Raw genomic sequence first — 55024 nt, forward strand, 5'->3', positions numbered from 1 at the left:
CACCAGCCGCAGACGGTCGACGACCTGATCGACTTCGTCGTCGCGCGCATCCTCAATCAGCTGGGCATTCCCCAGGACATGCTGCCGCGCTGGGGCGAACACCATCTTGTCAGTGACGAATAAGCTCCTCGCCGCCCTGTTGCTGTTGCAACTGGGCGGTTGCGCCACCGTGAAGACCCTCAACGACAGCCGCCCCGGCGACCCGCTGATCTATGCCGGCACCCGGCTGGACTGGTATTCGCTCAATGGCGGCTGTTGCCCGAAGGATCACTTCGGCACCGACGCGCCGGCCTACCCCGGCCTCGACCTGCCCGGCAGCGCGCTGCTGGATACCCTGCTGCTGCCGCTGTCGATTGCCGCGGAACTGGGCGTCGGCCTGCAGGTGTGGGGCGGCAACTGATCCGCTGCTGCTGAGCGTTCAGGAATAACCTTACGTAGGATGGCGTGGAGCGCAGCGATACCCATCAATGCCTCATGCCGGATCAGCATGGGTATCGCTGCGCTCCACCCATCCTACGAAGAGCATGCGTCCTGCGCAGAACGGTGGGCCTGCCTGTAGGAGCGAGCTTGCTCGCGAACCCCTGGCGATGCTGAACACCGGCGCTTTCGTGAGCTTCGGAGGTTCGTGAGCAAGCTCACTCCTACCCAAAAACTCGCCGCAACGCAGCGGCCATCGGCGCACAACCGCGAACGGTTGTACGCCATGCGTTCGTGAGGGGTTATTTGCCCAGCTTGCGCAGTTCGTCCGACTCGACGACGCGGGTGCCCTTGCCGGTTTCCAGAGCCAGGCGCCAGAGCGCACGGGCTAGGGCGATGGCTTCGATGCCATGCAGCTTGCCCGGCAGGATGCGCGAGAAGGGCGCGGCGAGCAGTTCGGCGAGGCGGATTTCTTCGCGCTGGCCCAGCAGCAGCGAGGGCCGGGCGATGGTCAGTTGCTGCCAGCCCTGCTGGCGCAAGGCGTCTTCCAGTTCACCCTTGACCCGGCTGTAAAAGATCGATGACTGGCTGTCCGCGCCCAGCGCGCTAACCACGATGTAGTGCCGTGCGCCGAGGGCCAGGCCGCGCTCGCCCAGGGCCAGCGGCAGGTCGAAGTCGACGTTGCGGAAAGCCTCTTCCGAGCCGGCTTCCTTGAGCGTGGTGCCCAGGCAACAGAACACCGTATCCACCGGCTGGACCAGGTGCGGGATCAGCTCGGCCAGTGGGCCGACCGGGTTGTCCAGGCGCGGGTGCTCCGCCAGCTGGCGCCGGGCAGGGGCGATGACGCGCTTGACGGTGGGCTCGTTAAGCATGCGGTCGAGCAGATGCTCACCGGTCAGCCCGGTGGCGCCAGCAAGCAGGATGTTCGTCGGTTTCAATACCATCGGTGTTTCTCCACTGACACACTTTGCAGCTTAGTTCTCGCCCTGCCGTTTTGCCTGCGCATCGTCGTTCTTGAGCGCCAGGCCAGTGTGCGGCTGTTGCGCACGCAGGGCCTGCCAGCGAGTAATGACCGCGTCCGGCGCCCAGAGTTGCGGCTCCGAAGGTTCGAACTGTTCTTCCTTTTCGCGCTTGGCGACCGTGTCGCGTGCCAGGGCGAAGGCCTGCCTGAGGTCATCGGTCTGCTGGAAGGCCTTGGCGAAAAGTGCATCGCCGAAGTAGGTGAAGTCGGCTTCCTCGGAGCAGCCGAAGGACACCCGGTCGCTGCGCGCGGCGGTCATGATCAGGGTCTTGTCGTCCTTCAGGGCGGGGATGAAGCCGCCGCTGAAGCAGGCCGAGATCACCAGCACCTTGTAGCGATCCTTCAGCGGTTCGAGCAGGCTGGCCAGGTCGCTGGCTGGCAGGTCGTCGAGCTTCAGTCCCGGCATGTCGAGCACCAGCTGGTGGTCGTGGGAGCCGTGGCTGGTGAGGTAGATGAACACCAGGTCTTCCGGGCCGCTGCGCTGGGCGATGGTGCGCAGGGTGCGGGCGAGGGTTTCGCGGGTGGCCATGGGGCGGTCGGCGAGATGGTCGCGGTGGTTCACCAGGCGTACCACGCCGCGCGCGCCGAAGCGCTCGCCGAGCAGGTTGGCGACGTAGTCGGCCTCGCGCAGGAACACGCTCTGCTTGCCGTCGCCGCCGAGGCTGACGCCGTAGAGTTCGATGGCTGGGGTGGACTGCGGAATGGCCGCCAGGGCCTTGTCCAGCAACGCGCCCTGTTCCAGCAGGCCGACTTCCAGCGGGTTGGGCACGCGCTTGCCGCTGGCGTCCTGGCGCAACTGGCCGGCGCTCCAGGTGCCTTTCTGCTCGCTGCCGTCGCGGCGGGTGAGGGTGCCCGTGCCTGAGTATTCGCCACGGGCGAAACCGCCGCTGTAGGTCTGGCCGTCGGACTTGGTCAGCGTGCCCTGGCCGTCGAAGCGCCAGAAGCGGAATTCACCCTTGTAGCGGCTGCCGTCGACGCCGATGAATTCGCCCGGGCCGCTCAGCGCGCCCTGCTTGAAGCGGCCGAGCCAGACGTCGCCGTTGGCGTTCTGGAAGCGCCCGGCGCCGTCGAACTGGTCGTTGCGGAACTCGCCGCTGTAATAGTCGCCAGCGTCGTCGCGGAAGGTGCCCTTGCCTTCGAGCACGCCATTCTTGAACTGGCCGCCGTACTGGTTGCCGAGGCTGTCCTGACGGGCGCCTTCGCCGTTGGCCACACCCTTGGCGAAGAAGCCCTGGTGGCGGGTGCCATCGGCCTGTTCGAGGTTGCCCAGGCCTTCGTAGCGACCCTTGCGGAAGGCGCCGCTGTAGGTGGTTCCACCTTGGGTAAGGCGGCCTTCGCCGTCGAATTCGCTGCGCTTGAATTGGCCTTCGTAGACGCTTCCGTCGGGGTACTGCAGGCGACCGTGGCCTTCGAACTGGCCATCAAGGAACCCGCCCTCGTAGACCGTACCCAGGCCGTCGTTCCACTTGCCCTGGCCGCTCTGCAGGCCCTTGTCGAAGCCGCCCTCGTACCAGGCGCCGTTGCTGTAATCCAGCCGCCCCTGACCCTGTAATTGGCCATTGACCAGGGCACCGCGGTAGCGCGCGCCGTCGGGCAGGCGGGCGTCGGGAGGCAGCAGCGGTTCGCCTTCGCCGCAGGCGGCGAGCAGCAGGACGAGGCTCAAGGGCAGGAGTTTGCGTGGCATGGGCTTCTCGAATCGACGGATGAGCGCGGATTGAGTGTGACGTAAAAAAGCCCGCGGTCGCGGGCTTTTTTCAGCGGGGCCTGATCAGGTCCACTGGGTCAGCTTGTTGCCTTCCTTGTCCTTGAAGGCGCCGACGATGATCATGATGAAATCGACCAGCGTCCAGATGCCCAGGCCGCCCAGGGTGACGATCTGCAGGATGGCGGTGCCGATCTTGCCGACGTAGAAGCGGTGGGCGCCAAAGGTGCCGAGGAAGAAGCACAGCAGGAAGGCGGGGAGGATGCGTTTTTCGGTCATGGGACAGTCCTTGTGAATGATCGCGGCCGCTCCTTTTGGCGGCCGCGGGCATTCTAATCCATAACCTTTAGGAAATGTTTCAGACGAAGCACAGGCTCAGCGATTCGGCGATGTAGGCCGGTTTGGGCAGGCCTTCGATCTCCAGGGTGCAGCGCGCCTTGATCAGCCACTGGCCGGGGTTCTTCTCGGTGACGTCGGTGATGGTCACCTGCAGGCGCACGCGCGAATCCACCGGCACCGGCTGGATGAAGCGCACGCTGTCCAGGCCGTAGTTGACCACCATCTTGGGGTTCTCCGGCAGGACCAGCAGGCCCTCGCAGAGCTTGGGGATCAGCGACAGCGACAGGAAGCCGTGGGCGATGGTGCCGCCGAAGGGCGTCTTCTTCGCCTTCTCCGGGTCGACGTGGATGAACTGGTGGTCCTCGGTGCACTCGGCGAACTGGTTGATGCGCTGTTGATCGACGGTGATCCACTGCGAATGGCCCAGGTCCTTGCCGATGTAATCCTTCAGTGCGCTTACGGGTACGAATGCCATGTTTCCTCCGGGGATATCGTTGTTCTTCTAATGCGGCCTGCGTAAGAGTCCGCCAACAGATCAGCATGGGGCCTGCAGTCGGTCAAGCCGCAGCGGCATTCATGCTTTGGGCGAATGCCGCGCCATAGCGGGCGCCGGGCGGGCATAATGGCGCCTCGTTGCGCTGGAGATTTCCCTGATGTTGTTACGCGGCCTGACCTGGCTGGTGCTGTTCCAACTGCTCGGCACGGGCCTGAATGCTCTCATCCTGCACATGATTCCCGGCCCGATCATTGGGCTGGTGCTGCTGTTCGCCTTCCTGGTGTGGAACGGCGAGGTGAGCAAGCCGGTCAACGAAGCCGCCGCCTCGCTGCTGCGCTACCTGCCGCTGCTGCTGGTGCCGGCGGCGGTGGGCGTGATGGCCTACGCGAAGCAGATCGCCGCGGACTTCTGGGCCATCGCCGGTGCCCTGGCGCTGTCGCTGCTGGTGTCCTTCGTGTTCGCCGGCTGGCTGATGCAGAAGCTCATCGACCGCCAGCGCAAGCAGAAGGAGGGCGCGTGATGTTCGACTGGCAAGGCGCGCTGAACTCCGTCATCCACCATCCGCTGTTCTGCGTCGGCGTTACCCTGGGCGCCTACCAGCTGGCGCTGGCCGCCTATGAACGGACGCGCTGGGTGTTCCTGCAGCCGGTACTGGTGTCGATGCTGATCGTCATCGCGGTGCTGCTGGCCTGCGGTATCGACTACGCCGAATACAGCAACAGCGCCAAGGTGCTGACCATCCTCCTCGGCCCCGCCACCGTGGCGCTGGCGGTGCCGCTGTTCCTCAACCTGAAGCGCATCCGCCAGCTGTTCTGGCCGACGCTGATCACCCTGCTGGTCGGCGGCCTGTTCGCCACTGCGCTGGGCATCGGCCTGGGCTGGCTGTTCGGCGTCGATCACGAGTTGCTGATGAGCCTGGCGCCCAAGTCGGTGACCTCGCCCATCGCCATGCTGGTGGCCAGCCAGATCGGCGGCGTGGCGGCGCTGGCGGCGGTGTTCGTGCTGATCACCGGCGTGCTCGGCGCCATCCTCGGCCCGGAACTGCTGCGCCGTTTCGGTGTGCATCACCCGGCCGCGCAGGGCATGGCGCTGGGTATGACCGCCCATGCCGTGGGCACCTCCCGCGCCCTGCAGGAGGGCGAGGAATGCGGCGCTTTCGCCGCCCTGGCCATGAGCCTGATGGGCGTGGCCACCGCTGTGCTGCTACCGTTGGCGGTAGCGCTGATTGCCTGATCAATCGATGGAGTGTCCATGAGTTTGCCGCTGTTCCCCCTCAACACCGTGCTGTTTCCCGGCTGCCGCCTCGACCTGCAGATCTTCGAGGCGCGCTACCTGGACATGATCGGCCGCTGCATGAAGCAGAACGGCGGGTTCGGCGTGGTGGCCATCGTCGAGGGCGAGGAAGTTGGCGATGCGCCCGAGCGCTACAGCCTGGTCGGCTGCGAGGCGCATATCCGTGACTTTCAGCAGCAGTCCAATGGCCTGCTGGGTATCCGTGTCGAGGGCGGCCGGCGCTTCCGCGTGCTCTCCGCCAACGTGCAGCCGGACCAGCTGACCGTGGCCGAAGTGCAGTGGCTGGACGAGCAGATTGACCAGCCACTGACCAAGGAGCACGACGACCTCGCCGCGTTGCTCGAAGCGCTGTCCATGCACCCGATGGTCTCTGCGCTGGAGATGGGCGGTGAGGTCAACGGCCAGCAGGCACTGGCCTGCCAGCTCGCCTACCTCTTGCCGTTCGAGCGTGACCAGAAGCAGGTGCTGCTGGAGATGGACGACCCCACCGTGCGCCTGGCGCGCATCCAGGTGCTGCTGGAGCAATTGCAGGGCGACTTCGTCGCCTGACACCACGGCGCATCCTGTAGGAGCGGACCCTGTCCGCGAATCGTTCATCGCGCGCCGATGTTCGCGGAGAAGCTCCGCTCCTACGAGAGCAAAAGCGGTTCGCGAGCAAGCTCATTCTTCCAGGCGTTTCCCTGACTTTGATGCAACAAGGCCCGCGAATGCGGGCCTTGTGCTTTCAACGGCAGAGCCTGGGATCAGAACGAATCGCCCGGCACCCGCACCCAGCCTTCCATGAGGATGCGCGAGCTGCGGCTCATGATGGCCTTGGTCACGGTCCATTCGCCGTTCACCTGCTTCGCCTCCGCGCCTACGCGCAGGGTGCCGGAGGGATGGCCGAAGCGTACGGCGCTGCGCTCACCACCGCCGGCGGCGAGGTTCACCAGGGTGCCGGGGATGGCCGCGGCGGTGCCGATGGCCACGGCGGCGGTGCCCATCATGGCGTGGTGCAGCTTGCCCATGGACAGCGCGCGCACCAGCAGGTCGACATCGCCGGCCTGGACCTGCTTGCCGCTGGAGGTGACGTAGTCTTTCGCCGGCGCGACGAAGGCGATCTTCGGCGTGTGCTGGCGGGTCGCGGCTTCTTCCGGGGTCTTGATCAGGCCCATGCGCAGGGCGCCGGCGATGCGGAATTTCTCGAAGCGCGCCAGTTGCTCGGGGTCGCCATTGATCGCTTCGCGCAGCTCGGCGCCGGTGTAGCCGATGTCCTGGGCGTTGACGAAGATGGTCGGGATGCCGGCGCTGATCATGGTCGCCTTGAAGGTGCCGATGCCGGGGACTTCCAGGTCGTCCACCAGGTTGCCGGTGGGGAACATGGCGCCGCCGTCTTCACCGTCGTCGGACGGGTCGAGGAACTCCAGCACGATCTCGGCGGCGGGGAAGGTCACGCCGTCCAGCTCGAAGTCGCCGGTTTCCTGCACCTGGCCATTGGTGACCGGTACGTGGGCGATGATGGTCTTCTGGATATTGGCCTGCCAGATACGCACCACGCAGGTGCCGTTGTCCGGGATGCGCGACGGGTCGACGAGACCTGCGTGGATGGCGAACGAGCCGGCGGCGGTGGAGAGGTTGCCGCAGTTGCCGCTCCAGTCGACGAAGGCCTTGTCGATGGAGATCTGCCCGTAGAGATAGTCGATGTCGTGGTCCGGCTGGGTACTTTTCGACAGGATCACACACTTGCTGGTGCTGGAGGTCGCTCCGCCCATGCCGTCGATGTGCGCGCTGTACGGATCGGGGCTGCCGATCACGCGCATGAACAGCTTGTCGCGGGCCGCGCCGGGCACCTGGCAGCGCTCGGGCAGGTCCTGCAGGCGGAAGAACACGCCCTTGCTGGTGCCGCCACGGATGTAGGTGGCGGGGATCTTCACTTGGGGTACGTGGGGCATGGGTCTCGATCCTGTCGGCTTTTCGTAGGAGCGAGCTTGCTCGCGAACAGCTCCGCAGCGGGGGTTGGTTCGCGAGCAAGCTCGCTCCTACAGGATTGGTGCCGGCCCAGGCGGGCCGGCCGTTACATCACGCCACGGACGACTCGAGGAAGTCCTTGGCGAAGCGCTGCAGCACGCCGCCGGCGTTGTACACCTTCACTTCGGCGGCGGTGTCCAGGCGGCAGGTAACGGGGACTTCGACCACTTCACCGTTGCGGCGATTGACCACCAGGGTCAGGTCGCAGCGCGGCGACACGTCGCCCTTGATGTCGTAGGTCTCGGTGCCGTCCAGGCCCAGGGTCAGTCGGGTGGTGCCCGGCTTGAACTCCACCGGCAGCACGCCCATGCCCACCAGGTTGGTGCGGTGGATGCGCTCGAAGCCTTCGGCGACGATCACTTCCACGCCCGCCAGGCGAACGCCCTTGGCCGCCCAGTCGCGGGACGAGCCCTGGCCGTAGTCGGCGCCGGCCACGATGATCAGGTTCTGCTTGCGGTTCATGTAGGTTTCGATGGCTTCCCACATGCGCATCACCTTGCCTTCCGGCTCGACGCGAGCCAGCGAACCCTTCTTCACTTCCCCGTTGACCACGGCCATTTCGTTGACCAGCTGCGGGTTGGCGAAGGTGGCGCGCTGGGCGGTCAGGTGGTCGCCGCGGTGGGTGGCGTAAGAGTTGAAGTCCTCCTCCGGCAGGCCCATTTTCGCCAGGTATTCGCCGGCCGCGCTGTCCAGCAGGATGGCGTTGGACGGCGACAGGTGATCGGTGGTGATGTTGTCCGGCAGGATCGCCAGCGGCAGCATGCCCTTGAGCGTGCGCTCGCCGGCCAGCGCGCCTTCCCAGTAGGGCGGACGGCGGATGTAGGTGGACATCGGGCGCCAGTCGTACAGCGGGCTTTCCGCTTCCTGCACGCTGCCCAGGTCGAACATCGGGATGTACACCTGCTTGAACTGCTCGGGCTTGACGCTGGAGGCGACGATGGCGTCGATCTCTTCGTCGGACGGCCAGAGGTCCTTCAGGGTGACGGGGTTGCCGTCCCGGTCGGTACCCAGCGGGTCCTGCTCGATGTCGAAGCGCACGGTGCCGGCGATGGCGTAGGCGACCACCAGCGGCGGCGAGGCGAGGAAGGCCTGCTTGGCGTAGGGGTGGATACGGCCGTCGAAGTTGCGGTTACCCGAGAGCACGGCAGTGGCGTACAGGTCGCGGTCGATGATCTCTTTCTGGATCACCGGGTCCAGCGCGCCGGACATGCCGTTACAGGTGGTGCAGGCATAGGCGACGATGCCGAAGCCGAGCTTCTCCAGCTCCGGCAGCAGGCCGGCTTCTTCCAGGTACAGCTTGGCGACCTTCGAACCCGGCGCGAAGGAGGTCTTCACCCACGGCTTGCGGATCATGCCCAGTGCGTTGGCCTTCTTCGCCACCAGGCCGGCGGCGATCACGTTGCGCGGGTTGGAGGTGTTGGTGCAGCTGGTGATGGCGGCGATGATCACCGCGCCGTCAGGCATCAGGCCTTGGGCTTCTTCACCCTTGCCTTCCTGCAGCTTGGCTTCGTCGGCGATGCCGCGCTCGGCCAGCGCCGAGGTTGGCAGGCGGCGGTGCGGGTTGGACGGGCCGGCCATGTTGCGCACGACGCTGCCCAGGTCGAACTCCAGCACGCGCTCGTACTCGGCGGTCTCCAGGGCGCTGCTCCACAGGCCGAGGGTCTTCGCGTAGTTCTCCACCAACTCCACCTGCTCCGGCTCGCGGCCGGTGAGCTTGAGGTAGTCGATGGTCTGGCCGTCGATGTAGAACATCGAGGCGGTGGCGCCGTATTCCGGGCACATGTTGGAGATGGTCGCGCGGTCGCCGATGGACAGGCTGTCCGCACCCTCGCCGAAGAATTCGACGTAGGCGCCGACCACACGCTCCTTGCGCAGGAACTCGGTGATCGCCAGGACGATGTCGGTGGCGGTGATGCCCGGCTTGCGCTGGCCGGTGAGCTTGACGCCGACGATGTCGGGCAGGCGCATCATCGAAGGGTGACCGAGCATCACGGTCTCGGCTTCGAGGCCGCCGACGCCGATGGCGATCACACCCAGGGCGTCCACGTGCGGGGTGTGCGAGTCGGTGCCGACGCAGGTGTCGGGGAACGCGATGCCGCCGCGCGCCTGGATCACCGGGCTCATTTTCTCCAGGTTGATCTGGTGCATGATGCCGTTGCCGGCCGGGATCACGTCGACGTTCTTGAACGCGGTCTTGGTCCAGTCGATGAAGTGGAAGCGATCCTCGTTGCGGCGGTCCTCGATGGCGCGGTTCTTCTCGAACGCGTCCGGGTCGAAACCGGCGGCTTCCACGGCCAGCGAGTGGTCGACAATCAGCTGGGTCGGCACCACCGGGTTGACCTTGGACGGGTCGCCACCTTTCTCGGCGATGGCGTCACGCAGGCCGGCGAGGTCGACCAGCGCGGTCTGGCCGAGGATGTCGTGGCAGACCACGCGCGCCGGGTACCAGGGGAAGTCGAGGTCGCGCTTGCGGTAGACCAGTTGCTCCAGGGAGGCGGTCAGGTCCGCAGGCTCGCAGCGGCGCACCAGCTGTTCGGCCAGCACGCGGGAGGTGTAGGGGAGCTTGTCCCAGGCGCCGGCCTGGATCGCCTCGACCGCCTCGCGGGCGTCGAAGTAATCCAGCGCGGTGCCGGGCAGGCGTTTGCGGAATTGGCTGTTCACGGAAGTAGTCATTTTTTTATCCACGAAGACTATTTGCGGTCCTTGAGCGGCACGAACTTCAGGTCTTCAGGGCCTGTGTAGTTGGCGCTCGGGCGGATGATCTTGCCGTCGATGCGTTGCTCGATGACGTGGGCGGACCAGCCGGCGGTGCGGGCGATGACGAACAGCGGGGTGAACATCGCGGTGGGCACGCCCATCATGTGGTAGCTCACGGCGCTGAACCAATCGAGGTTGGGGAACATCTTCTTGATGTCCCACATGATGGTTTCCAGGCGCTCGGCGATGTCATACATCTTGGTGTTGGACTGCTCGTGCGACAGCTGGTTGGCGACTTCCTTGATCACCTTGTTGCGCGGGTCGGACACGGTGTAGACCGGGTGGCCGAAGCCGATCACCACTTCCTTCCTCTCGACGCGGGCGCGGATGTCGGCCTCGGCTTCGTCCGGGTTGTCGTAGCGCTTCTGGATCTCGAAGGCCACCTCGTTGGCGCCGCCGTGTTTCGGGCCGCGCAGCGCGCCGATGGCGCCGGCGATGCAGGAGAACATGTCCGAGCCGGTGCCGGCGATCACGCGGGAGGTGAAGGTGGAGGCGTTGAACTCGTGCTCGGCGTACAGGTTGAGCGAGGTGTGCATGGCGCGCACCCAGGACTCGCGGGGCTTCTCGCCGTGCAGCAGGTGCAGGAAGTGGCCGCCGATGGAGTCGTCGTCGGTCTCGACGTCGATGCGCTTGCCGTTGTGGCTGAAGTGGTACCAGTACAGCAGCGCGGAGCCCAGGGAGGCCATCAGCTTGTCGGCGATGTCACGGGCGCCCGGATGGTTGTGGTCGTCCTTCTCTGGCGACAGGCAGCCGAGCACGGACACGGCGGTGCGCATCACGTCCATCGGGTGGGCCGACGGCGGCAGGGTTTCCAGGGCAGCCTTCACGCCGGCCGGCAGGCCGCGCAGGGCCTTCAGCTTGGCCTTGTAGCCGGCCAGTTCGGCGGCGTTGGGCAGCTTGCCATGGACCAGCAGGTGGGCGATTTCCTCGAAGTCGCAGCGGTTGGCGAAATCCAGCACGTCATAGCCACGGTAGTGCAGGTCGTTGCCGGTACGGCCGACGGTGCACAGGGCGGTATTGCCAGCGGCGGTGCCACTCAGGGCCACGGACTTCTTCGGCTTGAAGCCGGTGGTGGTTTCTGCGGTAGCGCTCATCGCGTGTCTCCTCATCAAATCCGGTTGCTTGTTCTTGTCCCCGGCGCGGCCGGGATATCGGTTCGAATCTGGTTGGCCGCCCCCCGTGCGGGAGGTCGGCCCTGGCGTAGGGCGAATAACGTGAAGCGTTATTCGCCGTCACAGCCGATGGTGGATAACGCCTGGGGCGTTATGCACCCTACATAAGGTTCAGGTTCGCGCGCTCACTTCTTGCCAGCGGCGAACAGCGCGTCGAGCTTCTGCTCGAAGGCGTGGTAGCCGATGCGGTCGTACAGCTCGGCACGGGTCTGCATCAGTTCGATCACGTTCTGCTGGTGACCTTCCTGGCGGATCGCGGTGTACACGGCTTCGGCGGCCTTGTTGGCAGCGCGGAAGGCGGACAGCGGATACAGCTGGATGGCCACGCCGACCGAGGCCAGCTCGTCGCGGGTGAACAGCGGGGTGGCGCCGAACTCGGTGATGTTGGCCAGGATCGGTACGTTCAGGGCATCGACGAAGCGCTTGTAGGTCGGCAGGTCGTAGGCGGCTTCGGCGAAGATCGCATCGGCGCCGGCCTCGACGTAGCGCTGGCAGCGCTCGATGGCGGCGTCCACGCCTTCAGCCTGGATGGCGTCGGTGCGGGCGATGAGGAAGAAGTCCGGGTCGGTCTTGGCGTTGGCGGCAGCTTTTACGCGGTCGACCATCTCCTGGGTGGAGACGATTTCCTTGCCCGGGCGGTGACCGCAGCGCTTGGCACCAACCTGGTCCTCGATGTGGGCAGCGGCGGCGCCAGCCTTGATCAGGTTCTTGACGGTGCGCTCGATGTTGAAGGCGCTGGGACCGAAGCCGGTGTCGATGTCCACCAGCAGCGGCAGGTCGCAGACGTCGGTGATGCGGCGAACGTCGGTGAGCACGTCGTCCAGGGTATTGATGCCCAGGTCCGGCAGGCCGAGGGAACCCGCCGCCACGCCGCCACCGGAGAGGTAGATGGCCTTGAAGCCGGCGCGCTTGGCCAGCAGCGCGTGGTTGGCGTTGATCGCGCCGATCACCTGCAGCGGCTTTTCTTCGGCAAGGGCTTCACGGAAACGTTGGCCGGCGGTCTTGTAGCTCATTGTTCACCTCGTTCGTTGGCTGTCTTGGCTTGGGCGTCCAGGTAGTGACGCTCCATATTGCGTTTCGAGGCGCCGATGTGACGGCGCATCAGCAACTCGGCCAGTTCGCCGTCACGGTCGGCGATGGCATCGAGAATCCGGTGGTGCTCGGAGAAGGCCTGGCGCGGGCGGTTGGGCGTCGCCGAGAACTGCAGGCGGTACATGCGCACGAGCTGGTACAGCTCGCCGCAGAGCATGCGGGTGAGGGTGCGGTTGCCGCTGCCCTGGATGATCCGGTAGTGGAAGTCGTAGTCGCCTTCCTGCTGGTAGTAGCCGCGGCCGGCCTGAAACGCCTCGTCGCGCTCGTGGGTGTCGAGCACCCGGCGCAGCTCGTCGATCTCGGCCTGGCTCATGCGCTCGGCGGCCAGGCGGCAGGCCATGCCTTCGAGGGATTCGCGGATCTCGTAGAGCTCCAGCAGCTCCTCGTGGCTGAGCGAAACCACCCGCGCGCCGACGTGGGGTACGCGCACCAGAAGCTTCTGGCCTTCCAGGCGGTGGATCGCCTCACGCAGCGGGCCGCGGCTGATGCCGTAGGTGCGCGCCAGCTCCGGCTCGGAAATCTTGCTGCCGGGGGCGATCTCGCCCTTGACGATGGCCGACTGGATCTTGCGGAACACGTGTTCCGAGAGGGTCTCGCCGTCGTCGCTGGCGGGGGTGGGCAGAATCAGGCTATCGCTCATGGTGTCGACAATCTTCTTGGTGTGCGGCGAAAGCTACCCCTGGAAACCCTCTGGGTCAATCGAGATCTGATGAATTGTCGACAATCGTCTAATCCGCCGGTTTTCTTATAGCGGGCCGGCGAGTACTGCTGCGGACATGCGAAGATGCTCGCCGGCACTATCAGGGAGCGAGTCGTGCAATCGAGGGAACGGATGAAACGAATGGTCGCCTGCGTGGCGGGCTTTCTGCTGCTGGGCTGGGCGCAGGGACTGTGGGCCCTGCATCCGTACCGGGACAACCCGACGGCGGACCTGCAGCCGATCGGCCTGTGGCAGGAGATGACGCCGCTGCTGCTGTTCTGGGCGCTGTGGGTCGCGTTGGCGGCCTGGCCGCAGCGAGCGGCGGCGGGCTGGCGCGGCGCGCTTTCGTCGGGAGTCGCCCTGCTGGGCTGGTTCTGGGTGGATCTTTGTCTGTACGACAGCCGGGTGGCGAGCTGGAGCACCTACTCCCTTGCCGAATTGGCGGCGGAGGTGGCCCTGGTCTGTGGCGGGCCGCTGCTGGTTGCCGTTCTGGTCTATGGTGGCGGCTGGGCCCTGGCGGCCAGGAGGAACACCGATGATCCGCAGCTGGTATGACCGTCATGCATTGCCCCGGCTGATCGACTTCGCCTGCGGCATGGGCGATGTGATGAAGCAGCGCTCGCTGCTGGTGCCCCGCGCCCGCGGGCGGGTGCTGGAGATCGGCATGGGCACCGGGCTGAACCTGGCGTTCTACGATCCGGCGAAAGTGTCGACAATCGTCGGCGTCGACCCTGCGGCACAGATGCAGAAGCTCGCCCGCAGCCGCGCCGAGGCGATTCACATCCCGGTGGACATGGTGGCGCTGGAGCTGGGGCAGATTCGTGCCGATGCCGGTAGCTTTGACAGCATCGTCTGCACCTTCACGCTATGCAGCATCCCCGATGCAGTAGCCGCGCTGAAGGAAATGCGCCGGGTGCTCAAGCCCGGCGGCGAATTCCTCTTCTGCGAACACGGCCTGGCGCCGGACGCTGGCGTGCGCACCTGGCAACACCGGCTGACACCTGTATGGAAACCCCTGGCCGGCGGCTGCCACCTGGACCGCGACATGCCGGCGCTGATCGAATCCGGCGGATTCCACCTGCGCGAGCTGATCCAGGATTACCTGCCCGGCCCGCGGCCGATGACTTACGTGTACCGCGGCATGGCCGACTGAGGTTCCGGCAGGCGATCCAGCACCTCGATGCTGAGGATGTAGGCGCTGCGCAGGAACAGGTCTTCCGGGCGCTGGACGAAACCCGAGTCGGATTGGCAGTCGTTCAGGCGCACCACAGCGGGGGCGTGCCCATCGCTCAGGGCGCGTTAGTCGCTATTGCTGATCCAGCCCTGGAGCACGGAAGACTCGCGGTTGTGGGCGCGAACCACGACTTCGACCTTCAGTTGTTCATTCATGGGAACGTCACTCGGCAGAGGGTGATGAAGAGGTGGCAAACCTTAGCGCCCAACCTCTACGGTCTCTGTCAGGTTCCTCTGAATGCGCTGTGCGACTATCCCCTCTGATCCCCTGGCGCGGCGGCAGGCCGCGTCGCAAGCCGGCTGCCTGCGTGGCGCCGGGCTGGCGCCTCAGGCGACCTGATGATCGGCGGGGGTGACGCTGAGGATGTGCGAGTTGCTGAGGAACAGGTCGTGCACTGCACCGCTGGGGTTCTGCCGGCTCTGGCAGTCCTCCAGGCGCACCATGGCGGGGCCGTGGCCGGCGCGCAGGGCGTGGTAGTCGTCCAGGCTGATGCGGCCGTGGAGGATGCGTTGCGGGCGGTAGGGTGACCAGGTCTCCACTTCCACCCAGAGGCTTTCAGGATCGTGCTGCATGGCGGATGGTCCGGCTGAGTGCAAAAGGGCGCGTACTCTAGACAGCGGACCAGCGCCGAATTCATCAGAGGTCTCTGAGAAATTTGTAGGAATTTATTTTGTCCTGCCCGAAGGCTTTGCCTACGGCATGGTCTTGTAGGCCTCCGCCCATTCCAGGGCGAAAGTCTCGATGGAGGTTGCCGTGGTGTTGGCCGGCGACCGGGCCTCGCGGGCATGCACCAGGCCGCTGTTGATCGCCTCGGCCAGTTCCGCGTAGCAGGCGGCGACGCTGGTTGAACAGCCACCTTCACGCAGCGCGCCGATCAGTTCCTCGGGCGTCATCTGCACGTACGGCAGGTCCGGTTTGCCGATCGCGGCGCCGAGCGCGCAGGTGGCCTGGGCGTAGCTGATGTCACGCTCGCCGAGCAGCTCCCGCACCACCCTGCCGTGCCAGTCGCGGGCGAGCAGGGCGCGGCTGGCGGCGTCGGCCACATCCGCCGTGGCGATCATCGGCACCGGCACGTCCGGCGCTACTGCATCGCTGTAGCAGTCACAGGCGCGGACTATCGGCAGCGCGCCGTAGAGGTTCTCGAACAGGGCGCCGACACGCAGCGTCAGTACGTTCACTTCCGGCAGCAGAGTCGCCAGGCGCTGTTCCTGGTCATGCATGCTGATGATCGGCCCGGTGCCGGAAGGCACCTCGGCGCCCACGCTGCTGATGAACACCACATGACGAACACCGCTGCTGCGGATGGCGGCGAGGATCGCCTCGCCCTGGGCGGCCTGCTGGTTGCGGTAGTCCTCGGTATCCGGACCGTAGGCGAGCAGGGTGTAGACCGCATCCGAGCCGCGGAAGGCCTCGCTGAGGAAGGCAGCGTCATGGGGTTCGCCCACAGCAATCTGCGCGCCGGCGGCAGCCAGCGGCGCCAGTCGCTCGGCGTTGCGGCCAAGGGCATGGACCGGCACGCCGGCTTGCAGCAGGGTCTGGCAGATTCTCGAACCGGTGCGGCCGGTGGCTCCCATTACGGTGATCATGGCGATGTCCTCGCTGTTGGCCGTCCCGCGGCGCCCGCCGTGGGTTCGTTGGCCTGGATTCAGTCTCCTGCTGAATTGCCGGACGGTTAATGCCTGGGAATCGCTGCTTCATGCTCATTCGTCCAGGAGTGCTGGACGCCGCCGAATCGCCGGATCAGTCTCAAGACCATGAATACTCCTACTGCCATGCCATGCCATGCCAWGCCATGCCATGCCATGCCATGCCATGCCAGACCTGACCGACGCCTGGGCTTCCACCGATCCCCTGGGCGAGGCCCTGCATTTCCTGCGAATGAGTGGCACCTTCTACTGCCGCTCCGAGTTCACTGCGCCCTGGGGGCTGGACCTGCCGGCCATGCCGCAGTGTCTGATGTTCCATGTGCTGACCGTCGGCGAATGCTGGCTGGAAGCCGAGGGCGACGAGCCGCGCCGGCTGGCGCCGGGCGACCTGGTACTGGTGCCGCACGGTGAAGGCCACCGGCTGGCGAGTGCGCCGGGAGAAGCGGCGACGGGGCTGTTCGATCTACCGCGGGCTTACGCCAGCGACCGCTACGAAGTGCTGCGCCAGGGCGGTGGTGGTGAATCGACGGCGATGATCTGCGGCGCGGTGCGCTTCGATCACCCCGCTGCGCTGCAACTGGTGCGCCTGCTACCGCGTGTGCTGGAAGCACAGGTGCGCGACCCCGGCCAGCGCGACTGGCTGATGAGCACCCTACAACTGATGGAGAACGAGGCGCGGGCCATGCGCCCCGGCGGTGAAACGGTGATCACCCGGCTGGCCGACATCCTGGTGATCCAGGCCATCCGCGCCTGGATCGAGCAGGACCCGGCCGCGCAAACCGGCTGGCTCGGCGCGCTGCAGGACCGCCAGTTGGGGCGTGCGCTGAGCCTGATCCATCGCGAGCCGGAGCGGGACTGGAGCCTCGCATCGCTGGCTGGTGTGGCGGCCATGTCGCGCTCGGCCTTTGCCGCGCGCTTCGCCGAGAAGGTCGGCATGCCGGCGATGCACTACGTGACCCGCTGGCGCATGCATGTGGCGCTGAGCTGGTTGCAGGAAAGAGAAATCGGGGTAGCCGAGCTGGCGGAGCGGCTGGGCTACCAGTCCGAGGCGGCGTTCAGTCGAGCGTTCAAGCGGTTCATTGGCGTTTCGCCGGGGAGTGTGCGGCGCAGCTAGGTTGTGCCATGGAGCGTAGGAGCGGACTCCGTCCGCGATCGATCCCCGGCTGCTCCGAGCTGGCCGGTGGCACATCGCGGACAGAGTCCGCTCCTACGCGAAGGGAATCGGCGGAGTCAGCCCCGTGGCGCATAACGCGCCAGCGTTATCCGCCGCTGAGGGCCGGCGGATAACCTGTTCCAGGTTATGCGCCTACGTTCCACAGGTCGACGCTGAAGTCACCGTATACGTAGGAGCGGACTCCGTCCGCGATCGATCCCCGGCGGCTCTGAGCTGGCCGGTGGCACATCGCGGACAAAGTCCGCTCCTACGCGAAGGAAATCGGCGGAGTCAGCCCCGTGGCGCATAACGCGCCAGCGTTATCCGCCGCTAAGGGGCGGCGGATAACCTGTTCCAGGTTATGCGCCCTACGTTCCACAAGTCGACGCGGAAGTCGCCGTATACGTAGGAGCGGACTCCGTCCGCGATCGATCCCCGGGTACTCCGAGCTGGCCGGTGGCCCATCGCGGACAGAGTCCGCTCCTACGCGAAGGGAAATGGCGGAGTCGGCCCTGTGGGGCTGGTGACGACGTGGGGGCGGGTTCGCGAGCAAGCTCGCTCCTACGAAGAGCGCCGCGGTCGGGCGGAACTGTAGGAGCGAGCTTGCTCGCGAACCGCACGGCACGATGGTCCGTGCGTAAGGAGGCGGGTTCCGGGAAGCGTCCGATCAGAGCTGGATATCGTCGCGGATCAGCACGCAGGTGCAGCCGTCGTCGTCTTCGCGCCAGTCGTGGAGGAAGTACATCTGGATCTTGCCGCCGTCCATTACCGCCAGGTAGTCGCCGACTTCCGGGACGAAGAAGGCGGAGGTGCCGGGCTGGGCTTCGCATTCGATGCGGGCGCTGAAGAACAGCGCCGGGTCGGCGTCGTCGAAGAAGTCTTCGCGCTCGGCGGCGTCCCATTCGATGGGGGCTTCGAAGGGGCCGAGGAAGAGCACCTTGGCGTCGCCCATGTCGAGTTCTTCCGCGTCCGGGTCGTTGTCGTCGGGGCGGTAGACGGTGGCGTCCAGCGCGCTGCTGTCGGCGAGGATGGCCTGGCGTGCGGCCATGCGCTGCTGCGGGTCGACGCCGGCGTCGGCGCAGAGCTGGTTCCAGAGGGTTTCGGCTTGGGTGGACATGGTGGCTCCCGCTCGTGCGGCCGGTTCAAAGGCCGATAGTGTCCGGGACGGCGGGGCAGAGATCAACGCCCTGCGTCAGCGCGACTGAAGCCGCGCTGACGCATCACCATTCGCTCAGCGCGCGCTGATGCGGGCGCGCATCTGCTCCATGCGTTCGATCAGGCTGTCGACTTCCTGCTTGAACAGCTCGAGGAAATCGCTCTGTTCGCAGCTTTCCACCTCGTAGCCGTCGTACAGCGCCAGGCTGCCGTCGGCGCGGAAGCCGTAGTAGCGCGGGTCACTCTCGACCTTGAGCACCGGCGCGAAGTCCTCGATGCCCTGGCTGCGGACTTCGGCCAGCTGCACGCTCAGGCTCAGCCATTCGGGGATGTCCTCGGCCAGCCCGAACACCAGCAGGCCGCGCCAGAAGGTCCAGGCGGGGCCGACGTCGAAGGCCTTGGCGGCCGGCCAGGATTCTTCCCGTGCGGTGATGTACAGGCCGCCGAGCTTGGACAGCGTCAGCAGGCGGAAAACCTCCGGCAGGGCGAAGCCCAGGTCCGCTTCATAGCGCTCCAGGGCGGCGGCCTCGGCCTTGCCGGCCACCACCTCGAAGTGCTCGATCTCGATGGGTTCGAGGATCTTCCAGAGTTCTTGCAGCAGAGCTTCTTCAGTCATTGCCAATCCTTTTCCGAGTGACTGTCAGTGGTGTGCGAGGCCCGCCGTCACAGGCCGTATTTCTTCACCTTGTCGAACAGCGTGGTCTTGGCCATGCCCAGTGCGTGCGCGGCCTGGCTGAGGTTGCCGGCGTGGCGTTCGAGGGCGGTGGACAGCAGGCTCTTCTCGAAGGCTTCGACGGCCTCGGCGAAGCGCGGTTCCCCGGCTTCCGGGCCGAGATTGCCGCCGGCCAGCACTGGCAGGCCGAGGGCGAAGCGTTCGGCGACGTTGCGCAGCTCGCGCACGTTGCCCGGCCAGTCGTGGGCCATCAGCGTGGCGGCAGTGGCGTTGTCGATGGGCGGCGTCGGGCGGTCGAAGCGCAGCGAGGACTGCTGCAGGAAGTGCTCGAAGAGCATCAGGATGTCTTCGCGGCGCTCGCGCAGCGGCGGCAGGTTGAGGGTGATGACGTTGAGGCGGTAGTAGAGGTCGCTGCGGAAGCTGCCGTCGCGGCCCATGGCGGCGAGATCGGACTTGGTCGCGGCGATCACCCGGCAGTCCACGCGGATCAGTTCGTTGGAGCCCAGGCGTTCCAGCTGCTGCTCCTGCAGCACGCGCAGCAGCTTGATCTGCAGGTTCAGCGGCATGCTCTCGATCTCGTCGAGGAACAGGCTGCCGCCGTCGGCGTGCTCGATCTTGCCGATCCGCCGCTTGCCGGCGCCGGTGAAGGCGTGGGCTTCGTGGCCGAAGATTTCGCTGTCGATCAGGCTTTCCGGCAGGCCGCCGCAGTTGAGCGCGACGAAGGGCTTGGGCTGGCGCCGGCTGGAGTCGTGCAGGCAGCGCGCGACCAGTTCCTTGCCGGTGCCGGTCTCGCCTTCGATGAGCACGTTGGCGGAGGTGTCGGCGACGTTGGCGATCAGCTCGCGCAGCGCCTGCATGGCCGGCGAGCGGCCGATCAGCCGGCTCTCCAGGGCCTGTTTGCCGGCGAGCTGGCGGCGCAGTTGGCTGACCTCGCGGGTCAGCGCGCGCTGGGCGAGGGCGCGGCGCGCGGTGTCCACCAGCTTTTCGGGGGAGAAGGGTTTCTCCATGAAGTCGTAGGCGCCGTCGCGCATGGCCTTGACCGCCATGGCGATGTCGCCATGGCCGGTGATCAGCACCACTGGCAGGCTGGGGTCGAGCGCCTTGAGTTTTTCCAGCAGCTGCAGGCCGTCCATGCCGGGCATGCGGATGTCGCTGACGACGATGCCGGGGAAGTCGGCGCCGACCTTCTTCAGCGCTTCCTCGGCGCTGCCCACGCTGTCGGTCTCGATGTCTTCCAGGGCCAGCGCCTGCTGGCAGCCGAGGCGCACGTGGGGGTCGTCCTCGACGATCAGGACGCGCAGGGATGGGTCGCTCATGCGGGTGTCTCCATGGCCGGTAGCAGCGGCAGGTGCAGCTCGAAGGCGGTGCCGCCGGCCTCCGGATAGGCCACGCCGAGGCTGCCGCCGGCGGCGGTGGCGAGGCTGGCCGAAAGGGTCAGGCCCAGGCCCAGGCCGAGTTCGCCGGGCTTGGTGGTGAAGAAGGGTTCGAACAGGTGCTGGCGCTGATCCTGCGGGATGCCGGGGCCGTTGTCGCGGACCACCAGGCGGTAGTGGCCGTCGCTTTCGATGCGGCCTTCCAGCCACAGGCGGCGGTCGTCCTGCGCGCGCATGGCGTCGAGGGCGTTGGCGATCAGGTTGACCAGTATCTGTTCCAGGCGCGTCTGGTCGATGGCCAGGCACGCGTCGGGGTAGTCGCGGTGCAGGGTCACCGGCACCTCGGCGAGTCGCACCTGCAGCACCATCACGGCGGCGTCCACCGCCTTGCTCAGGGTCGCCTGGCCGTGGTCGTCGGCGCGCCGGGCGAAGGCGCGTAGGCTGGCAGTGATGCGACCCATGCGGTCGACCATTTCGGCGATGGCTTCGAGGTTGCTGCTGGCGACGTCGAGCTTGCCGCGTTCGAGGAAGCGCACGCTGTTGCTCGACAGGGTGCGCAGCGCTGCCAGCGGCTGGTTGAGTTCGTGGGCGATGCTGGTGGACATCTGCCCGATCACCGCCAGCTTGCCGGCCTGTACCAGACGGTCCTGGGCCTTGCGCAGGGTGTCCTCGGCCTGCCGGCGTTCGCGGATCTGTTCGCGCAGGTGCTGGTTGCTGGCACGCAGGTCGGCGGTGCGCTCGGCGATGCGCCGCTCCAGGGCATTGTTGGCCTGCTCCAGCGCCTCACGGGCGGCGAGGCGGGTGGCGATGACCTTGCGCCGTTCGTTCCAGGCGATCAGCAGGAAGGCGAACAGGGCGAAGCCCAGTGCGGCGAGCATGCCGTGGATCAGCGCTTCGCGGCGCAGGTCGGCCAGCGGGGTGAGCAGGGTGAAGTTCCACGGCGTGTCGCTGAGCTGGCGCGTCTGCATCAGGTAGCTGAGCGGCTTGTGGCTGTCGGCATGCTCGCCCGGCGGGAAGCTGATTTCCTCGACGCCCTCGCCCAGTGGTTTGCGCGACAGCGGTTGCCATTCGTTGAGCGCCCACCAGTAGTACTGCAGGCTGCGGGCGAGGCGTTCCTTGTCCTGGTCGCTGAGCGGGCGCACGGCCTTCAGGCGCAGGGCCGGGTCGCTGGAGAGGATGATGATGCCGTTCTCGTCGCTGACGAAGGCTTGCAGGCGCGCCTTCTCCCAGCGTTCTTCGAGGGCCTCCATGCGCACCTTGACCACCGCCACGCCGACGATCTTGCCGCCATGCACGAGGCCGTGGGCGAGGTAGTAACCGGGTTCGCCGGTGGTGCTGCCGATGCCGTAGAAACGCCCGGGGCGGCCGTTCACCGCTTCCTGGAAATAGGCGCGGAAGGACAGGTCTTCACCCAGGTAGCTGTCGGCGTCCTGCCAGTTGCTGGTGGCCAGCACGCGGCCGGAGGTGTCCAGCAGGTACACGGCGCGGCTGCCGGCGCGGCGGTTGAGGCCTTCCAGGTAATGGTTGACGCGGTCGCGGTGCAGCGGCGTCGGGTCCACCAGCAGGCGGCTGACACTGCCTTCGAGTTCCAGCAGGCTGGGCAGGTAGGTGTAGCGGCTGATCTCGCTTTCCACGCCACGGGCGTGCAGTTCGAGCTGGCGTTCGCCGGTCTCGATCAGGGTGCGGGTGCCGGCGCCTTCGCTGATCAGGTAGCCGCCGTAGCCGAAGCCCAGGGTGAGCAGGAGCAGCAGGAAGGGCAACAGGTAGTTGCGCACGAGGCGTGGCTTCACGGTGAGCGGCGGCGGCAATGGGCTGGAGGCGCATTGCAGCACAGTCGCCGGGGCCGAGCCAGCCCAACGCCGGGGGGCGGCGATGGACTGGCTCGGATACCACACGGTGCGTCTGCCAGGGGTTAGGGTTTGACCACCATGCCGACGCCGCGGCCGCGCGGATCGGAGGCGGTTTCCAGCGCCTTGCCGTTGACACGGATGGCCTGGATGTCACCCATGTTCCAGCCCTGGTCTTCCAGGGTGTAGCCCATGGCTTTGAGCTCGTCGGCGACCTTGCCGGTGAGCGGTGCGTAAGCGTCGTAGTAGATGGTGTCCTTGGGCAGCAGTTGGTGATGTACGCGCTGCGCGGCGACGGCCTTCTCCAGGGGCAGCTTGTAGTCGTAGACGTTGTTCAGCACCTGGAAGATCGAGGTGAAGATCCGCGAGCCGCCGGGAGTGCCCAGCACCAGGCTGACGTGGCCGTCGCGGGTGACGATGCTCGGGCTCATGGAGGAGAGCATGCGCTTGCCCGGCTCGATGGCGTTGGCATCGCTGCCCACTACGCCGAAGGCGTTGGCTACGCCCGGCTTGGAGCTGAAGTCGTCCATCTCGTCGTTGAGCAGGAAGCCGGCACCCTTGACCACCACGCCGCTGCCGAAGTCCCAGTTGAGGGTGTAGGTGTTGCTGACGGCGTTGCCGTCCTTGTCGACGATGGAGAAGTGCGTGGTCTGGTGCGGCTCAAGGCCGGGGCGGACCTTCTCGGTTGCCGAGATGGCGTTGGGGTTCACTTCCTTGGCGCGCTTGGCGATGTATTTCGCATCGGTCAGTTGGGCCACCGGCACCTTGGAGAACTGCGGGTCGCCCAGGTAGTCGGCGCGGTCGGCGAACACGCGCTTTTCGATTTCGGCGAGCAGGTGGATGTACTTGGCGGAGTTCAGCTCGACGCCCTTGAAGTCGGCGGCGCGCTGTTCCTTGATGCCGATCAGCTGGGCCAGGGCGATGCCGCCGGAGCTGGGCAGCGGCGCGGTGTAGAGGGTGTTGCCCTGCCAGTCGACGCGCATCGGTTCGCGCCACTTGGCTTCGTAGGTGGAGAGGTCATCGGCGGTGACCAGGCCGCCGTCCTGTTTCATCTGGGCGACCAGCAGCTTGGCGGTCTCGCCCTTGTAGAAGTCGTCCGGGCCCTCGTCGGCGATGCGCTCCAGGGTCTTGGCCAGCTCGGGCTGCTTGAAGGTTTCGCCCGGCTTCATGGTGCCGAAGTAGTCGCCGAAGTTGGTCTTGCCGTTGAACAGCGCGATGGCGTCCTGGCGGTACTGGTACTGCTGGTCGGCGACCCGGAAGCCGCTCTGCGCGTAGCCGATGGCCGGGGTCAGCAGTTCGCTCCACTTCAGCTTGCCGAAGCGCTTGTGCGCTTCCCACAGGCCCATCACGGTACCCGGCACGCCGGCGGCCTTGGCGCCGACCAGGCTGAGGTTATCGATCACCTCGCCCTTGTCGTTCAGGTACATGGTCTTGGTCGCGGCCTTGGGGGCGATCTCGCGGTAGTCGAGGAAGTACGGCTTGCCGTCGACGTACAGGGTCATGAAGCCGCCGCCGCCGATGTTGCCGGCCTCGGGATAGGTGACCGCGAGGGTGAAGGCGGTGGCGACCGCGGCGTCGACGGCGTTGCCGCCCTTCTTGAGGATCTCGGCGGCGACCTTGGCACCGTACTGGTCGGGTGCGGCTACCGCGCCGCCGTCGAGGGTGACGGCGAAGACCGAAGAACTCGCCGCGAGGATCGCGACGCCCAGGGGCAGCTTGCTGAAGTGGAACACGCGCATGGGACTTCCTTATTTGTTCTTGTACTGGCGGTGAGGTTGAAGGCCCCGGCGAACCGGGGCCTTCGGGTGGAGCTGTGGTTCTGGACACGAACGCTGGATCAGTGCGGCAGGATCTTGGCGAGGAACTGCTGGGTACGCTCGGCGCGGTTCTGCAGGTCGCCGAAGAATTCTTCCTTCGGGCAGTCCTCGACGATCTGCCCGCGGTCCATGAAAATCACCCGGTCAGCGACCTTGCGCGCAAAGCCCATCTCGTGGGTCACGCACATCATGGTCATGCCTTCGTGGGCGAGCTGGACCATCACGTCGAGCACCTCGTTGACCATCTCCGGGTCGAGCGCCGAGGTCGGTTCGTCGAACAGCATGACGATCGGGTCCATGGCCAGCGCACGGGCGATGGCAACGCGCTGCTGCTGGCCGCCGGAGAGCTGGCCGGGGTGCTTGTGCGCATGGGCCTTGAGGCCGACGCGGTCGAGCAGCTTCATGCCCTTGTCCATCGCCTCTTCCTTGCTCCGCCCCAGCACCTTGCGCTGGGCGATGGTGAGGTTCTCGGTGATGGTCAGGTGCGGGAACAGCTCGAAGTGCTGGAACACCATGCCGACCCGCGAGCGCAGTTTCGGCAGGTCGGTCTTGGGGTTGGCGATGGAGGTGCCGTCGACGGTGATGTCGCCCTTCTGGAAGGGCTCCAGCGCGTTGACGCACTTGATCAGGGTCGACTTGCCCGAACCGGACGGCCCACAGACCACCACCACTTCACCCTTGGCGACCTTGGTGTTGCAGTCGGTGAGAACCTGGAAGTCGCCGTACCACTTGCTGATGTTGTCGATGGAGATCATACGGTTAACCTTTTCTGCAGGCGCTTCACGCCGAGGGACGCGGCGAAGCTGATGACGAAGTAGACGAGACCGGCGAAGATCAGGAACTCATGGGGCTGGCCGATGATGTCGCCGCGGGAACGGGCGGCGTTGAGGAAGTCCATCAGGCCCACCGAGTACACCAGCGAGGTGTCCTGGAACAGGATGATGCTCTGCTGCAGCAGCAGCGGGGTCATCTTGCGGAACGCCTGGGGCAGGATGATCAGGCGCATGGACTGGCCGTAGGTCATGCCCAGCGCGTAGGAGGCGCCGATCTGCCCTTTCGGGATGGCCTGGATGCCGGCGCGGACGATCTCGCAGTAGTACGCCGCCTCGAACATCATGAAGGCCACCAGGCACGAGGTGAACGCGCCCACGGGGGTGTCCTGGCCGGTGATCCAGCGCAGGATGAACGGCACCGCGAAGTAGAACCAGGTGATCACCAGCAGCAGCGGGATCGAGCGGAAGTAGTTCACGTAGAAGCCGGCGATGTTCGCCAGCAGCTTGCTGCTCGACAGCCGCATCAGCGCGAGGATGGTGCCCAGCACCACGCCGCCCAGCACGCCCAGCACCATTAGCTGCAGGGTGGTGAGCATGCCTTCCCAGAGGCCGGGGAGGGCGGGGACGATCTGACTGAAGTCCATCATTTACCTCCCACGGAGATCAGGCCCGGCACCGCTACCTTGCGCTCGACGAAGCGCATGATCAGCATCAGGCTCATGTTCAGGGTGAAGTAGATCGCCGTGGCGAGGGTGAACGCCTCGAACAGGTTGGCGCTGAATTCGGCGGTCTGCTTGGTCTGCGCCAGCAGCTCCATCAGACCGATCAGCGAGGCCACCGAGGAGTTCTTGAAGACGTTGAGGAATTCCGAGGTCAGCGGCGGAATGATGATCCGGAAGGCCTGCGGCAGCAGCACGTGGCGATACACCGCCGGCAGGCGGAAGCCCACGGCGCTGGCGGCGGCGAGCTGGCCCTTGGGCAGTGCCTGGATGCCGGTGCGCACCTGTTCGCAGACCCGCGCGGCGGTGAACAGGCCCAGGCACACGACGACGCTGATGAAGGCCGAGGTTTCCGGGGCGATGCCCAGCTTGAACCAGTCCTGGATCGGCTGCGGCAGGTAGTCCGGCACCAGGAAGTACCAGAGGAACAGCTGCACCAGTAGCGGTACGTTGCGGAACAGTTCGACGTACGCGGTGGCGATGCCCGACAGCCAGCGGTTGGGCAGGGTGCGCATCACCCCCAGCAGCGAGCCGAGCGCCAGGGCGATGACCCAGGCCGCGAGCGACACGGCGATGGTCCAGCCCAGGCCGGTGATGTACCAGTCCAGGTAGCGTTCATCGCCAATCCCGGTGGACTTGAAGAACACGCCCCAGTCCCAGTTGTAATCCATGACGGGTTTCCCCTCGATTGCTTTGCACGGTTGCTTGGTACGGTACGGGGCCGGATGCGGGCGCAAGGCCGCCCGCCACCCGCGGGTAGCGGATGTTCCGGCATCGTCTTGATTGGAATATGGGCTCGGGAGCGCTGGCGTGCGCTCCCGATCCCTCGCGTGGCTACGCCTTGTGGGCGCAGCTACGCGCGACCGTTACATCTGCTCGGCAGACTTGTCGGTCGGATTGGCGATCAGCTTCTTGAGCTCATCACTCATCGGGAAGTTGAGGTTCAGGTTCTTCGGCGGAATCGGCTGCATGAACCACTTGTCATAGATCTTGTTCACTTCACCCGAGGCGAAGGTGTCGGAGATGGCCTTGTCGACCACCTTCTTGAACGGTGCGTCGCCCTTGCGAACCATGCACGCGTAGATCTCGTAGGACTGCGGTTTGCCGACCACGTGCCAGTCGTCCGGCTTCTTGGCCTTGGCCATTTCGCCGTAGAGCAGCGCGTCGTCCATCATGAAGGCCACGGCGCGGCCGGACTCGAGCATCAGGAAGGACTCGCCATGGTCCTTGGCCGAGATGATGTTCATGCCCATCTTCTGCTCGGCGTTCATCTGCTTGAGCAGGCGCTCGGAGGTGGTGCCGGCGGTGGTCACCACGTTCTTGCCCTTGAGGTCCGGGAAGTCGTTGATGCCCGAGCTGGTCTTGGTCAGCAGGCGGGTGCCGACCTCGAAGATGCCGACGGAGAAGTCGACCTGCTTCTGGCGCTCCAGGTTGTTGGTGGTGGAGCCGCACTCGATGTCCACGGTGCCGTTCTGCACCAGCGGGATACGGGTCTGGGAGGTCACCAGGTTGTAGCGAACCTTCAGGTCCGGAGCGTTCAGCTCTTTCTTCAGGGCTTCGACGACCTTGATCTGCAGGTCGTGGGAATAACCTTCCGGCTGACGCGGATCGCTGCCGAGGTAGGAGAAGGGGATGGAGGCGTCACGGTGGCCGAGGACGATGGTACCGGAGTCCTTGATCTTCTTCAGGGTACCGGTCAGTTCTTCGGCGACGACGGGAGTGGCGAGCAGGGCTGCGACAATGGCGACGCCCAACGCACGGGGTGCGAAACGCATGGAGACTACCTCGACTGGTTGTGTTTGTTATTCAGTCCTGCGCCGACGAGGCTCACTCCAGGCCGGTCGCATGTTCCAGAGGTGTAGAGCAGTCTCCGTGCCAAGGCGTTCAATTTTTATTAAGTTGTTGAATTTAAAAGAGTATTCAGCCTTTTCTGGGCGCTCGAAAGTCGGGTGTCGTTCGGCTTTTCGGATTTTTGCGTTACTGACGTTCGGATATCCGAACGAAGTGCGGGCTCAGACGTCCGGCTGGCCGGCCCATTGGCCACGCTGGAACGGCTGGTCGCGGTCGGCCAGGTGAGCGGCGATGCGCTCCAGCAACTGGTGGGTTGGTGCGCGCACGCCGGTGACCGTCTGCGCCATGCCCAGGGCCAGCACCAGCACCAGCAGCGCCGGATTGAAGGCCGGCAGGCGGACGCGCGTGCCGCCGAGGAAGGCCGCGCTGGTGCCCAGGCCCAGTGCCAGGCCGGCGTAGACCTCGGCGGGCGAGTGCACATTGATCGCCAGCCGTGACAGGCCGACCAGCACCGCCACCAGCGCGGCCACGACTGCTGCAGCAAGGCCGGCGCGCCGGGAGCTGAACAGCTGCGCGGCGAGGGTCGGCAGCACCGCACCGGCCATCATGCTGTGGCCGGAGATGCCGGTGAAGTTCAGGTTCGGAATCCCGATTCCCCAGCCCATGAAGGCCAGCTTCGAAGCCACCACCAGCGCGGTCGAGAAACCGAACAGCAGCGCCCACAGCCCGGCCTTGGCGGGTTCGCGGCGATACAGCAGCCAGAGCAGGACGAACACGGCAGCGGGCGCCAGCAGGGAGCTGTCGCCGAGGCGGGTGATCAGGGGCCAGACATTCATGGTGTATCGACAGGCATGGTGTATCGACAGGAGCGGGGGAGACGGTGCGTCAACATAGCACGGCGCCCCGCGCGCCGTGCGTGACCGGGTTCAATCCGCCTCGGCGCGCTGACCGATGGCATCTTCCTCGCGGCGCAGCAGTTCGCGCTTGCGCGGCAGGCCCCAGCGATAACCGCCCTCGCCGTTGCCGCCGACCACCCGGTGGCAAGGCACCAGCAGGCCGACGTTGTTGCTGGCGCAGGCGCGGGCGATGGCGCGGGGATGGGTGCCCAGCTCCTCGGCCAGCTCGCCGTAGCGCCGCGTCTCGCCGCTGGGGATGCGCGTGAGTGCGCGCCAGACGCGCAGCTGGAAGGCGCTGCCGTGCAGGTCCAGCGGCAGGTGGGCGGCCTGTTCGGGTTCCTCCAACTGGGCGATTACTTCGCGCAGCCAGTCGCCCAGGCCGGCATCGTCGCGCACCCGCTCGGCGGCGGCGAAGCGTTCGGCCAACTGGCTTTCCAGTGCGCTGGCATCATCGGCGAACAGCAGGGCGCAGACGCCTTTGTCGGTGGCTGCCAGCAGCACCAGCCCGAGCGGGCAGGGCGCGATGCTGTAGCGCAGGCGCTCGCCGGCGCCTTTCAGGCGGCGCTGCGCGGGGCTCAGGGGCGTGGCGCTTTCATAAAGCGCGCGGGTGCCGGAGTAACCGGCCTCCAGCGCGGCGTCGAGCACCGAGCGCGATTGCGGCAGGGCGGCGGCCAGGCGCTGCTCGCGGCGGGATTCCGCCCAGGCCCGCGGCGTGAGGCCGGTGCGGGCCTTGAAGGCGCGCGCCAGGTGCGAGGCGGACAGGCCGATGCGCGTGGCCAGCTCCTCCAGCGTCAGCGGCTTCTCGGCCTTGTCGAGCAGCTCGCAGGCCGCGGCCACCAGCGCATCGAGCTGTTCGCGCGGGCTCGGGCCACGCGGCGAGCAGCGTTTGCACGGGCGGAAGCCGGCGGCTTCGGCGGCCTCCGGGCCGACATGGAAAGCCACGTTGCCACGCGAGGGGCGACGCGCCGGGCAGTTGGGCCGGCAGTAGACGCCGGTGGAGCGCACGCTGAAGACGAAACGCCCCTCGAAGTGCGCGTCGCGCTCGCATACCGCCTGCCAGCAGCGCTCGGGGTCCAGTCGGGTAGTGCTCATGGCCGCTCTCCGGGGCAATGGCTGATGGGCAGAGTTTCCGTCCCGACACGTCGTGCAGCAATCCGCATCGCGTTTTCAAACTCGAAACGTGGAGTCAGCGGCTACGCTTGCTGGGTATTCCCAGAGAGACCTCCATGCCCTTGCGCCGATTCTGCCTGAGCTGCCTCCTGCTGTTCCTCGCGCTGTGCGCCCAGGCCCGGGCAGCGAGCCTGGAGCTGTCCGACGAGGAACGCGCTGTTGTCGAGGCCCACCAGACCCTTCGCGTCGGCCTGTTCCGCGCCGGCTGGCCACCCTTCGAAGTGATCGACGAGTTCGACCAGTTCCACGGCATCAGCGCCGACTACCTGCAGCTGGTCTCCGAGCGCCTCGGCCTGAAGTTCCAGCCGGTGCTCTACAACACCTGGGAAGAAGTGCTGGCGGCGGAGAAGGCCGGCGAGGTCGACCTGCTGCCATCCATGGCATCGACCCCGACGCGCGAGGCCTTCCTGGCCTTCAGCAAGCCCTACCTGACCACCAGCAGCCTGATCTTCGCCCGCCGCGACAGCACCATCCGCACCCTGGACGACCTTTCCGGGCGGCGCGTGGCGGTGGAGCAGGGGTACGCGGTGCACGAGCTGCTGGCCAAGGCGGTTCCGGGCATCGACTTCGTCGTCAGCGAGGATTCCCCCAGCGCGCTCAAGGCTGTCTCCAGCGGCCGCGCGGATGCCTATATAGGTAACCTGATCACTTCCACCTACCTCATCGAACAGCTCGGCCTGTCGAACATGGAGGTGCGCGGCGACAGCGGCCTGGGCAACAGCCAGGTGCGCTTCGGCCTGCGCAAGCAGCTGGCGCCGCTGGTGCCGCTGCTCGACCGGGCGCTGGACAGCATCGGCCGCAACGAGCAGGACGCGATCCAGGCGCGCTGGCTGCCGTCGCTGGACGTGTTCGACTGGATGCACCTGCTGCAGATCGCCTGGCCCTGGGTGGTGGGCTTCCTAGCGTTGCTGACCTTCGTGCTGGTGTGGAACCGCCGGCTGTCGATCCAGGTCGCCGAGCGCGCCCGCGCCGAGGCCGAGGAGCGCCGCCAGCGCAGCACCCTGCTGGCGCTGATCAACTCGATCCCCGACCCGATCTGGTTCAAGGACACCCAGGGTCGTTACCTGGGCGTGAACCAGGCCTTCGCCGACTGCCTGGGGCGCAAACCCGACGAGATCATCGGCCGCAGCGACGCGCAGATGTTCAGCCGCGAGGCCAGCGGCGGCCGCCAGGAGCGCGACCGCCAGGCGCTGACCGACAGCACGCCATACGCCAGCGAGGGCTGGGTGGTTTATCCGGATGGCCGCCGGGTGCTCTTCGACACCCTGCGCAGCGCCTTCCACGACGACCACGGTCGGCTGCTCGGCCTCGTTGGCGTCAGTCGCGATGTCACCGCGCGCAAGGCCACCGAGCTGGCCCTGGCCCAGGCCCGCGACCTGGCCGAGGAAGCCACCCAGCTCAAGAGCGACTTTCTCGCCAACATGAGCCACGAGATCCGCACGCCGCTGAACATCATCATCGGCCTGGCGCACCTGCTCCAGGAAACCACCCTGGACCCGCAGCAGGTGGACTACCTGGGCAAGATCCAGGGCTCGGGGCAGTACCTGCTGGAGCTGATCAGCGACATCCTCGACCTGTCGCGGGTGGAGGCCGGCAAGCTGGAGTTCGAGCGCATCGACTTCGACCTGGAGCGGATGCTCGGCGAGCTGTTCGACCTGTTCAACATCCGCGCGGCGAGCAAGGGCCTGAGCGTGCGCTGCGAAATCGACTCGCGGGTGCCGGCCCAGGTGGTCGGCGATTCACTGCGCCTGCGGCAGATCCTGATGAACTACGGCAACAACGCGCTGAAGTTCACCGAGCAGGGCGAGGTGGTGATGATCGTCCGCCTGGAAGACGAGGACGAAGACAGCCTGCAGCTCTACTTCGGCTTCCGCGATACCGGCATCGGCATTTCCGCGCCGCAGCAGGAACGCCTGTTCGAGACGTTCCGCCAGGCCGACAGCTCGATCACCCGCCGCTACGGTGGTTCCGGCCTCGGCCTGGCCATCTGCAAGCGCCTGGCCGAGGCGATGGGCGGCAGCGTCGGGGTGGAAAGCGAAATGGGCCGCGGCAGCCTGTTCTGGTGCCGGCTGCCGCTGGGCCGGGTGGATGACTCGGCCAGCCTGAGCCTGCAGAACATCAGCCATGCGCCGCTGCTGGTGCCGGCCCTGCTATCGGCCAGCGCCGCACCGGCGCTGCTGGAGGGCGGCAACGAGGCTGAGGTCGAGCAGGTCTGCCGGCGCCTGGCGCACCTGCTGGCAACGGACGATCCGCGCGCCGGGCGGTTGCTCGGCGAGCGTGCAAGCCTGCTGCGCAGCGTCTTCAATGAGGGGTACGAAGGGATCGCCACGAGCGTCAAGCGCTTCGAGTTCGAGCGGGCCCTGGAAAGTCTGGTGAATCTCGCGAGGGAGCGCGACATTCGAATCTAGCTAGCCGTTGGGGGCGGGGCAGGAACGCGGGCGTCGGGCTGAGGTCCGATCCCCCATGCCATGTCACGAATCTGACCGATGTGAGGGGGTGCGATGGATAGCATGCTGGACCGGCCGGAACAGGAAACCATCCTGGTGGTGGACGATCAGCCGGACAACCTGATGCTCATGAGCGAGCTGCTGATGGATCGCTACCAGGTGCGCGTCGCCTCCAGCGGGGCCAAGGCGCTGCGCCTGGTGCAGAGCGATCCGCGGCCGGACCTGGTGCTGCTCGACATCATGATGCCGGAGATGGACGGCTACGAAGTCTGCCGCCAGTTGAAGGCCGACCCGGCGACCCGCGACATCCCGGTGATCTTCCTCACCGGCATGGTCAACGCCAGCGACGAGCAGAAGGGCCTGGACCTGGGGGCGGTGGACTACCTGACCAAGCCGATCAGCCCGCCGGTGACCCTGGCGCGCATCCGTGCGCACCTCAACCTCAAGGCCAACGCCGACTTCCTGCGCGACAAGAGCGAGTACCTGGAACTGGAAGTGCGCCGCCGCTCTCGCGAGCTGCAGGCGATCCAGGACGCCACCCTGGAGGCCATGGCGACCCTCTGCGACCTGCGCGACAACCCGCACAGCAACCACCTGGTGCGCATCGAGCACTACATGCGCCTGCTCGGCACAACCCTGGCGCTGCAGAGCGACTTCGCCGCCGAACTGTCGGTGGAGAACATCGAGTTGCTGGTGCGCTCGGCGCAGCTGCACGACATCGGCAAGGTCGCCGTGCCCGACCGCATCCTGCACAGCCCCGGCCAGTTGGAAGAAGCGGACCGGCTGATCCTGGAAAGCCACACCACCGTCGGCCGCGACGCCCTGGCGGCGGCCGAGCGCAAGCTGGGCTCGCCGGCAGAATTTCTGCGATTCGCCAAGGACATTGCCTACAGCCACCACGAGCGCTGGGATGGCGGCGGTTTCCCCGAAGGGCTGGCCGGCGACCGTATCCCCCTCGGCGCGCGAATGCTCACGCTGATCGACTGCTACGACGAACTCACCTGCCGGCATGCCTACCGCGCGTCGCAAACGCCCGAGGAAGCGGCGGTGCAGATCAAGGCTGGCGCCGGCAGCCAGTTCGACCCGCGCGTGGTGGAAGCCTTCAGCGAAGCGGCCGAAGGCTTCGCCAGCATCGCCCAGCGCTACGCCGACAGCGACGAGGCGCTGGGCCTGGAGCTGCAGCGCCTGGAAGATGCGGTGACCGAAAGTATCGAGTTGACTCCACCCGAACCCTGATCGCGCTGGGCGCTCGGGCGGCTTTGCCGTATAAGGAGCGCAGCGCCCCAGAGAGGTACGCCAGGAAGCCTGATGAAGACCCCGAAACGCCTAGAGCCGTTGATCGAAGACGGCCTGATCGACGAAGTATTGCGCCCGCTGATGAGCGGCAAGGAAGCAGCGGTCTACGTGGTGCGCTGCGGCGCCGAACTGCGCTGCGCGAAAGTCTACAAGGAAGCCAACAAGCGCAGCTTCCGCCAGGCCGCCGAGTACCAGGAAGGCCGCAAGGTGCGCAACAGCCGCCAGGCCCGTGCCATGGCCAAGGGCACCAAGTACGGCCGCAAGGAGCAGGAGGACGCCTGGCAGAACGCCGAGGTCGCCGCGCTGTTCCGCCTGGCCAATGCCGGTGTGCGGGTGCCCAAGCCGTACGACTTCCTCGACGGCGTGCTGCTGATGGAAATGGTCGCCGACGAAGAGGGCGATGCCGCGCCGCGCCTGAACGACGTGGTGATGGAGCCGGAACTGGCCCGCGACTTCCACGAATTCCTCATTCGCCAGATCGTCATGATGCTCTGCGCGGGCCTCGTGCACGGCGACCTGTCGGAGTTCAACGTGCTGGTCGGCCCGGACGGCCCGGTGATCATCGACCTGCCGCAGGCGGTGGACGCCGCCGGCAACAACCACGCCTTCCGCATGCTGGAGCGCGACGTGGGCAACATGGCCGCCTATTTCGGCCGCTTCGCCCCGGAGCTCAAATACACCCACTACGCCAAGGAAATGTGGGCCCTCTACGAGGATGGCAAGCTGCAGCCGGACACCCCGCTGACCGGGCATTTCGACGATCCGGAAGACGAAGCGGACGTGGATTCGGTGTTGCGTGAAATCGCCGAGGCCATGCGCGAGCAGGAACGCCGCGAGGCCGGCCGCGCCGCCCAGGACGCCCCGCAGCAGCGTGACGAGCCACCGCCCCCGCCGTGGGAACAGGCCTGAGCCGATTGCCCGGCGAATCGGAGCTCCTCGCCCTGATCGCCGCGCAACCCCAGCGTATGCAGCTGCTGCGCGCCGTGCGTGATCACGGCCCGGCGGATGCGTGGATTGCCGCGGGCTGCGTACGCAATGCGGTGTGGGACGCTCTGCACGACTACAGCGAGCCCACGCCGCTCAGCGATATCGACGTGCTGTATTTCTCGGCTGACAGCCTGGAGCCCGAGGTGGATTACACCTGGGAGCGCCGGCTGCTGGCGGCTTGCCCGGACCAGCCCTGGTCCGTGCGTAACCAGGCGCGCATGCACTTGCGCAACGCTGATTCGCCCTACCGGGATTGCGGTGACGCAATGTGCCATTGGCCTGAGGTCTGCACTGCCGTTGCGCTGCGCCTGCGTGGCAACGAGCTGGAGTTGCTGGCCCCTTTGGGTCTCTTGGATATCTGGGAATTGCGCGTCCGCCCGACCGAGCATTTCCGCGCCAAGCCACACCTCTACCGCGAACGCCTCGCCGCCAAGAACTGGCCGGCGCGCTGGCCGAAGCTGCGTATCGAGCCTCTGTAGGAGCGAGCTTGCTCGCGAACGCATTCCCCGGTGAGTCCGGCGTGATGCGGGTTCGCGAGCAAGCTCGCTCCTACAGGGATAGTCCTGTTCGCTCTGCGCCGGATGGGTATCGCTGCGCTCCACGCCATCCTACGTACGGTTCCTTCTTTGGCCTGGGGGCTGTCTGGGTTCCCGACTTGTCTTGCGAAAAAACTGTAAGGCCACAACTGTATCCATACATTTCAGACGTGGGCTGCTAGTTTTGCCCCATCCCACCCCGAGCGCTCTGTCATGCCCCTCCGCCACATTCTCCTCGCCCTGTTGGTCACCCTGATCTGGGGCGTCAACTTCGTCGTGATCAAGGTCGGCCTGCACGACTTCCCGCCGCTGCTGTTCTGCGCCCTGCGCTTCGCCCTGGCGGCGCTGCCGCTGATCTTCCTGCGCGGCCCGCTGCCGGCGCCGTTCTGGCGCATCGTGCAGATCGGCGTGCTGCTGGGCGTGGTCAAGTTCGGCCTGCTCTTCGTCGGCATGCACATCGGCATGCCCGCCGGCCTGTCGTCGCTGGTGCTGCAGAGCCAGGTATTCTTCACCGTGCTGATCGCCGCCGCTTTCCTTGGCGAACGCCCGAGCCCGCGCGCGCTGATCGGCCTGGCGCTGGCCGCCGGCGGCCTGCTGCTGATCGGCCTGGAACGGCCCATGGGCGACAGCCTGGTGGCGTTCCTGCTGGTGATCGCCGCCGCGCTGGCCTGGGCCTTTTCCAACATCGCCACCAAACGCTCCGGCGCCAGCGACATGCTGCGCCTGATCAGCTGGGTCAGCCTGATTCCGCCGCTGCCGCTGCTGGTGCTGTCGTGGATATTCGAAGGCCCGGAGGCCATCGAGCRCGCGGTGCTCAACATSAGCTTGRGCGGGATSGGCGCGCTGCTCTACATCGCCTTCCTCGCCACCACCGTCGGCTTCGGCCTGTGGAGCTTCCTGCTGCGCCGCTACCCGGCCAGTCAGGTCACGCCCTTCGCGCTGGCCGTACCGGTATCGGGCCTGCTGTCGGGCTGGCTGTTCCTCGGCGAAGACCTCACCACCCAGGACTGGATGGCCTGCGTGCTGGTGTTCATCGGCCTGGCCGTGACCGTGCTGCCAGCCTCGCTGTGGCGCCGCCGCGCTGTAGCCAGCGCGTAGGGCGGATAAAGCGGAGCGCTTTATCCGCCGTTATCCGGCATGGCGGATAACGCCTGCGGTGTTATGCGCCCTACGATCAGGTAGTCAGACCGCCTCGCCGAGGCGTTCCACCACCCACTGGTTGATGCTCTGGTTGCTCAGCTCGGCCTTGATCGCCACCTGCGCATGCAGTTGCGGGTCGAGGCGCAGGCTGAGCTTGCCGGAGAAGGGCCGCTGCGGCTCGCGACCGAGTTTCGCGCAGGTCGCCAGGTAGTCATCCACTGCTTCTTCGAACGCCCCGCGCAACTCGCTGACCGATTCGCCATGGAAGCCGATGACATCGCGGATACCGGCGATATGACCAATGAACAGCCGGTCATCGTCGCTGTACTCGATCCGTGCGGCGTAGCCTAGGTATTTCATGGGGGTCATGGGTGGATTCCTGCCTGTTCGAGCAAGGCGCGTGCGTCACGCACCTGGTAGGGCTTGGCTTCCTTGATCGGGTGCGGGCGATGGAAGGTGGCGACTATGCCCTTCAGCTCGAAGCGCACCCGCGAGCCGTTGCCCTCGATCACCTGCGCACCGAGCGCGATCAGCAGCGACTCGATGCGTAGCCATTCCAGTGACGCCGGGACGGGGAGGGTGAAGATCAGCTCCAGCGTCCTGCGGTGCCGGGCATTCATCCTGTGCTCCGGTGATTGGTATCAGATTATGCTACCCATCGGTGCCGTGAGCCAGATGTCGGACACCTCGCCAAGCGCGGTGTGAAAAGTCCTCAGTGACAGCAATTCCCTGACTCCAGATCCTTGAGGATCGGGCAGTCCGGTCGGTGGTCGCCTTGGCAGTGGTCGCTCAGTTCCTGCAGGGTGTCGCGCAGGCTGCTGAGCTCGGCGATCTTGCGGTTCAGTTCGTCGATGTGGCGGGCGGCCAGGGCCTTTACGTCGGCGCTGGCGCGGGCGCGGTCCTGCCAGAGGGCGAGCAGCTGGCCGACTTCCTCCAGGGAGAAGCCGAAGTCCCGCGAGCGGCGGATGAAGGCCAGGGTGTGCAGGTCCTGCTCGCTGTAGTGGCGGTAGCCGCTGGCGCTGCGGCCGGCGGGGGCGAGCAGGCCGGTGGATTCGTAGTAGCGGATCATCTTCGCGGTCAGGCCGCTCTTCTTCGCCGCTTCGCCGATGTTCATGCCGATCTCTCCTGAACGAGTGCCCGCGCCTTTTCGGCGCGGGCGCGGGGCTTATTGGTGGTCCTGGGGTTTCCAGCGCTTGAGCAGCAGGGCATTGCTCACCACGCTGACGCTGGAGGCGGCCATCGCCGCGCCGGCGACCATGGGGTTGAGCAGGCCGAAGGCGGCCAGCGGGATGCCCACCAGGTTGTAGATGAAGGCCCAGAACAGGTTCTGGCGGATCTTCGCGTAGGTGCGCCGGGAGATGTCCAGCGCCGCCGGAACCAGTCGCGGGTCGCCGCGCATCAGGGTGATGCCGGCGGCGTGCATGGCGACGTCGGTGCCGCCGCCCATGGCGATGCCCACATCCGCCGCCGCCAGGGCCGGGGCGTCGTTGATGCCGTCACCGACCATCGCCACTACCTTGCCTTGCTGGCGCAGCGCGCCGACCACAGCGGCCTTGTCGCCGGGCAGCACTTCGGCGTGTACGTCATCCAGGCCCAGGGCGTCGGCGACGACCTTGGCGCTGCCACGGTTGTCGCCGGTGATCAGGTGGCTGGCGATGCCGCGCTCGCGCAGGGCATCGATGGCGATTTTCGCGCCTTCCTTGAGGCTGTCGCCGAAGGCGAACAGGGCGATCACCCGGGCTTGCGGTTCACGCTCGATGAGCCAGGACAGGGTGCGGCCCTCGGTCTCCCATTGCTGGGCAGAGTCGGTGAGTGCACCCGGTTGCAGCTGCGCTTCGTCGAGCATGCGGCGGTTGCCCAGGGCCAGCAGGCGGCCATCGACGCGGCCCTGGATGCCGCGGCCGGTGAGGGCCTGGGTGGCCTCGGCGGCAACGGGGTTGAGGCTGCGTTCGGCGCAGGCGTCGAGCACGGCGCGGGCCAGCGGGTGTTCGCTGCCGCGTTGCAGGGCGCCGGCCAGGGCGAGGGCTTCGGCCTCGCCGCCGATCGCTGCGAGGTTGGTGATGCGCGGCTGGCCGGAGGTGAGGGTGCCGGTCTTGTCGAAGGCCACGGCGGTCACCGCGTGGGCGACCTCCAGGGCCTCGGCATCCTTGATCAGGATGCCGTGTTTGGCTGCCACGCCGGTGCCGGCCATGATCGCGGTCGGGGTGGCGAGGCCGAGGGCACAGGGACAGGCGATGACCAGCACGGCCACGGCATTGATCAGCGCCTGTTCCCAGCCGGCGCCGGCGAGCAGCCAGCCGACCAGGGTGAGCAGGGCGATGCCGATGACTACCGGGACGAACACGTTGCTGACCTTGTCCACCAGCTTCTGGATCGGCGCCTTGGCCGCCTGGGCGTCTTCCACCAGGCGGATGATGCGTGCCAGAACGGTCTCGCCGCCCAGCGCGGTGGTCTTCACGCGCAGCACGCCTTCGCCATTGATGGCGCCGCCGGTAACAGGATCACCGACGTCCTTGGGCACCGGCAGGCTTTCGCCGGTGATCAGGGCTTCGTCGGCATGGCTCTGCCCGGCGAGCACTTCGCCGTCCACCGGGAAGCGTTCCCCGGGGCGCACCAGCACTTCGTCACCCAGGCGCAGTTCGGCGATGGCGACGTCTTCCTCGACGCCGTCACGCAGGCGGGTGGCGCGCTCGGGGCGCAGGGCTTCGAGGGCGCGGATGGCCGCTGCGGTCTGGCGCTTGGCGCGGCTTTCCAGGTACTTGCCGAGCAGGATCAGGGTGATGACCACGGCGCTGGCTTCGAAGTACAGGTGCGGCATCTGTCCCGGTGCCGCGCTGTACCAGAGGTAAAGGCTCAGGCCGTAGCCGGCGCTGGTGCCGAGGGCGACCAGCAGGTCCATGTTGCCGCTGCGGGCACGCACGGCCTTGTAGGCGGAAACATAGAAACGCGCACCGATGAGGAACTGCACGGGCGTGGCGAGGAGGAATTGCGCCCAGGCCGGCAGCATCCAGTGCTGGCCGAACCAGTCGCCCACCATCGGCAGCACCAACGGCAGCGACAGCAGGATGGCGGCGGCCAGCCACCAGCGCTCACGCGCCAGGCGCGCCACGGCCGGGTCCACGGCAGGCTGGTCGGATTCGATGGGGCGGGCCTGGTAGCCGGCCTTGTCGACGGCGGCGATCAGCGTAGCGGTGTCCACCGCGCCGAGCAGCTCGACGTGGGCGCGCTCGCTGGCCAGGTTGACGCTGGCCAAGCGCACGCCGGGGACCTTGTTCAGGGCGCGTTCGACGCGGCCGACGCAGCTGGCGCAGGTCATGCCTTCGATGCTCAGTTCCAGGCTGTGGGCCGGTACCTGGTAGCCGGCCTGTTCGACAGCGGCAACCAGCGCCGGCAGGGTGTTGCCGCCGGACGGTGCGGCGAGCTGCACGCGGGCCTGTTCGCTGGCGAGGTTGACGCTGGCGTCCTGCACGCCGGGCACTTTGCGCAGGGCGCGCTCGACGCGGCCGGCGCAGCTGGCGCAGGTCATGCCGGAGACGGGCAGGTCGAGTTCGATGGGGTTGGCGCTGCTCATGGGGCTTTCTCCCTGAAGTTCCCCGATAGCATCAACCTTGACACGAGGGCAAGGTCAACCCTCGTTCGCTGCCAGTTTGTCGCAGGTCAAACCGCTGGGCCGAATGTCAGCTGCCGCTGGAAACCGGCATCAGGTAGAGGCCGCTCTCGCTGTTGGCGATGCGGAACTTGCGCACCTCGCCGGCGTGCAGTTGCACGGACTGCGCGCGCAGCGGCTCGATGCCGCTGCGGCAGAGGCCGGAGTTGGCGGTCTGCAGGCGTAGCGAAACCTCGCCCGGCGGCAGGTTGAGGGCCACCTCGCCCTCGGGTTGCAGGCGCGAGACCTTCTGGTCCTGCACGTAGAGATCGATGTCGCAGGCGGTTCCGGTATCCACCCGTTCGCGGCTGACGATCAGCACGGCGTAGGACACCGGCTGGGCATCCGGTACCGGCCAGGAGCCCGGTGAGGGCGGTTGCGAGGACGGGCTGGACGGCTGGGCGGGCGCGGAGTCGGGCATGCCGTCGGACCACGCCGTGGCAGGCAATGCCAGGCAAGGCAAGGCAGCGAGGAAAGCGGCAAGGGGCAGGAGGGAACGGCGCATGGGCGTTCTCCGATGTGTCGGCAGTTTCCGCAGCTTGGCTTAGAGGCTGACGTAGGACAAGCCCGAAGCGCTTTCCACGAGAGACGCTTGACCTTGCCACGATGGCAAGGTCGACACTGTGCGCAACGTTTCATTCATCAGAGGAGAGATTCCATGCATACCTTCAATGTCAAAGGCATGAGCTGCGGTCATTGCGTGCGGGCCATCACCCAGGCGGTGCAGGCGCTGGACGCGGCGGCAGACGTGCAGGTCGACCTGGGCGCCGGTGAAGTCCGCGTGGCCAGCCGGCTGCAGGATACGGCGATCCTCGCGGCGATCCGCGAGGAAGGCTACGAAGCCGAGGCGGCGTAAGCCGTCATCCCTCCGGGCCGGTGTCCTGCCGGCCCTCAGGCCTGCGGTGCGTGCCAGTCGCGCACCAGGCCACGGAATACCGCATCGAACAGCTGGTGGGTTTCCTCCAGCGGGTCGAACAGCTGCGGGTCGCGCAGCCAGTCGCTGAGCAGGCCGAAGATCATCGCGTGTACCGCACGGGAAGCGATCCTAGGATTCACCCCAGGCATCAGTCGCACGCGGCATTCCTCGCGGCTGAACAGCTGCTCGCAGAGTTCGATGAACTGGTGGACGAACTGGTTGTGGCGCTCCTCGGCGTCGCGCAATTCGTCAGTGAACTCGCAGCGTTGCAGGAGGATGGTGAGGATGCGCCGGCGCTGCTCGTCGCGGGCCAGGTTCTCGACCACTTCCACGCTGAGCTGGAACAGCGACTCGATGGGATCGTGACCGTCGCAGCCGGACAGGCGCTGGGCCAGTTGCTCCGGCGGCAGGCGGACCTGGTTGAGCATGTCGTTGAACAGGTGCGCCTTGTTCTGGAAGTGCCAGTAGACCGCGCCGCGGGTCACTCCGGCGGCTCGGGCGATCTCTTCGAGGCTGGTGTGGGAGACGCCTTTCGTAAAGAAAAGGCCTTCAGCCGAGTCAAGAATCGTCTGACGTGTACGTTCCGAATCTTCTTTAGTTCTTCGCATGGCGCTTGCTGCTATACAGGCTAGGATCACTGAGTGATGGGCAGTTTACTGATTTTATAGCGCGAACAGTGCTTTACAGACACTGGCGTAGGTAAACGTCACGCAGTCGTCATCCCCCCGCGTACGCAGTCAGTCATTTCCATGGAGAGGTTACATGCCGTTTGCCCGCCGTTTGCCCGTCGCATTTGCTGTCGTTGGGTTTTCCGCCCTGTGCTCCTCGTGGGCGTGGGCAGAGGACAAACCCGCCGCGGCGGCGCCTCCTCCTCCGGCTGTGACCATCGAAGTGGCGAAGAGTGCGCCGGTGCCTCTGACACTGGAATATGCCGCGCGCACCGCTGGCTACCGCGAAGTGGAAGTGCGCGCCCAGGTCAGCGGCATCCTGCAGCGGCGCACCTACGAAGAGGGGCGGCCAGTGAAGCAGGGCCAGGTGCTGTTCCGCATCGATCCGCGCCCGTACCAGGCGGCGCTCGGCCAGGCCCAGGGTTCCCTGGCCCAGGCGCAGGCGCGCTATCGTCAGACCGATCGCGACCTGCACCGCATCCGCGAGCTGCAGAAGAAGGGCTACGCCAGCGAAAGTGAACTGGATCGCTACATCTCCAACTTCGAACAGGCCAAGGCCGACGTGGAAGCTGCGCGCGCCAACGTGCAGGCCAAGCAGATCGACCTCAACTACACCACGGTGACCGCGCCGATTTCCGGCATGGCGAGCAAGGAAGTGCGCTCCGAAGGCAGCCTGGTGGCCGCCTCCGACCCCAACTCCAGTCTGCTGACCAAACTCACCCAGCTGGACCCGGTCTACGTCAACTTCGCCTACCCGGACACCGAGGCCGCGCGCCTGCGCGACGGCGTGCAGAGCGGCAAACTGTCCCTGCCCGAGAACGGCAAGCTGGCCGCCGAGCTGCGCTTCGGTGACGGCAGCAAGTACGCCATCGATGGCGTGGTCGATTTCACCGACAGCTTCGTCAACACCGGCACCGGCACCGTGAATGCCCGCGCCGTGGTGCCCAACCCGCAGAACCAGCTGATCCCCGGCCAGTTCGTCCGCGTGCTGATCAAGGGCATCACCCGCAAGGCCGCAGTGACCGTGCCCGAGCGCGCCCTGGCTCAAGGCCCGCGCGGCACCTTCGTCTACGTGGTGGACAAGGACGGCTTCGCCCGCGTGCGCCAGGTCACGACCAACCAGACCGTCAACGGCCGCTGGATCATCGATGCCGGCGTCGACGATGGTGATCACGTGATAGTCGACGGGGTGCTCAAGGTCCGCCCGGACCAGCCGGTGAAAGCCAGCGAGGCACCGCAGGGGACCGAACAGCCCGCCCAGGCCCAGTCCTAAGGAGCGCCCATCGTGATCTCGCGCTTCTTCATCGAACGTCCCGTGTTCGCGATGGTGATCTCCATCGTGATCCTGCTCGCCGGCCTCGTCGCCATGCGCGCGCTGCCCATCGCCCAGTACCCGGAGATCGTCCCTCCGGAAGTCTCGGTGACGGCCTCCTATCCCGGCGCCAGTTCCCAGGTCATCGCCGAAACCGTGGCGGCTCCGCTGGAGCAGGAAATCAACGGCGTGGAGGGCATGATCTACCAACTGTCCAACTCCGACGCCAGCGGCGCCATGAGCCTGACCGTGTACTTCGAGGTGGGCACCGACCCCGATCAGGCCACCATCGACGTCAACAACAAGGTGCAGGCGGCGCTCGCCAAGCTGCCCGAGGAAGTCCGCCGGCAGGGCGTGAAGGTGGAGAAGAAATCCTCCGACATCCTCCAGGTGGTGACCCTGTTCTCCCCGGACAACTCCCGCGATCCGATCTTCATCAGCAACTATGCGCTGATCAACGTGATCGACGACCTCAAGCGGATTCCCGGTGTCGGCGATGTCAGCCAGTTCGGCTCCAAGGACTACGCCATGCGTGTCTGGCTGCGCCCGGACAAGCTGGCGCAGTACAACCTCACGCCCACTGACGTGGTCAACGCGATCCGCGAGCAGAACTCGCAGTTCGCCGCCGGCAGCTTCGGCCAGCAGCCGATGAAGGAGCCGCAGGACTTCACCTACATGGCCACGGCGCAGGGGCGCTTCACCGATCCCAAGGAGTTCGAGAACGTCATCCTGCGCAGCGATGCCACCGGCGCCAGCCTGTTGCTCAAGGATGTGGCGCGGGTCGAACTGGGTGCCCAGGACTACTCCCTGGTGACTTCCCTGAACGGCCAGCAGAATGCCGCCTTCGGTATCTACCTGCAGCCGGGCGCCAACGCGCTGGACACCGCCCAGGCCGTGCGTGACCACATGGATGCGATGGCCAAGCGCTTCCCGCAGGGCATCACCTACAAGATCCCCTACGACACCACGACCTTCGTGAAGGTCTCCATCGAGGAGGTGATCCACACCTTCATCGAGGCGCTGATCCTGGTGATGGTGGTGGTCTTCATCTTCCTGCAGAACATCCGCGCCACGCTGATCCCGGTGCTGGCGATCCCGGTGTCGCTGGTTGGCACTTTCGCTGGCATGTACCTGATGGGCTTCTCGATCAACCTGTTGTCGCTGTTCGGCATGGTGCTGGCCATCGGCATCGTGGTGGACGACGCCATCGTGGTGCTGGAGAACGTCGAGCGGGTGATGCGCACCGAGAAGCTGAGCCCCAAGGAGGCGGCGATCAAGGCCATGGAGGAGGTGACCGGGCCTATCGTCGCCATCGTCCTGGTGCTCTGCGCCGTGTTCATCCCGGTCGGCTTCCTCGGCGGCCTGGCGGGGCAGATGTACAAGCAGTTCGCGATCACCATCGCGGTGTCGGTGGTGATCTCCGGCATCGTCGCGCTGACCCTGTCGCCGGCGCTCTGCGCGCTGATCCTCAAGCCCGAGCACAAGGAACCGGCCGCGCCGTTCCGCTGGTTCAACCGCACCTTCGAGCGCATCACCAACGGCTATGGCGCCGGGGTGCAGTTCTTCCTCAAGCGGGCGGTCCTGGGGCTGGTGCTGTTCGGCGGCATGATCGCCCTGCTGGTGATCCTGTTCGGCCGCGTGCCCGGCTCGCTGGTGCCCGACGAGGACCAGGGCTACGTGCTCAACGCCTACTTCCTGCCGCCGGCCGCCTCGCTGACCCGCACCGAGAAGCTCACCAACGAAGTCACCCACGAGCTGATGAAGCACCCGGCGGTGCAGGACGTGGTGACCTTCGCCGGATTCGACATCCTCACCTTCGGCACCCGCAGCAACGCCGGGGTGTCCTTCGTCCCGCTCAAGGACTGGAAGGAACGCACCACGCCGGAGCTCGACGCGCGCAACCTGACCCGTGAATTCATGAAGATGGGTGCCGGCCAGGAAGACGGCGTAGTGATGTCCTTCAACCCGCCGCCGATCACCGGCATGAGTACCACCGGTGGCTTCGAGGCGTACATCCAGGACCGCAGCGGCGGCACCTCCGAGCAACTGGAAGAGGTGACCATGAAGTTCCTCGCCGCCGCGGCCAAGCGCCCGGAACTGGCGGGGGTCAACACCACCTTCAACGCCAACGTGCCGCAGTACTACGTCGATCTGGACCGCGTGAAGGCGCGCTCGCTGGGCGTGGCGATCAACGACGTGTTCACCGCCATGCAGTCCACCTTCGGCAGCTACTACGTCAACGACTTCACCCTCTACGGGCGCACCTGGCAGGTGTCCCTGGAGTCGGAGCCGGAGTTCCGCCGCAAGCCGGATGACCTCAGCCAGGTCTTCGTGCGCTCCTCCACCGGCGACCTGATCCCGCTGACCACGCTGGTATCGGTCAAGCGCATCCTCGGCCCGGACTCCTACGCGCGCTTCAACGTGTTCCCGGCGGCCAAGCTGCTCGGCGGCCCGGCGCCGGGCTACAGCTCCGGCCAGTCGCTGGCGGCCATGCAGGAAGTGGCCGACCAGGTGCTGGGCGAGGAGTACTCGCTGGCCTGGATCGGCTCGGCCTACCAGGAACTGGCGACCCAGGGTTCGGGCAGTACTGCATTCATCTTTGGCCTGATCCTGGTGTTCCTCATCCTCGCCGCCCAGTACGAGCGCTGGACGTTGCCGCTGGCGGTGGTCACCGCGGTGCCCTTCGCCGTGTTTGGCGCGATCCTGGCGATCTGGCTGCGCGGGCTGGACAACGACGTGTACTTCCAGGTCGGCCTGGTGACCCTGATCGGCCTGGCGGCGAAGAACGCCATCCTGATCATCGAGTTCGCCGTGCTGTGCCGCGAGGAGCAGGGCATGGGCCCGGTGGAAGCGGCGCTGGAGGCGGCCAAGCTGCGCTTCCGCCCGATCGTGATGACCTCCCTGGCCTTCATCCTCGGTTGCGTGCCGCTGGCCATCAGCACCGGCGCCGGCTCCGCCAGCCGCCACTCCATCGGCACCGGGGTGATCGGCGGCATGCTTGCCGCCACCCTCCTGGCGACCTTCCTCATCCCGATGTTCTACATGCTGGTGGAAGCCGCCGCCGACAAGGTCAGTGGCCGCAAGGCGAAGGACAAGCCCGCCGCAGACGGGGCGCACGAAATCTGACGGTGCAACGGGCCCGCTCGCCACGGGCGGGCCCGTGTCTCCCCAAGCTTCGACAGTTGCTTAGCGAGCTTGCTAATTTTTCGGCGGACGCCAAAATGCATGGCTTCGCCGCGCCCTCGCTGCGCGCCAATCCGTCATGCCCACCGGTCTGCCCGCACGTTGCATCGTCACTGGGCGGCCCCGTGCGCCCAGGTGATCCATGAACCTCCGCATCCTGCTGATCCTCGGCGCACTGAGCGCCTTCGGGCCCATGGCCATCGACTTCTACCTGCCCAGCTTCCCGACGCTGGCGCAGGCTTTCGGCACCGACGTCGAGCACGTGCAGCTGAGCCTGTCGGCCTACTTCGCCGGGCTTGCCATTGGCCAGTTGCTCTACGGCCCGCTGGCCGACCGCATCGGCCGGCGCATGCCGCTGCTGCTGGGGGTGAGTATCTTCACCCTGGCTTCCATCGCCTGCGCCTTTGCGCCGAACCTGGAGTGGCTGATCGCTGCGCGTTTCGTCCAGGCGCTGGGCGGTTGTGCCGGGATGGTGATCTCGCGGGCGGTGGTGCGTGACCTGTGCGACCCGATTGCAGCGGCCAAGGCCTTCTCGCAGCTGATGCTGGTGATGGGGCTGGCGCCGATCCTCGCGCCGCTGGGCGGTGGGCTGCTGCTCAGTCTGTCCGGCTGGCAGTCGATCTTCTACACCCTGACGGTATTCAGCGCGCTGGCCGGCGGCGCCATCGCGCTGTGGCTGCCGGAGACCATTCCGGCCGGGCCGCGTGCGCCGCTGCGTGGGGCACTACGGCAATACGCTGCGCTGTTCCGCGACCGCGCCTTCATTACCTATGCGCTGACCGGCGGGGTGGCCATTGCCGGGATGTTCTCTTACATCGCCGGCTCGCCCTTCGTGTTCATCCAGCTCTACGGCGTCCCGGCCGAGCACTACGGCTGGATCTTCGGCAGCAACGCCGCGGGCTTCATCCTGATGGCGCAGGTCAACGCACGGCTGCTGCGCTATCGCGGGCCGGGCTTCTGGTTGCGGCGGGCGGTGTGGGTGTACTTCGCCTGTGGCGTGCTGCTGCTGGGGATCACCCTGGCCAAGCCCGAGCACCTGTGGCCGCTGCTGGTGCCGCTGTTCGGCGCCATTGCCAGCCTGGGCTTCCTGATGCCCAATTCTTCGGCCTGCGCCATGGCCAGCCAGGGCCGGCATGCGGGCAGTGCTTCGGCGCTGATGGGCAGCCTGCAGTTCACCGTTGCGGCCGGCGCCTCCGCGCTGGTCGGTGCATTGCACGACGGTACTGCACTGCCGATGGCCGTGGTGATCACCGTCTGCGGCCTGATCGCCGCCATGTTGGGCTGGCTGAGCGGGCAGATCAGCGAACGCGCCGCCTGATCAACTGGCGGCGCGCTGCACCAGCTCCGGCAACTGGTGCGGTGCCTTCAGCCGCGCTTCCAGGGTAGCGACGAAGCTGCGCGCTTCGAGCTCGCTACGGAAGCGCACGGCCTGCTGGTCGAGGCAGACTTCCCACGGCTGGTCTTTGCGGAGGCTGGATGGACGGACGAGGATGTTCATGAAGCTCACCCCTGCACGGTCATTGAAAAGGGACCCTCAGTGTAGTCCTGTAGCGTGACGGTAAAGGGTGCGACCCAGAGTCGCCGATGTGCGGCCGTAAGCTCCTGCAATTGCCGCGAAATGCCTTGATTACGGGGCTTCCGAGTTAGTTCGCGAGGCTTGCCGGCATCGCGCCGAAAACTCTTGAAAAGGATTCGTCGCCCCGTCGCCGGCCTACGACCAAAGGTTGATGGTGAGGGGCCGATCCCCGTCCATACTCGTTGTTCGACCTCGATAACAACAATAAGAGGCATGACGATGAGTTACCGGCAGTCCCACGACCGCTCCATCGCGGACCCTTCCGCCTTCTGGGCCGAGCAGGCGTCCCGCGTGGCCTGGTACCGCGCCCCGCAGCAGACCCTGCAAGCCTTGCCCGACGGCAGCCACCGCTGGTTCGCCGATGGCCGCCTGAACACCAGTTACCTCGCCCTCGACCGCCAGATCGAACTGGGCCGCGGCAACCAGACCGCGCTGATCTACGACTCCCCCGTGACCAATACCCAGCAGCGCTTCAGCTACAGCGAGCTGCGCGACGAGGTGGCGCGCCTGGCCGGCGCCCTGCGCGCACTTGGGGTGGAGAAGGGCGACGGGGTGATCATCTACATGCCGATGGTGCCGCAGGCTGCAATGGCCATGCTCGCCTGCGCGCGCCTCGGTGCCGTGCACTCGGTGGTGTTCGGCGGCTTCGCCGCCCATGAACTGGCGCTGCGCATCGACGACGCTCGGCCCAAGTTGGTGCTCACCGCGTCCTGCGGGCTGGAGTTCGAGCGGGTCATCGAATACAAGCCGCTGGTGGACAAGGCGCTGGAGCTGGCCACGCACCAGCCGGCCCATGTGCTGGTACTGCAACGTCCGCAGGCGATGGCCGAGCTGCGCGCCGGCCGCGATCTGGACTGGCGCGAAACCCTGGCCCACGCGCAACCGGCAGACCCGGTGGAAGTCGCCAGCGGCGATCCGCTGTACATCATGTACACCTCCGGCACCACCGGAAAGCCCAAGGGCATCGTCCGCGACAACGGTGGCCACGCCGTGGCGCTGAGCTATGCGCTGCCGACCATCTTCGGCCTGCAGCCGGGGGATGTCTGGTGGGGCGTGTCCGATGTCGGCTGGGTGGTGGGGCACACGCTGATCGTCTACGGGCCGTTGATGAACGGCTGCACCACAGTGTTCTACGAGGGCAAGCCGGTGCGCACGCCGGATGCCGGCAGCTACTGGCGGGTGGTCGAGGAGCACAAGGTCAACAGCCTGTTCTGCGCGCCCACGGCGATCCGTGCCATTCGCAAGGAAGACCCCCAGGGCGAGCTGCTCAAGCGCTACGACCTGAGCTCGCTGCGTCACCTGTTCCTGGCCGGCGAAAAGCTCGACAGCAGCACCCAGCACTGGCTGGAGGAACTCACCGGCAAGGCGGTGCATGACCATTGGTGGCAGACCGAGACCGGCTGGCCGGTGACCGCGCCCTGCACCGCGCTGGGCGACCATGACCTGCGCGCCGGTTCTACCAACCGCGCGGTGCCCGGCTACCACGTGCAGGTAGTGGACGACGAAGGTCGGCTGCTGGGGCCGAACGAGCAGGGCTCCATCGTCATCGCCCTGCCGCTGCCGCCCGGTTGCGCGCAGACCCTGTGGAACGATCACCCGCGCTACCTGCAGGCCTACCTGAAGACCTATCCCGGCTTCTACCACACCGGTGACGGCGGCTACGTGGACGAGGAGGGCTTCGTCTACATCATGGGCCGCACCGATGATGTGATTAACGTCTCCGGCCATCGCCTTTCCACGGGCGAGATGGAGGAACTGCTGGCGTTGCATGAGGCAGTGGCCGAGTGCGCGGTGATCGCCGTGCAGGACGACCTCAAGGGCCATGTACCGCTGGGCCTGGTGGTGCTCAAGGATGGCGCGCAGACCAGCGAAGCCAACCTGCAGCGCGACCTGGTGGCGCTGGTGCGCGAGCGCATCGGCGCGCTGGCGTGCTTCCAGCGTGCGGTGGTGGTCAAGCGCCTGCCCAAGACCCGCTCCGGCAAGATTCTCCGGGCGGTGCTGCGCAAGATTGCCGATGGCGAGAGCTACACACCGCCGTCGACCATCGATGACCCGGCCATCCTCGGCGAGATCGCCGAGCGCCTCGGCCAGGCCGGGCTGGCCAAGGCCGGCTGATATCCCACGACGCCGGCACTACCGGCGTATTTCCAGGGCCGCACTCGTTGCGGCCCTTTTTTATCCGCCAGCTGCCGCCACACCTGCCGTACATCGCCCAACCTTGGACCGGCAGTTGATGCGGCCAGTTGCCAGCTAAACTAATGGCACCTGGCCTCTATCGGTAGTATTGCGCCCATGAACCACCGCCTTCTTCTCGACGCCGAGGAGCTTGAAGCTCTGCGCGAAGTCAGCACGCGGGCGCTGCGCAAGCCGTTGGTGCTGCTGGTGGACGACAACCGCGAAAGCCTGGGGCGAGTACGTGGCCTGATCGAGGGTGCGAACCTGCGCTGCGTGACCGCGCGCAGCGCCGAGGCAGCGTTGCGGCGCATCCGTCGTGACGAGAAGACCATCGACCTGCTGGTCACCGGCCTGCGGGTGGAGCGTGACGGTGCGGGGCTGGACCTGATCCGCGAGCTGAGCAGCATCGGCACTTTCCTGCCGATCATCGTGTTGTCCGGCCAGGATGACCTGCGGGAGATTTATGCGACAACGCCGCTGAACGTGCTGGATTTCCTGGCGAAACCGGTGGATTCGGCGAGCTTTCTGCATTCGCTCAATCGTTGCCTGTGAGCGCAGGTGCTGGGCGGTTCGCGAGCAAGCTCGCTCCTACAGTTACGCCTGGCACCGGAGTGCTCTTCGTAGGAGCGAGCGTGCTCGCGAACCCCGCCACCTGAAACCGACTAAAGCGTCTGTGCCTTGAAGGTGTCGCACTTGCCTGGCGCGCCGCTCTCGAAGCCGATCTTGAACCAGCGCACGCGCTGCTCGGACGAGCCGTGGGTGAAGGAATCGGGCATCACCGTACCGCGCGCCTGGCGCTGCAGGTGGTCGTCGCCGATGGCATTGGCGGCGTTCAGCGCCTCTTCCACGTCGCCCGGTTCCAGCCAGTTCAGGCGCTGCTGGGCATGGTTGGCCCAGACCCCGGCGAAGCAGTCGGCCTGCAGTTCCTGGCGCACCGAAAGACCGTTGGCGCCTTCCATGCGTGCGCCGCGCTGGCGGGCGGCGTTTATCTTCGCCGAGATGCCCAGCAGGTTCTGTACGTGGTGGCCGACTTCGTGGGCGATCACGTAGGCCTGGGCGAAGTCGCCGGCGGCGGAGAACTTCTGTTCCATTTCGCGGAAGAAACCCAGGTCGAGGTACACGCGGTGGTCGCCCGGGCAGTAGAACGGCCCGACCGCCGAGGAGGCGAAACCGCACGCCGAGTTCACCCCGCCGTTGAACAGGATCAGCTTGGGCTGCTCGTACTGCTGGTTGCTGCGGGCGAAGATTTCGCCCCAGGTGTCCTCGGTGTCGCCGAGGATCGAGCGGACGAAGTCCACCTGCGGATCGGCGCCGGTCGCCGGTTTGCCCTGGGTCGGCCGAGCTGGTGCCTGCTGCTGGGAGACGTCCATCTGGCCGAGCAGCGAGCCGAGGATGGTCATCGGGTCCTGCCCGGAGAGCAGGCCGATCACCACCACGATGGCCACGCCGCCCAGGCTCAGGCCGCGGCCGCCGATGCGCATGCCGCCGCCACCGCCAGCGCCGGTTTCATCGCGGGCATCCACTACGTTGTCGCTGCGTCGTCCTTTGCGCCAAAGCATGGCGGCATCTCCATCGAACAGGTGGGTTCAGTGTTGTCTTCAGTGGGGCTGGCCGCCAGCCCGGTCGTCAGGCGAAGCGGTGCAGCAGTTCAGCGCGGGCCAGCAGTTGCACGTCGCCGCCGACGCGGACGTCGTCGTCCTGGCCGACCTGTACGTCGAGCCGGCTGGGGCGGCCGACGAAGCGGCCCTGGGCCAGCTGGAACAGCTCGCCACGGCGAGCCTTGCCCAGCTCCACCAGGTAGGCGGCGACGGGGCCGGCAGCGCTGCCGGTGGCAACGTCCTCGATGATCCCGGCGCCGTCCCAGGTGCGGCCCTCGCGATTATCCACATCCAGCACGAAAACGAAGGCGGCGTTGAGCTTGGCCAGCTCGTCTGTCAGATCCGTGCGCTGGCGCACGCGGTCCAGGGCCTCGCTGCGTACGGGCAGCAGCAGGTAGGGCAGGCCGGTACTGACCACGGCGGCGGGGTAGTCGGCGAGGTCGCTGGCGGTCAGCGAGAAGGCCTCGGCGAACCAGCGGCGCGCCTCATCGTCGAGCACGCTGCCGAAGTCGGCGGCGCCCTGGTTCATCTCGGCGTGGAAGCCAGCGCCGCGCCGGCGGGTGGCAACCTTCACCTGCTTGGCTGGCAGCTCCAGGGTCCAGTGCTCCTCCTCGCCGCGCTGGTGCAGGTGGTGCAGCAGTGCGGCCGCGCCCAGCACCGGGTGGCCGGCGAAGGGCAGTTCCTCGTCGACGGTGAAGATGCGCGCCGAGTAGGTGTCCAGCGAGGCGGACGGGAACAGGAAGATCGACTCGAACTGGCGCAGCTCCTGGGTCAGCGCCAGCAGGGTCTGGGCGGGGATGCCACGGGCGTCGGGGAACACCGCCAGGCCGTTGCCGGTGAGCGGCTGGTCGGCGAAGACGTCGAGCTGCCAGTACTGTTGCGCGGACATGGGCCTCCAGATGCCGCCCTTGAGCGGCGCAAAGAAAAACTCGACAGCCAGCCTAGCGAGCTATATGTTCGCCGACAAGAAAGCGCAGGTCACAGCGCCGCGCTTTCCAGGCCACCGCAGTGGCCGGCGTCGCTCGGACGGTTCCGGGCGCCTACGTTCATCAGAGGACACCATGACTGAACCCCGTTCAGCTCGTCGCTTTGCGCGCATCGATCGCCTGCCCCCCTACGTTTTCAACATCACCGCCGAGCTGAAGATGGCCGCCCGCCGCCGTGGCGAGGACATCATCGACCTGTCCATGGGCAACCCGGACGGGGCCACGCCGCCGCACATCGTCGAGAAACTCTGCCAGGTCGCCCAGCGCGAAGACACCCACGGCTATTCCACGTCCCGTGGCATCCCGCGTCTGCGCCGCGCCATCTCGCACTGGTACCGCGACCGCTACGACGTGCAGATCGACCCGGAAGCCGAGGCCATCGTCACCATCGGTTCCAAGGAAGGCCTGACGCATCTGATGCTCGCCACCCTGGACCACGGCGACACCATCCTGGTACCCAATCCCAGCTACCCGATCCACATCTACGGTGCGGTGATCGCCGGCGCCCAGGTGCGCTCGGTGCCGCTGGTGCCGGGGATCGACTTCTTCAACGAGCTGGAACGGGCGATCCGCGAATCGATCCCCAAGCCGAAGATGATGATCCTCGGCTTCCCCTCCAACCCCACCGCGCAGTGCGTGGAGCTGGACTTCTTCGAGCGCGTGGTCGACCTCGCCAAGCGCTATGACGTGCTGGTGGTGCACGACCTGGCTTACGCGGACATCACCTTCGATGGCTGGCAGGCCCCGTCGATCATGCAGGTGCCCGGCGCCAAGGACATCGCGGTGGAGTTCTTCACCCTGTCCAAGAGCTACAACATGGCCGGCTGGCGCATCGGCTTCATGGTCGGCAACCCGGAGCTGGTCTCGGCGCTGGCGCGGATCAAGAGCTACCACGACTACGGCACCTTCACCCCGCTGCAGGTGGCGGCCATCGCCGCGCTGGAAGGCGACCAGCAGTGCGTGCGCGACATTGCTGACCAGTACCAGAAGCGCCGCGATGTGCTGGTGAAGGGCCTGCACGAGGCCGGCTGGATGGTGGAGAACCCCAAGGCGTCGATGTACATCTGGGCGAAGATTCCGCCGGCCTATGCGCACCTCGGCTCGTTGGAGTTCGCCAAGAAGCTGCTCAAGGACGCCAAGGTCTCGGTATCGCCGGGTATCGGCTTCGGCGACTACGGCGACGACCACGTGCGCTTCGCCCTGATCGAGAACCGCGACCGCCTGCGCCAGGCCGTGCGCGGGATCAAGGCGATGTTCCGCGCCGACGGCCTGTTGCCGGCCAAGGCGGAATGATCGGGTACCGATAACGAAAAGGGCGGCCAACTGGCCGCCCTTTTCGTTGTGGAGTCCCTCACCCCATCCTGCTCGCGGAGCATTGCACGCGGGAACCTGGAGAGTGCCCCGCGCGCCGGAAGCCCCATCCCACCTCCACCAGCTTTCAGGGGTGAGGGAGTGCCTTGCTGTCAGTTCAGTGGGCGGGGTAGTCCGCCAGCACTTCGCGCTGGCCGGCCTTGTTCAGCCCGACCACCTGGTAGGCGTCGTGCCGGTCGCCCATTTCCATGCCGGGCGAGCCCATGGGCATGCCCGGTACCGCTGCGCCGATCAGGTCGGCACGCTCGCGCAGCTTGAGCACATCGGCTGCGGGCACGTGGCCCTCGACGAACTTGCCGTCGATCACGCCGGTGTGGCACGAGCCCATGCTGTGCGGCACGCCCAATCTGGTCTTCACTGCACTCATGTCGGCTTCGACGTGATCGTTGACGGTGAAGCCGTTGTTTTCCAGGTGCTTGATCCAGTCCTTGCAGCAGCCGCAGTTGGCATCGCGGTGCACGTCGATGGTCAGCGGTTCGGCGGCCTGGGCGGCGCCGGCGACAAGGGCGGTGAGCAGAAGCAGGGTGCGCATGGCTAAGCCTCGAAAATCGAACGCGACCGAGCATACTCCCGCGGTTGCCCCGGCCCCACCCGGCGTTTGTTTCCTCGTATGACGCGCCGGCCAGAACTTGCCGCGCCGTGCGGGGTCTGTTGCTGATCAGTGGCGCGTCCGCGACTCCCGGTCGCAGGTGAGGACGCTCGGCAAGGGCCGCAAGGCCAAGGAGAAATCGGATGCTCTTCGCCCGTCTCGTCCTGCTGGTCCAGGCTCTGGTCTGGGGTGGCCTGGGACTGCTCTACTGGATTCGCCCCTACGAGATGGCCAACCTCAGCGGCATGCTGCTGATGGAGCCGTCATCGGTGAGCGATGCGCGGGTGTTCTACGGCGGCCACCAGTTCGCCCTGGCGCTGTTCCTGGTGTTCGCCCTGCGCCGCCGGCTGCTGGTGCGGCCAGCGCTGATCCTGGTGATCCTGGTGCAGCTGACCCTGACATTGTCGCGCCTGCTGATCGCCTGGACCGAGGGCGGCATGGAGTGGGATGCGCAGCTGGCCGGGGTGGTCTATCGCGGGGTGATCTCGGCGCTGGCGATCTTCGCGCTCTATTGGCTGGAGCGGCAGTCGCGCAATCGCGCGGTGGTGGTGCGCGAGGCGGAAGAGCCGGAGCAGCGCAAGGCGGACTTCGAAGGGCTGTAAGCGGCGGACGATATGAGCTGTGCAAGAGCGGCGCAGCCTGCCGGCCGGCGGCGGCGCTGCCGGGTTACCCCCGCTCCGTGCTATCGTATTGATTTTGCGGTAGATGCAGCGCGGAGCCAGCATGAAGTTCGTACACAAGCGTGAACACCTGAACGAAGGCGACCTGGTCGTCATCGAGTGCTCCATGACCTGCAACATCCGCCTGATGACCGACGCCGCCTTCCGCAGCTTCAAGAACGGCGGCCGCCACGTCTACCACGGCGGCGCGTTCGACCGTTTCCCGGCGAAGATCAAGGTGCCCAGCACCGGCGTGTGGAACGTCACCATCGACACCGTCACCCGCCGCGCCATCAGCGTCACGCGCAAGGCCGACTTCAGCTACAGCATCAAGTTCGTGCGCAAGTCGCCGTCGAACTACAGCTGATCCCTATTGCCCCGCATGCGCGGGGAAATCCTTGAGCAGGCGGGCGATGCCTTCGTCCACGGCCTGCTGGGTGATCTTCGGGTCGTGCAGCTGGCGCGCCACCTGCGCCTGATAGAGCAGCGTACCGCTTGCCTCATCGAGAATCTGCAGCGCCAGGCGCGCCTGTTCCTGGTCGGTGATCTGCGTCTGGGTGATCACCCCGGAGCTGGTCGCCACCGGGCGCTGGATGACGCCGGTCTGGCTTTCCAGGCCGACGGCATAGATCACCCGCAGCTCTCCCGAGTTTTCCTGATAGCGATAGCCCTTGGCTTCCAGCGCGCGGCGCACGG

Annotated in this window: 55 protein-coding genes and 1 pseudogene (2 of these 56 running past the window's edge); 22 read left to right on the forward strand and 34 right to left on the reverse strand. The window is 66.6% G+C overall.

The window, feature by feature from the left end; genetic code table 11:
* Both ubiX and QO207_RS06580 read left to right on the forward strand, forming a co-directional pair.
* Positions 1-123: the 3' portion of a flavin prenyltransferase UbiX gene (ubiX, locus tag QO207_RS06575; RefSeq protein ID WP_017521701.1), read on the forward strand. It extends 507 nt beyond the left edge of the window; only the last 123 of its 630 coding nucleotides appear in the window; its start codon lies beyond the left edge, outside the window; it ends in the stop codon at positions 121-123.
* On the forward strand, positions 113-400 hold the full coding sequence (locus QO207_RS06580; RefSeq protein WP_024764688.1) for a YceK/YidQ family lipoprotein: 288 nt from the start codon (positions 113-115) through the stop codon (positions 398-400). The genes ubiX and QO207_RS06580 overlap by 11 nt, the downstream gene beginning before the upstream one ends.
* Before the next feature lie 319 nt (positions 401-719).
* On the opposite strand, the gene QO207_RS06585 is transcribed toward QO207_RS06580, so the two are convergent.
* From QO207_RS06585 to QO207_RS06600, 4 genes and pseudogenes are all read right to left on the reverse strand, one after another.
* Positions 720-1361: an oxidoreductase gene (locus tag QO207_RS06585; RefSeq protein WP_301531693.1), complete on the reverse strand. Its 642-nt coding sequence runs from the start codon at positions 1359-1361 to the stop codon at positions 720-722.
* A 30-nt stretch (positions 1362-1391) separates the two neighbouring features.
* Positions 1392-3122 (reverse strand): C13 family peptidase, encoded by a 1731-nt coding sequence (locus QO207_RS06590; protein WP_301531694.1) that lies wholly within the window; start codon positions 3120-3122, stop codon positions 1392-1394.
* A gap of 138 nt (positions 3123-3260) precedes the next feature.
* Positions 3261-3419, reverse strand: a pseudogene (locus QO207_RS06595) (TM2 domain-containing protein); the annotation flags it as partial.
* Positions 3420-3498: 79 nt separating this feature from the next.
* The gene (locus tag QO207_RS06600; RefSeq protein WP_301531695.1) at positions 3499-3954 is read right to left on the reverse strand and encodes a MaoC family dehydratase; all 456 of its coding nucleotides are present in this window, start codon (positions 3952-3954) and stop codon (positions 3499-3501) included.
* Positions 3955-4132: 178 nt separating this feature from the next.
* On the opposite strand from QO207_RS06600, the gene QO207_RS06605 reads away from it, so the two are divergent.
* Genes QO207_RS06605 through QO207_RS06615 form a run of 3 tightly spaced genes read left to right on the forward strand, consistent with a single transcriptional unit; the run spans position 4133 to position 5817 of the window.
* On the forward strand, positions 4133-4495 hold the full coding sequence (locus QO207_RS06605; RefSeq protein WP_045217069.1) for a CidA/LrgA family protein: 363 nt from the start codon (positions 4133-4135) through the stop codon (positions 4493-4495).
* Entirely contained in the window at positions 4495-5208 is a 714-nt protein-coding gene (locus tag QO207_RS06610; RefSeq protein ID WP_301531696.1) for an LrgB family protein, read from the forward strand. The genes QO207_RS06605 and QO207_RS06610 overlap by 1 nt, the downstream gene beginning before the upstream one ends.
* 18 nt (positions 5209-5226) lie before the next feature.
* On the forward strand, positions 5227-5817 hold the full coding sequence (locus tag QO207_RS06615; protein WP_301531697.1) for an LON peptidase substrate-binding domain-containing protein: 591 nt from the start codon (positions 5227-5229) through the stop codon (positions 5815-5817).
* Positions 5818-6011: 194 nt separating this feature from the next.
* Here QO207_RS06615 and prpF read toward each other — a convergent pair whose 3' ends face one another.
* The 5 genes from prpF to QO207_RS06640 form a co-directional block, all read right to left on the reverse strand.
* A complete protein-coding gene (gene prpF, locus QO207_RS06620; protein WP_301531698.1) occupies positions 6012-7199 on the reverse strand; it encodes a 2-methylaconitate cis-trans isomerase PrpF in 1188 nt (395 codons plus the stop codon).
* Positions 7200-7326: 127 nt separating this feature from the next.
* A complete protein-coding gene (acnD, locus tag QO207_RS06625; protein ID WP_301531818.1) occupies positions 7327-9936 on the reverse strand; it encodes a Fe/S-dependent 2-methylisocitrate dehydratase AcnD in 2610 nt (869 codons plus the stop codon).
* A 29-nt stretch (positions 9937-9965) separates the two neighbouring features.
* The gene (gene prpC / locus QO207_RS06630; RefSeq protein ID WP_301531699.1) at positions 9966-11126 is read right to left on the reverse strand and encodes a 2-methylcitrate synthase; all 1161 of its coding nucleotides are present in this window, start codon (positions 11124-11126) and stop codon (positions 9966-9968) included.
* Positions 11127-11329: 203 nt separating this feature from the next.
* A complete protein-coding gene (gene prpB, locus QO207_RS06635; protein WP_301531700.1) occupies positions 11330-12217 on the reverse strand; it encodes a methylisocitrate lyase in 888 nt (295 codons plus the stop codon).
* A complete protein-coding gene (locus QO207_RS06640; protein WP_081517269.1) occupies positions 12214-12936 on the reverse strand; it encodes a GntR family transcriptional regulator in 723 nt (240 codons plus the stop codon). Before QO207_RS06640 ends, prpB begins: the two co-directional genes overlap by 4 nt.
* A 192-nt stretch (positions 12937-13128) precedes the next feature.
* Between QO207_RS06640 and QO207_RS06645 the strand changes: the two genes are divergently transcribed.
* Both QO207_RS06645 and QO207_RS06650 read left to right on the forward strand, forming a co-directional pair.
* Complete coding sequence (locus QO207_RS06645; protein WP_301531701.1) at positions 13129-13551, forward strand: hypothetical protein; 423 nt, start codon at positions 13129-13131, stop codon at positions 13549-13551.
* Complete coding sequence (locus QO207_RS06650; protein WP_301531702.1) at positions 13532-14149, forward strand: class I SAM-dependent methyltransferase; 618 nt, start codon at positions 13532-13534, stop codon at positions 14147-14149. The genes QO207_RS06645 and QO207_RS06650 overlap by 20 nt, the downstream gene beginning before the upstream one ends.
* Here the strand turns inward: QO207_RS06650 and QO207_RS06655 are convergent.
* The 3 genes from QO207_RS06655 to QO207_RS06665 all read right to left on the reverse strand — a co-directional run bounded on the left by QO207_RS06655 (position 14122) and on the right by QO207_RS06665 (position 15816).
* Entirely contained in the window at positions 14122-14262 is a 141-nt protein-coding gene (locus QO207_RS06655; RefSeq protein WP_301531703.1) for a hypothetical protein, read from the reverse strand. The genes QO207_RS06650 and QO207_RS06655 overlap by 28 nt on opposite strands.
* A 294-nt stretch (positions 14263-14556) precedes the next feature.
* Positions 14557-14802: a hypothetical protein gene (locus tag QO207_RS06660; protein ID WP_301531704.1), complete on the reverse strand. Its 246-nt coding sequence runs from the start codon at positions 14800-14802 to the stop codon at positions 14557-14559.
* 120 nt (positions 14803-14922) lie between these two features.
* Positions 14923-15816 (reverse strand): NAD(P)H-binding protein, encoded by an 894-nt coding sequence (locus QO207_RS06665; RefSeq protein ID WP_301531705.1) that lies wholly within the window; start codon positions 15814-15816, stop codon positions 14923-14925.
* 226 nt (positions 15817-16042) lie between these two features.
* Here QO207_RS06665 and QO207_RS06670 point away from each other — a divergent pair, with 226 nt between their 5' ends.
* Positions 16043-16990, forward strand: coding sequence for an AraC family transcriptional regulator (locus tag QO207_RS06670; RefSeq protein WP_301531706.1), 948 nt, complete (start codon positions 16043-16045; stop codon positions 16988-16990).
* Between the two features lie 706 nt (positions 16991-17696).
* Here the strand turns inward: QO207_RS06670 and QO207_RS06675 are convergent.
* From QO207_RS06675 to ada, 11 genes are all read right to left on the reverse strand, one after another.
* The gene (locus QO207_RS06675) at positions 17697-18146 is read right to left on the reverse strand and encodes a hypothetical protein (protein WP_301531707.1); all 450 of its coding nucleotides are present in this window, start codon (positions 18144-18146) and stop codon (positions 17697-17699) included.
* 114 nt (positions 18147-18260) lie between these two features.
* A complete protein-coding gene (locus QO207_RS06680; RefSeq protein ID WP_301531708.1) occupies positions 18261-18800 on the reverse strand; it encodes a hypothetical protein in 540 nt (179 codons plus the stop codon).
* A 47-nt stretch (positions 18801-18847) separates the two neighbouring features.
* On the reverse strand, positions 18848-20173 hold the full coding sequence (locus QO207_RS06685; RefSeq protein WP_301531709.1) for a sigma-54 dependent transcriptional regulator: 1326 nt from the start codon (positions 20171-20173) through the stop codon (positions 18848-18850).
* Positions 20170-22062 carry an ATP-binding protein gene (locus QO207_RS06690; RefSeq protein WP_301531819.1) on the reverse strand — a complete coding sequence of 631 codons (1893 nt, stop codon included), beginning with the start codon at positions 22060-22062 and terminating at the stop codon, positions 20170-20172. Before QO207_RS06690 ends, QO207_RS06685 begins: the two co-directional genes overlap by 4 nt.
* An 80-nt stretch (positions 22063-22142) precedes the next feature.
* A complete protein-coding gene (ggt, locus tag QO207_RS06695; protein ID WP_301531710.1) occupies positions 22143-23816 on the reverse strand; it encodes a gamma-glutamyltransferase in 1674 nt (557 codons plus the stop codon).
* A gap of 98 nt (positions 23817-23914) precedes the next feature.
* Positions 23915-24649 (reverse strand): amino acid ABC transporter ATP-binding protein, encoded by a 735-nt coding sequence (locus tag QO207_RS06700; protein WP_301531711.1) that lies wholly within the window; start codon positions 24647-24649, stop codon positions 23915-23917.
* Positions 24646-25314, reverse strand: coding sequence for an amino acid ABC transporter permease (locus QO207_RS06705; protein ID WP_301531712.1), 669 nt, complete (start codon positions 25312-25314; stop codon positions 24646-24648). Before QO207_RS06705 ends, QO207_RS06700 begins: the two co-directional genes overlap by 4 nt.
* Positions 25311-26057, reverse strand: coding sequence for an amino acid ABC transporter permease (locus QO207_RS06710; protein WP_301531713.1), 747 nt, complete (start codon positions 26055-26057; stop codon positions 25311-25313). The genes QO207_RS06705 and QO207_RS06710 overlap by 4 nt, the downstream gene beginning before the upstream one ends.
* Before the next feature lie 195 nt (positions 26058-26252).
* Positions 26253-27161 (reverse strand): glutamate/aspartate ABC transporter substrate-binding protein, encoded by a 909-nt coding sequence (locus QO207_RS06715; protein ID WP_184592488.1) that lies wholly within the window; start codon positions 27159-27161, stop codon positions 26253-26255.
* Between the two features lie 237 nt (positions 27162-27398).
* Positions 27399-28013, reverse strand: coding sequence for a phosphatase PAP2 family protein (locus QO207_RS06720; protein ID WP_301531714.1), 615 nt, complete (start codon positions 28011-28013; stop codon positions 27399-27401).
* Between the two features lie 90 nt (positions 28014-28103).
* Positions 28104-29165, reverse strand: a complete 1062-nt coding sequence (ada, locus tag QO207_RS06725) for a bifunctional DNA-binding transcriptional regulator/O6-methylguanine-DNA methyltransferase Ada (RefSeq protein ID WP_301531715.1) — start codon at positions 29163-29165, stop codon at positions 28104-28106.
* Between the two features lie 134 nt (positions 29166-29299).
* On the opposite strand from ada, the gene QO207_RS06730 reads away from it, so the two are divergent.
* From QO207_RS06730 to QO207_RS06750, 5 genes are all read left to right on the forward strand, one after another.
* Entirely contained in the window at positions 29300-31651 is a 2352-nt protein-coding gene (locus QO207_RS06730) for a transporter substrate-binding domain-containing protein (protein WP_301531716.1), read from the forward strand.
* Between the two features lie 93 nt (positions 31652-31744).
* Complete coding sequence (locus QO207_RS06735; RefSeq protein ID WP_301531717.1) at positions 31745-32926, forward strand: two-component system response regulator; 1182 nt, start codon at positions 31745-31747, stop codon at positions 32924-32926.
* 72 nt (positions 32927-32998) lie between these two features.
* Positions 32999-33895, forward strand: coding sequence for a PA4780 family RIO1-like protein kinase (locus QO207_RS06740; RefSeq protein WP_045217128.1), 897 nt, complete (start codon positions 32999-33001; stop codon positions 33893-33895).
* Positions 33896-33900: 5 nt separating this feature from the next.
* Positions 33901-34452: a nucleotidyltransferase family protein gene (locus QO207_RS06745; protein ID WP_301531718.1), complete on the forward strand. Its 552-nt coding sequence runs from the start codon at positions 33901-33903 to the stop codon at positions 34450-34452.
* A gap of 270 nt (positions 34453-34722) precedes the next feature.
* Positions 34723-35607 carry an EamA family transporter gene (locus QO207_RS06750; protein WP_301531719.1) on the forward strand — a complete coding sequence of 295 codons (885 nt, stop codon included), beginning with the start codon at positions 34723-34725 and terminating at the stop codon, positions 35605-35607.
* Between the two features lie 84 nt (positions 35608-35691).
* Here QO207_RS06750 and QO207_RS06755 read toward each other — a convergent pair whose 3' ends face one another.
* The 5 genes from QO207_RS06755 to QO207_RS06775 all read right to left on the reverse strand — a co-directional run bounded on the left by QO207_RS06755 (position 35692) and on the right by QO207_RS06775 (position 39800).
* Entirely contained in the window at positions 35692-36018 is a 327-nt protein-coding gene (locus tag QO207_RS06755) for a type II toxin-antitoxin system HicB family antitoxin (RefSeq protein ID WP_301531720.1), read from the reverse strand.
* Positions 36015-36269, reverse strand: coding sequence for a type II toxin-antitoxin system HicA family toxin (locus tag QO207_RS06760; protein WP_301531721.1), 255 nt, complete (start codon positions 36267-36269; stop codon positions 36015-36017). Before QO207_RS06760 ends, QO207_RS06755 begins: the two co-directional genes overlap by 4 nt.
* A 92-nt stretch (positions 36270-36361) precedes the next feature.
* Positions 36362-36763 (reverse strand): Cu(I)-responsive transcriptional regulator, encoded by a 402-nt coding sequence (gene cueR, locus QO207_RS06765; RefSeq protein ID WP_081517293.1) that lies wholly within the window; start codon positions 36761-36763, stop codon positions 36362-36364.
* A 51-nt stretch (positions 36764-36814) separates the two neighbouring features.
* A complete protein-coding gene (locus tag QO207_RS06770; protein WP_301531722.1) occupies positions 36815-39220 on the reverse strand; it encodes a heavy metal translocating P-type ATPase in 2406 nt (801 codons plus the stop codon).
* Between the two features lie 106 nt (positions 39221-39326).
* Complete coding sequence (locus QO207_RS06775) at positions 39327-39800, reverse strand: hypothetical protein (protein WP_301531723.1); 474 nt, start codon at positions 39798-39800, stop codon at positions 39327-39329.
* A 153-nt stretch (positions 39801-39953) separates the two neighbouring features.
* Here QO207_RS06775 and QO207_RS06780 point away from each other — a divergent pair, with 153 nt between their 5' ends.
* A complete protein-coding gene (locus tag QO207_RS06780) occupies positions 39954-40151 on the forward strand; it encodes a heavy-metal-associated domain-containing protein (protein WP_301531724.1) in 198 nt (65 codons plus the stop codon).
* Positions 40152-40186: 35 nt separating this feature from the next.
* Here QO207_RS06780 and QO207_RS06785 read toward each other — a convergent pair whose 3' ends face one another.
* Positions 40187-40819, reverse strand: coding sequence for a TetR family transcriptional regulator (locus tag QO207_RS06785; protein ID WP_301531725.1), 633 nt, complete (start codon positions 40817-40819; stop codon positions 40187-40189).
* Between the two features lie 154 nt (positions 40820-40973).
* Between QO207_RS06785 and QO207_RS06790 the strand changes: the two genes are divergently transcribed.
* From QO207_RS06790 to QO207_RS06800, 3 genes are all read left to right on the forward strand, one after another.
* Complete coding sequence (locus QO207_RS06790; RefSeq protein ID WP_301531726.1) at positions 40974-42152, forward strand: efflux RND transporter periplasmic adaptor subunit; 1179 nt, start codon at positions 40974-40976, stop codon at positions 42150-42152.
* A gap of 12 nt (positions 42153-42164) precedes the next feature.
* On the forward strand, positions 42165-45317 hold the full coding sequence (locus tag QO207_RS06795) for an efflux RND transporter permease subunit (protein ID WP_301531727.1): 3153 nt from the start codon (positions 42165-42167) through the stop codon (positions 45315-45317).
* Positions 45318-45516: 199 nt separating this feature from the next.
* Positions 45517-46692 (forward strand): multidrug effflux MFS transporter, encoded by a 1176-nt coding sequence (locus tag QO207_RS06800; RefSeq protein ID WP_301531728.1) that lies wholly within the window; start codon positions 45517-45519, stop codon positions 46690-46692.
* On the opposite strand, the gene QO207_RS06805 is transcribed toward QO207_RS06800, so the two are convergent.
* Entirely contained in the window at positions 46693-46872 is a 180-nt protein-coding gene (locus QO207_RS06805; protein ID WP_301531729.1) for a hypothetical protein, read from the reverse strand. It abuts the gene before it with no gap.
* A 297-nt stretch (positions 46873-47169) separates the two neighbouring features.
* Between QO207_RS06805 and QO207_RS06810 the strand changes: the two genes are divergently transcribed.
* Positions 47170-49065, forward strand: coding sequence for a propionyl-CoA synthetase (locus QO207_RS06810; protein WP_301531730.1), 1896 nt, complete (start codon positions 47170-47172; stop codon positions 49063-49065).
* Between the two features lie 177 nt (positions 49066-49242).
* Positions 49243-49677, forward strand: coding sequence for a response regulator (locus QO207_RS06815; RefSeq protein WP_301531731.1), 435 nt, complete (start codon positions 49243-49245; stop codon positions 49675-49677).
* A 110-nt stretch (positions 49678-49787) separates the two neighbouring features.
* On the opposite strand, the gene QO207_RS06820 is transcribed toward QO207_RS06815, so the two are convergent.
* Together QO207_RS06820 and QO207_RS06825 are read right to left on the reverse strand one after the other, a co-directional pair.
* Positions 49788-50684 (reverse strand): neutral zinc metallopeptidase, encoded by an 897-nt coding sequence (locus QO207_RS06820; protein ID WP_301531732.1) that lies wholly within the window; start codon positions 50682-50684, stop codon positions 49788-49790.
* 67 nt (positions 50685-50751) lie between these two features.
* Positions 50752-51612, reverse strand: a complete 861-nt coding sequence (locus QO207_RS06825; protein ID WP_301531733.1) for a PhzF family phenazine biosynthesis protein — start codon at positions 51610-51612, stop codon at positions 50752-50754.
* Between the two features lie 172 nt (positions 51613-51784).
* Here QO207_RS06825 and alaC point away from each other — a divergent pair, with 172 nt between their 5' ends.
* The gene (gene alaC, locus QO207_RS06830; RefSeq protein WP_301531734.1) at positions 51785-53002 is read left to right on the forward strand and encodes an alanine transaminase; all 1218 of its coding nucleotides are present in this window, start codon (positions 51785-51787) and stop codon (positions 53000-53002) included.
* Between the two features lie 175 nt (positions 53003-53177).
* Here the strand turns inward: alaC and QO207_RS06835 are convergent, their stop codons facing one another.
* Positions 53178-53612 (reverse strand): DUF411 domain-containing protein, encoded by a 435-nt coding sequence (locus QO207_RS06835; RefSeq protein WP_301531735.1) that lies wholly within the window; start codon positions 53610-53612, stop codon positions 53178-53180.
* A 200-nt stretch (positions 53613-53812) separates the two neighbouring features.
* On the opposite strand from QO207_RS06835, the gene QO207_RS06840 reads away from it, so the two are divergent.
* On the forward strand, positions 53813-54271 hold the full coding sequence (locus tag QO207_RS06840) for a DUF4345 family protein (RefSeq protein ID WP_301531736.1): 459 nt from the start codon (positions 53813-53815) through the stop codon (positions 54269-54271).
* A gap of 103 nt (positions 54272-54374) precedes the next feature.
* A complete protein-coding gene (locus QO207_RS06845; RefSeq protein WP_301531737.1) occupies positions 54375-54695 on the forward strand; it encodes a DUF1883 domain-containing protein in 321 nt (106 codons plus the stop codon).
* A gap of 3 nt (positions 54696-54698) precedes the next feature.
* On the opposite strand, the gene QO207_RS06850 is transcribed toward QO207_RS06845, so the two are convergent.
* Positions 54699-55024, reverse strand: the 3' portion of a protein-coding gene (locus QO207_RS06850) for a DUF4136 domain-containing protein (RefSeq protein WP_301531738.1). Its footprint extends 172 nt past the window's final position; only the last 326 of its 498 coding nucleotides appear in the window; the start codon falls outside the window, past its right edge; the stop codon is at positions 54699-54701.

Source organism: Pseudomonas sp. CAN1 (assembly GCF_030462585.1).
Lineage (GTDB): Bacteria > Pseudomonadota > Gammaproteobacteria > Pseudomonadales > Pseudomonadaceae > Pseudomonas.

Bases quoted from the DNA above. Each gene is read 5' to 3' on its own strand.
- QO207_RS06585 (WP_301531693.1), bottom strand. From the start codon at position 1,361: ATGGTATTGAAACCGACGAACATCCTGCTTGCTGGCGCCACCGGGCTG.
- QO207_RS06590 (WP_301531694.1), bottom strand. From the start codon at position 3,122: ATGCCACGCAAACTCCTGCCCTTGAGCCTCGTCCTGCTGCTCGCCGCC.
- QO207_RS06600 (WP_301531695.1), bottom strand. From the start codon at position 3,954: ATGGCATTCGTACCCGTAAGCGCACTGAAGGATTACATCGGCAAGGAC.
- QO207_RS06605 (WP_045217069.1), top strand. From the start codon at position 4,133: ATGTTGTTACGCGGCCTGACCTGGCTGGTGCTGTTCCAACTGCTCGGC.
- QO207_RS06610 (WP_301531696.1), top strand. From the start codon at position 4,495: ATGTTCGACTGGCAAGGCGCGCTGAACTCCGTCATCCACCATCCGCTG.
- QO207_RS06615 (WP_301531697.1), top strand. From the start codon at position 5,227: ATGAGTTTGCCGCTGTTCCCCCTCAACACCGTGCTGTTTCCCGGCTGC.
- prpF (WP_301531698.1), bottom strand. From the start codon at position 7,199: ATGCCCCACGTACCCCAAGTGAAGATCCCCGCCACCTACATCCGTGGC.
- prpC (WP_301531699.1), bottom strand. From the start codon at position 11,126: ATGAGCGCTACCGCAGAAACCACCACCGGCTTCAAGCCGAAGAAGTCC.
- prpB (WP_301531700.1), bottom strand. From the start codon at position 12,217: ATGAGCTACAAGACCGCCGGCCAACGTTTCCGTGAAGCCCTTGCCGAA.
- QO207_RS06640 (WP_081517269.1), bottom strand. From the start codon at position 12,936: ATGAGCGATAGCCTGATTCTGCCCACCCCCGCCAGCGACGACGGCGAG.
- QO207_RS06645 (WP_301531701.1), top strand. From the start codon at position 13,129: ATGAAACGAATGGTCGCCTGCGTGGCGGGCTTTCTGCTGCTGGGCTGG.
- QO207_RS06650 (WP_301531702.1), top strand. From the start codon at position 13,532: ATGATCCGCAGCTGGTATGACCGTCATGCATTGCCCCGGCTGATCGAC.
- QO207_RS06660 (WP_301531704.1), bottom strand. From the start codon at position 14,802: ATGCAGCACGATCCTGAAAGCCTCTGGGTGGAAGTGGAGACCTGGTCA.
- QO207_RS06665 (WP_301531705.1), bottom strand. From the start codon at position 15,816: ATGATCACCGTAATGGGAGCCACCGGCCGCACCGGTTCGAGAATCTGC.
- QO207_RS06670 (WP_301531706.1), top strand. From the start codon at position 16,043: ATGCCAGACCTGACCGACGCCTGGGCTTCCACCGATCCCCTGGGCGAG.
- QO207_RS06675 (WP_301531707.1), bottom strand. From the start codon at position 18,146: ATGTCCACCCAAGCCGAAACCCTCTGGAACCAGCTCTGCGCCGACGCC.
- QO207_RS06680 (WP_301531708.1), bottom strand. From the start codon at position 18,800: ATGACTGAAGAAGCTCTGCTGCAAGAACTCTGGAAGATCCTCGAACCC.
- QO207_RS06685 (WP_301531709.1), bottom strand. From the start codon at position 20,173: ATGAGCGACCCATCCCTGCGCGTCCTGATCGTCGAGGACGACCCCCAC.
- ggt (WP_301531710.1), bottom strand. From the start codon at position 23,816: ATGCGCGTGTTCCACTTCAGCAAGCTGCCCCTGGGCGTCGCGATCCTC.
- QO207_RS06700 (WP_301531711.1), bottom strand. From the start codon at position 24,649: ATGATCTCCATCGACAACATCAGCAAGTGGTACGGCGACTTCCAGGTT.
- QO207_RS06705 (WP_301531712.1), bottom strand. From the start codon at position 25,314: ATGATGGACTTCAGTCAGATCGTCCCCGCCCTCCCCGGCCTCTGGGAA.
- QO207_RS06710 (WP_301531713.1), bottom strand. From the start codon at position 26,057: ATGGATTACAACTGGGACTGGGGCGTGTTCTTCAAGTCCACCGGGATT.
- QO207_RS06715 (WP_184592488.1), bottom strand. From the start codon at position 27,161: ATGCGTTTCGCACCCCGTGCGTTGGGCGTCGCCATTGTCGCAGCCCTG.
- QO207_RS06720 (WP_301531714.1), bottom strand. From the start codon at position 28,013: ATGAATGTCTGGCCCCTGATCACCCGCCTCGGCGACAGCTCCCTGCTG.
- ada (WP_301531715.1), bottom strand. From the start codon at position 29,165: ATGAGCACTACCCGACTGGACCCCGAGCGCTGCTGGCAGGCGGTATGC.
- QO207_RS06730 (WP_301531716.1), top strand. From the start codon at position 29,300: ATGCCCTTGCGCCGATTCTGCCTGAGCTGCCTCCTGCTGTTCCTCGCG.
- QO207_RS06735 (WP_301531717.1), top strand. From the start codon at position 31,745: ATGGATAGCATGCTGGACCGGCCGGAACAGGAAACCATCCTGGTGGTG.
- QO207_RS06740 (WP_045217128.1), top strand. From the start codon at position 32,999: ATGAAGACCCCGAAACGCCTAGAGCCGTTGATCGAAGACGGCCTGATC.
- QO207_RS06755 (WP_301531720.1), bottom strand. From the start codon at position 36,018: ATGACCCCCATGAAATACCTAGGCTACGCCGCACGGATCGAGTACAGC.
- QO207_RS06760 (WP_301531721.1), bottom strand. From the start codon at position 36,269: ATGAATGCCCGGCACCGCAGGACGCTGGAGCTGATCTTCACCCTCCCC.
- cueR (WP_081517293.1), bottom strand. From the start codon at position 36,763: ATGAACATCGGCGAAGCGGCGAAGAAGAGCGGCCTGACCGCGAAGATG.
- QO207_RS06770 (WP_301531722.1), bottom strand. From the start codon at position 39,220: ATGAGCAGCGCCAACCCCATCGAACTCGACCTGCCCGTCTCCGGCATG.
- QO207_RS06775 (WP_301531723.1), bottom strand. From the start codon at position 39,800: ATGCGCCGTTCCCTCCTGCCCCTTGCCGCTTTCCTCGCTGCCTTGCCT.
- QO207_RS06780 (WP_301531724.1), top strand. From the start codon at position 39,954: ATGCATACCTTCAATGTCAAAGGCATGAGCTGCGGTCATTGCGTGCGG.
- QO207_RS06785 (WP_301531725.1), bottom strand. From the start codon at position 40,819: ATGCGAAGAACTAAAGAAGATTCGGAACGTACACGTCAGACGATTCTT.
- QO207_RS06790 (WP_301531726.1), top strand. From the start codon at position 40,974: ATGCCGTTTGCCCGCCGTTTGCCCGTCGCATTTGCTGTCGTTGGGTTT.
- QO207_RS06800 (WP_301531728.1), top strand. From the start codon at position 45,517: ATGAACCTCCGCATCCTGCTGATCCTCGGCGCACTGAGCGCCTTCGGG.
- QO207_RS06805 (WP_301531729.1), bottom strand. From the start codon at position 46,872: ATGAACATCCTCGTCCGTCCATCCAGCCTCCGCAAAGACCAGCCGTGG.
- QO207_RS06810 (WP_301531730.1), top strand. From the start codon at position 47,170: ATGAGTTACCGGCAGTCCCACGACCGCTCCATCGCGGACCCTTCCGCC.
- QO207_RS06815 (WP_301531731.1), top strand. From the start codon at position 49,243: ATGAACCACCGCCTTCTTCTCGACGCCGAGGAGCTTGAAGCTCTGCGC.
- QO207_RS06820 (WP_301531732.1), bottom strand. From the start codon at position 50,684: ATGCTTTGGCGCAAAGGACGACGCAGCGACAACGTAGTGGATGCCCGC.
- QO207_RS06825 (WP_301531733.1), bottom strand. From the start codon at position 51,612: ATGTCCGCGCAACAGTACTGGCAGCTCGACGTCTTCGCCGACCAGCCG.
- alaC (WP_301531734.1), top strand. From the start codon at position 51,785: ATGACTGAACCCCGTTCAGCTCGTCGCTTTGCGCGCATCGATCGCCTG.
- QO207_RS06835 (WP_301531735.1), bottom strand. From the start codon at position 53,612: ATGCGCACCCTGCTTCTGCTCACCGCCCTTGTCGCCGGCGCCGCCCAG.
- QO207_RS06840 (WP_301531736.1), top strand. From the start codon at position 53,813: ATGCTCTTCGCCCGTCTCGTCCTGCTGGTCCAGGCTCTGGTCTGGGGT.
- QO207_RS06845 (WP_301531737.1), top strand. From the start codon at position 54,375: ATGCAGCGCGGAGCCAGCATGAAGTTCGTACACAAGCGTGAACACCTG.